The sequence below is a fragment of the Variovorax sp. Root473 genome, from assembly GCF_001426505.1.
In the GTDB taxonomy this organism is placed as follows: Bacteria; Pseudomonadota; Gammaproteobacteria; order Burkholderiales; family Burkholderiaceae_C; genus Variovorax.
Genome location: NZ_LMEV01000014.1, coordinates 220,810 through 276,858, shown reverse-complemented (window position 1 = coordinate 276,858; position 56,049 = coordinate 220,810). Strand labels below are relative to the sequence as shown.

The window sequence follows — 56,049 nt, the reverse complement described above, 5'->3', positions numbered from 1 at the left end:
GCCGCTGAACATCGCCTGGCCGCTCAAGTCCTCGATGCTCACGCTGGTGTGCATCCTGCCGGCCGTGCTCGGCGGCATCGTCGAAGACGTGACCCAGCAGGTCAAGGTGCGCTACCGGCTGGGCCTGACCATCGGTTCGGCGCTGCTGGTGTGCTGGGTGCAGGGGCTGGGCGTGGCGCGCACCGGCTTCGAGACGCTCGACGGCTGGCTCGCGATGCTGCCGTACGCCTCGCTGGTCTTCGCGGCCCTGGCCATCGGTGGCCTGCCGCATGCCTTCAACATCATCGACGGCTACAACGGGCTGGCCGGCACCGTGGCCGTGCTCGTGTGCCTGGCCATCTCGCACGTCGCGCTGCAGCTGGGCGACCGGCAGTTGGCCGCGATGGTGATCTGCCTGGTCGGCGCCACCTTCGGCTTCCTGGTCTGGAACTACCCGCGCGGCAAGATCTTCGCCGGCGACGGCGGCGCCTACGTCTGGGGCATGGTGATCGCCGTGGCCTGCGTGACGCTGGTGCAGCGCCACCGCGTGGTGTCGCCGTGGTTCCCGATGCTGCTGCTGATCTACCCGGTGTGGGAGACGCTGTTCTCCATCTACCGCAAGCTGGCCCGGGGCCAGTCGCCGGGCACGGCCGACGCGCTGCACTTTCACCAGCTGATCTTCCGGCGCATCGTGCGCGTGGCCTTCGCGGACGACGAGGCGCGCCAGCTGCTGGCGCGCAACAACCGCACCTCGCCGTACCTGTGGATGTTCGCCGCGCTGTCGGTGGTGCCCGCGGTGCTGTTCTGGAACAACACCTTCGTGCTGATTCTGTTCTGCCTTCTGTTCGTCACGACCTACGTCGGGGCGTACCTGATGATCGTGCGCTTCAAGGTGCCGCGCTGGCTGCGGCCCTGATCGCCGGCGCCCCCTTGTTGCGAGAATTCCTTCCTTCGTCCACCGCTTCGGAGCCTGCCTGTCCATGACCGATCCCGTCCTCAACATTCCTCCGCGCGACAAGGCCGAGATCCTGGCCCAGGCGCTGCCGTACATCCGCAAGTTCCACGGCAAGACCATCGTCATCAAGTACGGCGGCAACGCCATGACCGACCCCGCGCTGCAGGCCGACTTCGCGGAAGACGTGGTGCTGCTCAAGCTGGTCGGCATGAACCCGGTGGTGGTGCATGGCGGCGGCCCGCAGATCGAGGCCGCGCTGAACAAGCTGGGCAAGAAGGGCAGCTTCGTGCAGGGCATGCGCGTGACCGACGCCGAGACCATGGAAGTGGTCGAATGGGTGCTGGCCGGCGAGGTGCAGCAGGACATCGTGGGCCTGATCAACCAGGCCGGCGGCAAGGCCGTGGGCCTGACCGGGCGCGACGGCGGCCTCATTCGCGCGCAGAAGCTCAAGCTGGCCGACCGCAGCGACCCCAACGTGCAGCACGACGTGGGCCAGGTCGGCGACATCGTCTCCATCGACCCCAGCGTGGTCAAGGCGCTGCAGGACGACGCCTTCATTCCCGTCGTGAGCCCGATCGGCTTCGGTGAAGAGAACGAGAGCTACAACATCAACGCCGACGTCGTGGCCGGCAAGCTCGCCACCGTGCTCAAGGCCGAGAAGCTCATGCTCCTGACCAACACGCCCGGCGTGCTCGACAAGGACGGCAAGCTGCTCACCAACCTGAGCGCGCGCGAAATCGACGACCTGTTCGCCGACGGCACCATTTCCGGCGGCATGCTGCCCAAGATCGAGGGTGCGCTCGACGCAGCCAAGAGCGGCGTGAACGCGGTGCACATCATCGACGGCCGCGTGCCCCATGCGATGCTGCTCGAGATCCTGACCGACCAGGCCTACGGCACGATGATCCGGGCGCGCTGAACGCCCCTCGCGTGCCTTCGTCGATCCGAAGGCGCGCGCTCACTGCGCTGTGCGAGAATCAATTGATTACATCTTTGCACGCGCTCCCATGCAGAACGAAGAGACAGCTGCCCCCGGCGTAGAGACCCCGGCCGAAACGCCCGCCGCCGTACCGACGCGCAAGCGCCCCAAGCCGGGCGAGCGGCGCGTGCAGATCCTGCAGGCGCTGGCCGCCATGCTGGAGCAGCCCGGTGCCGAGCGGGTCACCACCGCCGCGCTGGCCGCGCGGCTCGAAGTGAGCGAGGCGGCCCTGTACCGCCATTTCGCGAGCAAGGCCCAGATGTTCGAGGGCCTCATCGATTTCATCGAGCAGAGCGTCTTCACGCTGGTCAACCAGATCCTCGAGCGAGAAGGCGCCACCGGCAGCCAGCAGGCCGCCCGCATCCTCACGCTGCTGGTGCAGTTCGCCGAGCGCAACCCCGGCATGACGCGCGTCATGGTCGGCGATGCCTTGGTGTTCGAGAACGAGCGCCTGCAGCAGCGCATGAACCAGTTCTTCGACAAGATCGAAGCCACGCTGCGCCAGGTGCTGCGCGGTGCGGCCGCTGCCGATGGCTCGGCCACGCCCAGCGTCGACGCCCAGGTGCGCGCCGCAGCGCTCACGGCCTTCGTGGTCGGGCAGCTGCAGCGCTTTGCGCGCTCGGGCTTCCGTCGTGCGCCTTCCGAACACCTGGATGCCACGATCGCCCTGATCGTTTGATGGAACGGCCGGCTCCCCGCCGGTCTGCCGCCGCCATGCCGTACTCGACGCAGCCTCTGGCGGCGCGTACGATGATTTCTTCCCTTGCCGCACGCGGTGCCGCGGTGACAAGCCCGTTTCGCATGACCTCTGACGGGGAGGTTCGGATGAACGTCTGTCTTTCCTTCTGCCCACGCAGCCGCGGCCCCTGGCCTTCCGGGGCTCGCGATGCCTGACGCGGCCGTCGCCCGCCCGACCCTTCTTCTGCACACCGTCGCGCTCACCGCGATCGCCATGGTCGCGTTCGCGGCCAACTCGCTGCTGTGCAGGCTCGCGCTGCAACACGGCGGCATCGACCCCGCCAGCTTCGGCAGCATCCGGCTCGCCTCCGGCGCGGTCACGCTCGCGCTCGTCGTGCGCTTGCGCGCGCAGCCGTCAGCCCTCGGGCGCACCAGTTGGCTCCCGGCTGTGATGCTGTTCGTGTACGTCGCGTTCTTCTCCTTCGCTTACCTGAGCCTGTCCGCGGGCACGGGCGCGTTGATCCTCTTCGGCGCGGTGCAGCTCACGATGCTGGGCGCGGGCCTGGGCGGCGGCGAGCGCTTCGGCGCCCTCGCGTGGTTCGGCTTTGTCCTGGCGGCAGCTGGACTCGTCTACCTGGTGTCGCCTGGCGTGGCCGCACCGCCGCTGCTCGGCGCCGTGCTGATGGCAGTGGCGGGCGTGGCATGGGGCGTCTATTCGCTGCGCGGCCGGGGCGTGGCCGATCCGCTGGCTGCGACCGCGCGCAACTTTTTGCGCGCGGTGCCGATGGCCTTTGCGCTGAGCCTGGTGTTCGCCACGCGTGCGCATGCCGACGCGCACGGCATCGCGCTGGCTGTGGCCTCCGGGGCGCTGACCTCGGGGCTCGGCTACGTCGTCTGGTACGCGGCGCTGGGCCGCCTGTCGGCGTTGCGGGCGGCCACGGTGCAGCTGTCGGTGCCGCTGCTGGCGGCGTTCGGTGGCGTGCTGTTCCTGTCGGAAGCGATCACGCCGCGGCTGGCGCTTGCGTCGGTGGCGATCCTCGGCGGCATCGCGCTCGTGCTGAGCCAGAAGTCGCGTCAAGCGGCGCGGCGTTAGGCGACGGCCACGCCCACCTTCGCGCCAGCGGCGACGATCTCGCCCCAGGTCGCGTCATCGACCCACACCCCGTCGCGGCGGCGTGCCGCGCGCGCCTGGCGCTCCGGTTCGCCTGCAATCTGCACGGCCTCGAAGCCCTGGCCCGGCGGACTTTGCCGCAGCCAGCCGATGAACTCGCGCGCCTCGTCGTCGAAGGCCTTCTGGGTGCCGAGCTTCACGGGGTCGATCAGCACCGTCAGCATGCCGTTGAGCACGGTGCGTGCCGTGTCAGCGGGCCGGTGCCAGGTGCCGCCGCCCGTGAGCGCGCCGCCCAGCAGCTCGCAGGCCACCGCCATGCCGTAGCCCTTGTGCTCGCCGAAGGTCATGAGTGCACCGAAGAGGCCGTTGCCCTGCGGCACGACGACCACGCCCGGGTCGTTGGTGGGCGCGCCTTTCTCGTCGATGAGGTAGCCGTCGGGCACCTGCTCGCCCTTGTTGTGGGCCACGCGCATCTTGCCTTGTGCCACGCGGCTGGTTGCGTAGTCGAGCACGAAGGGCTCGGCGCCCGCGAGCGGAATGCCGATGCAGCACGGGTTGGTGCCGAAGCGCCCGTCGCCGCCGCCCCAGGGCGCCACCACGGGCCGCGAGAGCACGTTGACGAAGTGCATCGCGACCAGCCCTTGGGCGGTCGCCATCTCGGCGAAATGCCCGATGCGCCCGAGGTGGTGCGCGTTCGCGAGCGTGAAGATGCAGCTGCCGTGCTGCTTCGCCCGCGCAATGCCGAGTTCCATCGCCTGCACGCCGACGATCTGCCCGTAGCCGTGCTGGCCGTCCAGGCCCATCAGCGTGCCGATGTCGAGGTTGACCTTCACGGCCGCGTTGGGCACGAGGCCGCCCTCGGCCACCGCATCGATGTAGCGTGGCAGCATGCCCACGCCGTGGGAGTCGTGGCCGCTCAGGTTGGCCAGCACGAGATTGGCGGCCACCTGCTGCGCCTCGGCGGCGCCGCTGCCCGCGGCTTCAAGCACGCGCGCGACGTTGGCTTGCAGGCCATCGGCCGGCAGTGTTCTGGACATGGATCAGACTCCTCTTGCGTTCAATGTGACGGCGTGGCCGCAGGGACGGGCGGGTACCGGCTGCGCCGGCCTCACATCACCGCGCCGACTTGCCACGGCACGAACTCGTTCTGCCCGTAGCCGTGCTGCTCGCTCTTCGAGTGGGCGCCCGAGGCCGTGGCCAGCACCAGTTCGAAGATGCGCTGGCCCATCTCCTGGATCGAGGCCGTGCCATCGACGATCTCGCCGCAGTTGATGTCCATGTCTTCTTCCTGCCGCTGCCACAGCGCCGAGTTGGTCGCGAGCTTGAGCGAAGGCGAGGGCGCGCAGCCATAGGCCGAGCCGCGCCCGGTCGTGAAGCAGATGAGGTTCGCGCCGCCGGCCACCTGGCCCGTGGCGCTGACCGGGTCGTAGCCTGGCGTGTCCATGTAGACGAAACCGTGCGCAGTCACGGGCTCCGCGTATTCGTACACCGCTTCGAGGTTGCTGGTGCCGCCCTTGGCGACCGCGCCCAGCGACTTTTCGAGGATCGTGGTGAGCCCGCCCGCCTTGTTGCCCGGCGATGGGTTGTTGTTCATCTCGCCTTCGTTGATCTCGGTGTAGTGCTCCCACCACTTGATGCGGTCCACGAGCTTCTGGCCCACCTCGCGCTTCACCGCGCGGCGCGTGAGCAGGTGCTCGGCGCCGTACACCTCGGGCGTTTCGCTGAGGATGGCCGTGCCGCCGTGCGCCACCAGCAGGTCGACCGCCGCGCCGAGCGCCGGATTGGCGCTGATGCCCGAGTAGCCGTCGGAGCCGCCGCACTGCAAACCGATGGTGATGTGCGCCGCGCTGCACGGCTCGCGCTTCACCGCGTTGGCGCGCGGCAGCATTTCGTTGATGAGCGCCACGCCCTTCTCGACCGTCTTGCGCGTGCCGCCCGTGTCCTGGATGTTGAAGGTGCGGAAGTTCTCGCCTTCGGCCAGGTGGCCGGTCGCGAGCCAGGCGTTGATCTGGTTGGCCTCGCAGCCGAGTCCGACCACCAGCACGCCCGCGAAGTTCGGGTGCGTGGCATAGCCCGTGAGCGTGCGCTCCAAAATTTGCATGCCCATGCCCTGTGTGTCCATGCCGCAGCCCGTGCCGTGCGTCAGCGCGACGATGCCGTCGACGTTCGGAAACGCCGCGAGTGCCTGCGGGTTGGTCTTGCGCGAGAAGTGGTCGGCAATCGCGCGCGCGGCCGTGGCCGAGCAGTTCACGCTGGTCAGCACGCCGATGTAGTTGCGCGTGGCCACGCGACCGTCGGCGCGCTTGATGCCCATGAAGGTGGCCTCGCGCTTCGCGGGCGCGGGCTTCACGTCGACGCCGAAGGCGTAGTCGCGCTCAAAACCTTTTGTGACGGCGCCCTTGTCAGGGCCCATGTCCAGGTTCTGCGTGTGCACGTGCTCGCCGGGGGCGATGGGCTTGCTCGCGAAGCCGATGATCTGGTTGTAGCGGCGCACCGGTTCGCCCTGCGCGATGGCGCGCATCGCGACCTTGTGGCCCGGCGGAATGAGGCCGCGTACGGCCACGTTCTCGACCAGCGTGCCGCCGAGAAGTTGTGCGCGCGCGATGACGACGTCGTCGGCGGGATGGAGTCGGATGTAGGGCGTCATGGTCAATAGAACATCTTGGGCAGCCACAGAACGAGCGCGGGCATGTAGGTGATGAGGCCCAGGCTCAACAGCAGAGGCACCAGCCAGGGCAGGATGGCCATCGTCGTGCGCTCGAAGCTCAGGCCCGCCACGCGCGCCAGCACGAACAGCACCATGCCCATCGGCGGGTGCAGCAGGCCGATCATGAGGTTGAGCACCATCACGAGGCCGAAGTGGATCGGGTCCACGCCGAGCTGCGTCGCAATGGGCAGCAGGATCGGCACAAGGATGGTGATGGCCGCCGTCGGCTCCAGGAAGCAGCCCACGAACAGCATCAGCAGGTTGGCCAGCAGCAGGAACACCCACGCGTCCTTGGTGAAGCTCAGCACCCAGCTCGCGATGTCGGTGGTGACGCCCGTGGCCGTGAGCATCCAGCCGAAGATCGACGCGGCCGCCACGATGAACAGCACCGTGCTCGTGGTCTCGATGGTGTCCAGGCAGACCTTGATGAACATCTTCCACGACAGCGTGCGGTACCAGGCAAAGCCGAGAATCATGGCCCACACGCAGGCCGCGATGGCGCCCTCGGTGGGCGTGAACAGGCCCGTGGTCATGCCGCCGATGAGCAGCACCGGCGTCATGATGGGCAACAGTGCCTCGAAGCTGAAGATCTTGTCGAGCACGAAGAGCGAAGCCAGTCCCGCGAACACCGTGAGCTGCGGCGGCGTACCCAGCTTGGCCACCAGCAGCCACAGCAGCATCGGCCAGCCGACCACCACGACCAGCTCCATCAGCGCCTTGAACAGGCGCGTGCGCGAGAACTTGACGTCGGCGCCCCACTTGTTCTTGTGCGCGTAGTAGGCCACCGTGAGCATCATCAGCACGGCCATCATCACGCCCGGCAGCAGGCCCGCGAGAAACAGCGCGCCCACCGACACGTTGGCCATCATTCCATAGATCACGAACGGCAGGCTCGGCGGAATGATGGGGCCCAGCGTGGCCGACGCGGCCGTCACGCCCACCGCGAACTCGGTGGAGTAGCCGTGCTCCTTCATGGCCTTGATCTCGATGGTGCCCAGGCCGGCCGCATCGGCAATGGCCGTGCCGCTCATGCCCGCGAAGATCACCGAGCCCAGCACGTTCACGTGGCCCAGGCCGCCCTTGAGCCAGCCCACGAGCGCCAGCGCGAAGTTGTAGATGCGCGTGGTGATGCCGGCGTTGTTCATCAGGTTGCCGGCCAGGATGAAAAAGGGCACGGCCAGCAGCGGAAAGCTGTCGATGCCGCTCACCATGCGGTGGATCACCACGAACGGCGGCAGCGTGCTGTCGCTCACGAGGATGTAGACCAGCGAGGCGCCGGCCATGGCAATGGCCACGGGGATGCCGCCGGCCATGAAGAACAGGAAGATGATTTTCAGCATGGGTTGTGTCGCAGGACCGCGCCTGCGTCTGTGGGCCGGTGGGTCCGCGTCAGCGGTCGCGCAGGGTGGATTCGGGTTGTTCGAGCACGCTGTAGCCGCGCTGCCAGTGGATGCGCAGCACCTGCAGCGAACGCCACGCCATCGCGGCGAAGCCGAACACGCACAGCGCGTACACCACATTCATCGGCAGGTCGACGAGCGTCATGCGCGTCTGGTTGCCGATCTTCATCATCATCTGCACTGTCATGACGACGGCCGCGACGAAGAAGGCGGTGCGCAGCACGTCCACGGCCATCGAGAGCACGCGGCCCATGGCGCGCGGCATGTGGCGGTAGAAGAAGTCGACCTGGATCTGGTTGTTCTTCGCCACGCCCATCGCCGCGCCGATGAAGACCACGCCGATGAGCAGGTAGCGCGCCACTTCTTCCGTCCAGGCGGCCGAGTCGTTCATCACGTAGCGCGTGACGAACTGGTAGAACACTGTCAGGCCCAGCAGCCAGAAGACGGCCAGTGAAATCCAGCCCTCGGCGATGGTGTCCGACAGGTCGACCACTTCGTCTTCCGCATGGAAGTGGCCCTCGTCGTCGATGATCTTCTGTTCGGTCATGGCCGCGTCGCTTACTTGATGGCCAGGATGCGGTCGTAGTCCTGCTGGCGGTAGCCTTGGTCCGTCGGCTTGGTGGCCTTCAACACCGCTTCACGGAACGCGTTCTTGTCGACGGTGATCACGTTGTTGCCCTTCTTCTTGAACTCTTCCACCAGGCGCGCTTCCGACGCGATGATCTCGCGGCCGGTTTTCTCTGCGGCTTCCTGCATCACCTCGGTGAAGATCTTCTTGTCTTCCGCCGAGAGCTTGGTCCACAGCTGGCCCGAGGTGATGGTGAGCAGCGAATCGACGATGTGGCCTGTGAGCGAAATGTTCTTTTGCACCTCGAAGAACTTCTTGGCCTCGATGGTCGGCAGCGGGTTCTCCTGCGCATCGACGGTGTTGTTCTGCAGCGCCAGGTACACCTCGGCAAAGGCGATCGGCGTCGGGTTGGCGCCCAGCGATTTCGGGAACGCCAGGTAGGCCGGCGCGTCGGGCACGCGGATCTTCAGGCCCTTCATGTCCTCGGGTTTGGCCACGGGCCGCGCGGCGCTCGAGGTGACGTGGCGTGCGCCGTAGTAGCTCAGCGCCGTGATGTGGTTGCCGCTCTTGTCGTCGTAGCCCTTGGCGAGCTCCTTGAAGACGTCGCTCTTGGCGTACTTGAGCTGGTGCTCGGCGTCGCGGAAGATGAACGGGAAGTACGAGATCGCCAGCGGCGTGTAGGTGCGGCCCGCGAAGCTCGCACCCGACAAAATGATGTCGACCGTGCCCAGCGTCAGGCCCTGGTTGATGTCGGCTTCCTTGCCCAGCGTGGAGGCCGGAAACACCTGCACTTCGTAGCGGCCGTTGGTGCGCTTCTTGATCTCGTCGCCGGCCCACACCGAGTACTTGTGGAAGGGCTCCGAGGTCTCGTACACGTGGGCCCACTTGAGCTTGGTCTGCGCGCTGGCGATGCCCGTCACGCCCAATGCGCCGGCTGCGAGGGCGCAGGCGGCCAGGGCCTTGAGGGCGGTGCGTTTGCTGTTTTTGCTGCGGGTCATGTGGCTTGTCTCCGTTGTAGTCGTTGGCTGAAATGCTGGCGAAAAATCAGGAAGGCTTGGCGCGGCGCCAGCTCGCGCTGAAACGGTGGTGCGAGTTGTCCATGTGCGTGTGCATTGCGGTGCGTGCGGCCTCGGCGTCGCGCGCGGCGATGGCGTCGCGGATCGCCTCGTGCTCGGCGATGGCGGCGCGCCACGAAGTCACGGTCTCGAAATAGCCGCCCAGCCGCGTGAAGATCGGCCCGCGGCGCGAATCCCAGAAGCCCTGCACCGTCTCGACCAGCACGACGTTGCCGCCGGCGTTGACGATGGCCAGGTGAAAGGCGCGGTCGCCGTCCAGCGGCATGACGTTGCGATCGGCCATCTCGCGCATGGTGGCGATGGCGCGCGTCATCGCGTCCACGTCCTTGCGCTTGCCCGAAAGCGCGGCGATGGCGGCGGTTTCGCCCTCGATCACGCGGCGCGCGCGGATCAGCTCCAGCGGCCCCCACTCGGTGGGCGCCACCGGCGCGCTGGCGCGGTGCGAGCGGTCGAGCACGTACACGCCCGAGCCGGTGCGCACCTCGACCCAGCCCTCGACCTCCAGCGCAATGAGCGCCTCGCGCACCGAGGGCCGACTCACGCCGAGTTGCTTGGCGAGGTCGCGCTCGGCGGGCAGGCGCGCGCCCACGTCGAACTCGCCCTTGGCGATCAGCCCGCGGAGCTGGTCGGCAATCTGGCGATAGAGGCGCTGGGGTTCGACGGTCTGGAGCGGCACGGGGGCAGACAGGTGGCGGGCGAGGCGGTGGATCGGCTTAAGGGTTGTCCTGAATTGGACAAGTGGTAAGGCCAATTCAGAATACGGCGATTCACAGTTGTCACCCATCGGGCCTAACCCGAATCCACCCCGCACACCTCTGCTTTCGCAGAAACCCCAGGAGATACCGACCATGAGATTGAAGGGAAAGACCGTGCTCGTCACCGCCGCCGGCCAGGGCATTGGCCGCGCGAGCGTGCTGGCGCTCGCGGCCGAGGGCGCCCGCGTGTGGGCCACCGACGTCAACGAGCAGTTGCTGTCGGCCTACGCCGGCGTGGCGAACGTCACGGTCCTGAAGCTCGACGTGCTCGACAAGGCCGCCATCGGCGCGGTCGTGGCGCAGCTGCCCACGCTGGACGTGCTGTTCAACTGCGCGGGCGTGGTGCACAACGGCACCATCGAGCAGGCCGGCGACGACGACCTCGACTTTGCCTTCCGCCTCAACGTGCGCGCCCAGATGTGGACCATCCAGGCCGTGCTGCCCGGCATGCTCGCGGCCGGGCGCGGCAGCATCATCAACATGGCCAGCGTGTGCTCGAGCATGAAGGGCCTGCCCAACCGCTTTGTCTACGGCACCACCAAGGCGGCGGTGCTCGGCCTCACCAAGAGCGTGGCGGCCGACTACGTGGCCCACGGCATCCGCTGCAATGCCGTGTGCCCGGGCACGGTCGACACGCCCTCGCTGGGCGATCGCATCAACGCCAACGCCGACCCCGAGGCCGCGCGCAAGGCCTTCGTGGCGCGCCAACCCATGGGCCGGCTCGCGCAGGCCGAGGAGATCGCGCCGGTGGTCGTCTTCCTGGCCAGCGACGAATCCATCTTCGCCACCGGCCAGTACTTCACGGTCGACGGCGGCATCACGATATGAACCGGCTCGATTTCGAAGGCCGCCATGCAGTGCTCACCGGCGGTGCCACGGGGCTGGGCTTCGGCATCGCGCAACGGCTCGTCGCCTCGGGCGGCAGCGTCACCTTGTGGGACCGCGACGAGGCTGCGGCCGCGCGGGCGGCCGACGCGCTCGGCGCCAGGGCCTTCGCATTGAAGGTCGATGTGACGCAGCAGCCGTCCGTCGCCAAGGCCGTGGCCGCCACGCTCGCGCACGCGCCGCGCATCGATGCGCTGGTCAACAGCGCGGGCATCACCGGGCCCAACGTCAAGCTCTGGGACTACCCGGTGGACGAGTGGCGCCAGGTGATGGAGGTCAACGTCAACGGCGTGTTCCTGTGCTGCCGCGAGGTGGTCGTACAGATGCGCAAGCAGGGCCACGGTCGCATCGTCAACATCGCCTCGGTCGCCGGCAAGGAAGGCAATCCCAATGCCAGCGCCTACAGCGCCAGCAAGGCGGCCGTCATCGGACTCACCAAGTCGCTCGGCAAGGAACTGGCCGACACCGGCATCCGCGTCAACTGCGTGACGCCCGCTGCGGTGAAGACGGCGATCTTCGACCAGATGACGCCCGACCACATTGCGTTCATGCTGTCGAAAATACCCATGGGCCGTTTCGGCACGGTCGAAGAAGTGGCCGCACTGGTCGGCTGGCTTTGCACCGAAGATTGTTCGTTCTCCACGGGTGCGGTCTTCGACCTGTCCGGTGGCCGCTCCACCTATTGATCATTCAATGCACTGAAAGGAAAGCATGAAACTCGTCCGCTATGGCAACCCCGGCAAGGAGAAGCCCGGCCTCATCGATGCAGACGGCAAGCTGCGCGACCTGAGCGCCATCGTCAAGGACATCGGTCCCGACCAGCTCGGCGATGCCGCCATTGCCAAGCTGCGCAAGACCAAGCTCGACAAGCTGCCGCTCGTGCGCGGCAAGCCGCGCTTGGGCAGCCCCGTGGCCAACGTCGGCAAGTTCATCGCCATTGGCTTGAACTACGCGGACCACGCAGCCGAGTCGGGCCTGCCGGTGCCCAAGGAACCCATCGTCTTCATGAAGGCCACCAGCTGCATCCAGGGCCCGAACGATCCGGTGATGCTGCCCAAGGGCTCGGTCAAGTCCGACTGGGAGGTCGAGCTCGGCGTGGTCATCGGCACGAAGGCGCGTTATGTGTCGCAGAAGAGCGCGCTCGACTACGTGGCCGGCTACTGCACCATCAACGACGTGAGCGAGCGCGAGTTCCAGATCGAGCGCGGCGGCACCTGGGACAAGGGCAAGGGCTGCGACACCTTCGGTCCCATCGGCCCCTGGCTCGTCACGCGCGACGAGATCGAGAACCCGCAGAAGCTCGCCATGTGGCTCGACCTGAACGGCCAGCGCGTGCAGACGGGCAGCACCAGGACCATGATCTTCAGCGTGGCCAAGCTCGTGAGCTACGTGAGCCAGTTCATGACGCTGATGCCCGGCGACGTGATCACCACCGGCACGCCGCCCGGCGTCGGCATGGGCATGAAGCCGCCGCTCTACCTGAAGAAGGGCGACGTGATGACGCTGGGCATCGAAGGCCTCGGCGAGCAGCGCCAGGAAGTGGTTCCCTTCAAGCTCTGAACGCCAGGTCGTGCGCCGGCGATCATCCGGCGGATGAGGACGCTGGCGGCCCATCGCTCGCAGGTCGTTGGAGCGCCCGGGAGGGCGCTGATGGCGCCGCGATCGACAGTGCCCGCCACGACGGCCGGCACGGGCATGCGACCTGTGCCCGCCTGCCCGGCCAGCGGCTGGCAAGGTCGGTGCCTATGCATCACCACCCACCCTGCAGAAGTGCATGACGGGCGTCCGCTGGGTGGCGCTGACCAGCGCCACATGACGCGCATCGTCGCGCGCCACCTCGGGTTTACGCCCGGTGTCAGGCAACGCGGCATGCACGCTCGGTTTTAAATGTCCCATTGACAGAACATTGAAACTGCAAAAACATCGAAGGCATGTCGCAAATGCCTTTGCCCAAATACCACCAGATCTATCTGGTGTTGCGGGAGCAACTGCACGAAGGCCGTTTTGCGGAAGGACTGCCCGGTGAACTCGCGCTGATGGCGCAGTTCAGCGTGGCGCGCGTCACCGTGCGGCGCGCGCTGGAACAGCTGGCGTCCGAAGGCCTCATCGAGCGCAACCCCGGCCGCCGCACGCGCGCGCTGCCGCCGCCCGCGAGCGGCGAAGGCCCCGGTACCAAAAGCATGGAACGCGCCAACCTGCGCGGCCTGCTCGAGAACCTGGTCACCATGGGCCTGCACACCTCGGTCAAGGTGATCGAGGTGGCGACCATCACCGCCTCCACCCAGGTGGCCGAGGCACTGGAGCTCAAGCTCGGCGATGCAGTGCAGAAGGCCGTGCGCGTGCGTTCCACCAAGGAAGGCCCGCTCTCGCACATCACCACCTACGTGCCCGACACCATCGCGCGCCGCTTCGGTCGCCGCGAGCTGTCGAAGAAGCCCATCCTGGTGCTGCTCGAGGAGTCGGGTGTCAAGGTGGGGCGCGCGCACCAGACCATCTCCGCGCGGCTGGCCGACAACGTGCTGGCACAGCACCTGGACGTGTCCGTCGGCTCGGCCCTGCTCGCGGTGCGCCGTCTGATCTACGACGAGGACGAGCGGCCCGTGCAGTGGCTGCACGGCTTCTATCGCCCCGACCGCTACACCTACGAAATGCAGCTCTCCCGCGTGGGCAGCATCGACGCCAAGGTGTGGGTCAGCAAAGACGTGTCAGCCCAGTTCAACTGAAGATGAAAAAGGAAAGCCCCATGCAGAACCGTCGCCGTTTCGTGTCGCAGTCCGCCGCCCTGGCCACCGCCGTCGCCTTCCCGCTCGTGGCCGGCGCGCAGCCGAAGACCGTCAAGGTCGGCGTGCTGCATCCGGTCACCGGCGCACTGGCCTATTCGGGCCAGCAGTGCCGCCTCGGCGCGCTGATGGCCATCGAGGACATCAACGCGGCAGGCGGCATCAAGTCGCTCGGCGGTGCGAAGCTCGAGGCGCTGCTGGGCGATGCGCAGTCGCAGCCGCAGGCCGGCGCTGCCGAGGTCGAGAAGATGAACGAGGCCGGCGTGTCGGCCATCGTGGGCGCCTTCGCCTCGGCCATCTGCCTGGCCACCACGCAGGCCGCGGCCAAGTACAACCTGCCGCACGTGGTCGACGTGGGCGTGGCCGACCAGATCGTCGAGCGCGGGCTGAAGAACACCTTCCGCTTCGGCCCCGGCTACAAGAAGTCGACCGAGGTGGCCATGGCCAACCTGCTGGTGCTGAACAAGGCCGCGGGCAGCCCCGCCAAGACCGTGATGATCATCCACGAGGAGTCGCTCTTCGGCGCCGGCACCGCGCAGCTGCTGTCGCGCGAACTGCCCGGCTACGGCTTCGAGGTGAAGGAAGTGGTGAAGCACGCCAACCCCACGCGCGACTTCAACAACATCGTGCTGCGCATGAAGTCGGTCAACCCCGACATCGTGATTCCGGCCAACTACTACAACGAATACGCGCTGCTGGTGCGCACCATGCAACAGCAGAAGGTGGTGCCCAAGGCGATCTTCTCGGTGCTGGGTGGCGCCGCATCGAGCTACAAGTTCGTGAAGGAATTTCCCGACGCGGCCAACGGCATCATCGACTGCAACCATTGGTTCAACCCGAAGGACAAGCGCTCGCAGGAACTGCGCAAGCGCGTGGAGGCCAAGGGCCAGTTCTTCAGCTACGAGGTCTTCATGACCTACACCTCGATGTGGCTGCTGGCCGATGCCATCGAGCGCGCCAAGTCCACTGAGCGTGCCGCCATCATCGACGCGCTGGAGAAGAGCGCCTTCTCCAATCACATCATGCCGTACGGCCCCACGAAGTTCATCAATGGCCAGAACGAAGGCGCGCAGCCGCTCATGACGCAGGTGGTGAAGAACGACATCAAGGTGATCATCCCGCGCGACTACCGCGAGGTCGACCCGGTCTTCCCGCTCAAGGCCTGAAGCCAGGCCACCAAGCCGCCAGGCCGCAACAAGGCAACACCCATGAAGCGCTTCGACGGACTCCGAGCCTGCCCGGAGTCCGGTGGAGTCGCACGCCCCTGAAGAACATGCACGAAGAGACAAGCAGCCCAGCACCCGCCAGCCCATGCCAGACATCAACATCCTCTTCCCGTCGGTCCTGAACGGACTGACGACCGGCGCCGTGTACGCGCTGATCGCGGTCGGCCTCACGCTGATCTACGGCGTGCTGCACATCATCAACTTCGCCCATGGCGCGAGCCTGATGCTGGCGCTGTATGCCGTGTACTTCCTCAAGGAACGCCTGGGCATCGACCCGTACCTGGCGCTGCCCATCGCGATCGCGGGGATGTTCGTGCTCGGCTATGCGCTGCAGCGCGTCGTCATCAACCGCGCCGGCCACGGCAAGGACGAGAACATCCTGCTGGCCACGCTGGGCATTGCGATCGTCATGGAGAACCTCGCGCTGCTGTTCTTCAAGTCGGACACGCGCAGCATCGACACCGCCTATTCGCTGAGCACCGTGGCCATCGGCCCCGCGATGATCGCGGTACCCAAGCTCGTTGCCTTCGCCGGTGCGCTGGTGGTCTCGGGCGTGCTGTTCTGGATCATGGGCCGCACCGACCTGGGCCGCGCCATCCGCGCGGTGGCCAAGGAGAAGGAGGGCGCCAAGCTCATGGGCATCGACGTGGACCATGTGTATGCAATGAGCTTCGGCATCGGCCTCGCGTGCCTGGGTGCGGCAGCGTGCTTCCTGCTGCCGGCCTACTACGTCAACCCGCAGGTGGGCGGCGGCTTCGTGCTGGTGGCCTTCACCATCGTTGTGCTCGGCGGCATGGGCAGCTTCGTGGGCGCGCTCGTCGGCGGCTTCCTGATCGGGGTGGTCGAGTCGCTCGGCGGCCTGTACCTGGGCGAGTCGCTCGGCCAGCTGGGCATCTTCGCGATCTTCATCGGTGTCGTGCTGTTCCGCCCGCAGGGCATGTTCGGAGCCAAGGCATGAGCGCGGGCCGCAATCAACTCTTCTACATCGCGCTCTTTGCCGTGGTCGTCGGCTGCGTGCCGTTCTTCACCCAATCAGGCGTGATGCTCAACTTCGTGATGATGGCGCTCTACGCCACGCTCATCGCCCAGGCCTGGAACATCCTCGGCGGCTTCGGCGGGCAGTTCTCGTTCGGGCACGCGCTCTTCTTCGGCACGGGCGCCTACATCCAGGCGATCGCGCAGCTGCAGGGCGGCATCAACGCCTGGGTGGCGCTGCCGATGGCCATCGCAGGCAGTGCGCTGGTCGGCCTGTTCGTCGGCGCGCTCACGTTTCGCTACGGCCTGAAGGGTTCGTACTTCGCGCTGGTCACGCTGGCCTTCGCCGAGGTGTTCCGCATCGTCGCGACCTCGGTGCCCTTCACCGGCGGCGGCGTGGGCCTGATGGTGCCGCTGCGCGAATCGGTGGGCAACATGCAGTTCGCCTCGCGCGCCGGCTACCTGTGGGTGGTGCTGGCGATGGTCGTGGTGGCGCTGCTCGTGACCTGGTGGCTGCGCAACGGCCGCTTCGGCGCCTACCTGCAGGCGGTGCGCGACAACGAGGATGCCGCGCGCGCCGTGGGCGTGAACCCGTTCCGCGTCAAGCTCGCGGCCATCGGCCTGTCGGCTGCCTTCATGGGCGCGGCCGGCGCGTTCTACGTGCAGGTGTTCCAGTACATCGACGCGGGCATCGCCTACGGCTCGGTCACCTCGGTGGAGGCGCTGGTCGCGGCCATCGTCGGCGGCATGGGCACGCTGTGGGGGCCGGTGTTGGGCGCGGCGGCGCTGCACCTGCTGTCGGACCTCACGCGCAACCTGTTCGGCGAGCTGCCGGGCATCAACATGGTCATCTACGGCACGGTGCTCGTGCTCATCGTGATCTTCCTGCCGCGCGGCGTCGCGGGCCTGGGGCTCTCGGTGCGGCAACTGTGGAACGCGAAGGGAGGCAAGAATGACTGAGCCTCTTCTGACACTCGACGGCATCTCGCGCTCTTTCGGCGGACTGAAGGCCGTACAGAACGTGAGCCTGGCCGTGAAGGCGGGCAGCCTCACGGCGCTGATCGGCCCCAACGGCGCGGGCAAGACCACGTTGTTCGCGCTGATGTCGGGCTTCCTCAGGCCCGATGCCGGCACCGTGCGCTTCGCCGGCCAGGACATCACCGGGCGCGAGCCGCACCGCAACGCCGTGCTCGGCATGACGCGCACCTTCCAGATCGTGAAGCCCTTCGCCGCGCAGACCGTGCGCGAGAACATCGCCGTGGGTGCGCACCTGCATGTGCGCAACCGCGCCGAAGCCCTGGCCAGCGCGGAGGCCGTGGCGCAGCGCGTGGGCCTGGCGCTGCAACTCGACAAGCCCGCCTCCGACCTCACCGTGGCCGGCCGCAAGCGCCTCGAACTCGCCCGCGCGCTCGCCACGCGGCCCCGCCTGCTGCTGCTCGACGAAGTGCTCGCAGGCCTCAACCCGCAGGAGATCGCCGAAATGATGCCGGTGGTGCGCGGCATTGCCGACAGCGGCGTGACCGTGCTGATGATCGAACACGTCATGCAGGCCGTGATGAACCTGGCCGAGCACGTGTGGGTGCTGGCGCAGGGCCAGCTCATCGCCGAGGGCAATCCGGCGCAGGTGACGTCCGACGACCGGGTGGTCGAGGCCTACCTGGGCCATGGCACGGCGGCGCGATTGCGCAAGGCCGCGGCTGGCAACGTGGGAGCCTCGGCATGAGCGCGCTGCTGGACATTCAAGGCCTGCGCGGCGGTTACGGCCGCGTGGAAGTGCTGCGCGGCGTGGACCTGCAGGTGAACGCCGGCGAGATGGTCGCGCTGCTCGGCAGCAACGGCGCGGGCAAGTCGACGCTCAACAAGATGGTCTGCGGGTTGACGCCCACATGGCGCGGCAGCGTGCGCTTCGACGGCAAGGACCTCACCGGCGCGCACTACCGCGAGGTGGTCAAGGCCGGCCTCATCCAGGTGCCCGAAGGCCGCAAGGTGTTCCCCAACCTCAGCGTGCTCGAGAACCTGGAGCTGGGCTCCTTCACGCGTGCCCGCGAGCGCCGCGCAGCCAACGTCGAGAAGATGTTCCACATCTTCCCGCGGCTGCGCGAGCGCATGGCACAGCACGCCGGCACCATGAGCGGCGGCGAGCAGCAGATGCTGGCCATCGCGCGCGGGCTCATGGCCGAGCCCGTGCTGCTGATCCTCGACGAGCCGTCGCTCGGCCTGTCGCCGCTGCTGGTGGAAGAGATGTTCACGCTCATCCGCGAGCTGCGCGACGGCGGCCTCGCGGTGCTGCTGGTCGAGCAGAACGTCGGCCAGTCGCTGGAGATCGCCGACCGCGCCTATGTGCTGGAGAACGGCAGCGTGCGCTTCTCGGGCAAGCCCGACGCGCTGCTGGGCAGCGACGAACTGCGGCGCGCCTACCTGGGGCTCTGACCCCTGCAAGAACAACGAGACAACAAGGAAACCCCATGATCCATCGCCGCGACCTCCTCATCGCACCCGCCGCGCTGGCCCTTGCCGCCGCCGCCCGTGCGCAAATCGGCAGCGCCCCCGTGCGCATCCTGGTCGGCGCACCGGCCGGCGGCTCGACCGACACGCTCGCGCGCTCGCTGGCCGTCAGCATGGGCCCTGCGCTGGGTCGCACCGTCATCGTCGAGAACAAGCCCGGCGCGGGCGGCAACATCGCTGCCGATGCGGTGGCCAAGGCCGCGCCCGACGGCAACACGCTGCTGATGAGCTTCACCAGCCATGCCATCAATGCCACGCTGTACCCCACGCTGCCCTTCGACCCGGTGAAGGACTTCACCGCGCTCACCTGCGTGGCCACCTCGCCGTCGATCCTGGTGGCGCACCCCTCGGTGCCCGCGAAGGACGTGCGCGAACTCATCGCGCTCGCCAAGGCCAAACCGGGCCAGCTGAACTTCGCCATCGGCGCGGTGGGCTCGTCGCTGCACATGGCGGGCGAGGCCTTCAAGATGCAGTCGGGCGTGGACATCGTGAACATTCCCTACAAGGGCACCTCGCCCGCCGTGCAGGACCTGCTGGCCGGCCAGGTGCAGCTGATGTTCGCGGCGGTGGGCAACGTCAAGGCCCACATCCAGGCCGGCAAGCTCAAGGCGCTGGGCGTCACCACGGCCAAGCGGCTGCCCGCGTTCCCCGAGGTGCCGGCCATCGCCGAGGCCTTGCCCGGCTACGAGTCGAGCGCCTGGTTCGGCCTGTTCGGCCCGGCGCGCATGCCGGCCGACGTGTCGCGCAAGCTCAGCGACGCGGCGCGCCACGCGCTGCATCAGCCCGACATGCGCAAGCGGCTGGACACCGAAGGCGCGATTCCCGTGGGCAACTCGCCCGAGCAGTTCACCGCGTTCGTGCAGAGCGAGATCCCGCGCTGGGCCCAGGTCGTGAAGTTCTCCGGAGCCAAGCCCGAATGACCACCGACACCTCCAACCCGGCAGCCGCGCGGGTGCCGCCACAGACGCTCGCGCAGAAGCTCATCGCGCGCGCCAGCGGCCGCGAGCACGTGGCGGTGGGCGAGATCGTGACCTGCGGCGTCGACCTCGCCATGTTCCACGACTCCTCGGGCCCGCGCCGCCTGAAGCCCATGCTCGAGGAGCTGGGCGCGCAGATCTGGGACCGCTCGCGCATCGTGCTGGTGATGGACCACTACGTGCCCGAGCGCGACGACGACTCGCGCCGCATCGTGCGCATCGCGCGCGACTGGGCGCGCGACCAGCAGCTGCCGCACGTGTACGACAGCCAGGGCATCTGCCACGTGGTGGTGCCGCAGCACGGCCACATCCGCCCCGGAATCCTGTGCGTGGGCGGCGACTCGCACTCGCCCACCGGCGGCGCGTTCGGCGCCTACATGTTCGGCGTGGGCAGCACTGAAATGCTCGGCGTGGTCGTCACCGGCGAGATCTGGCTGCGCGTGCCCGAGACCCTCCAGATGTGGTGGGACGGCAAGCTCCCCGCGGGCGTGACTGCCAAGGACATGATGCTGCACATGATCGGGCGCTTCGGCATGAATGGCGGGCGCTACCAGGCGGTGGAGTTCGCGGGCCCGGCGATCCGGTCGATGTCGATGCAGGAGCGCATGACGCTGTCGAACATGAGTGCCGAACTCGGCGCGCAAGCCGGACTGATCGCGCCCGATGCCACCACGGCGGCCTACCTGGAAGCGGCCGGTGTCCCACGCGCCGACACCTCGGCCTGGTTCACCGACAGGGACGCCGCGCTCACGCGCCACCGCTTCGACGCCGACACGCTCGAGCCTCACGTGGCCGCGCCGCACAGCCCGGCCAATTCACTGGGTGTGAGCCACTACGCCGGCACGCCGGTGGACGTCGCCTACATCGGCGCATGCACCGGCGCCAAGCTCGACGACCTGCGCGCCGCCGCGCAGGTGCTGCGCGGGCGCAAGGTGGCGGCGGGCCTGCGCCTGATCGTCGCGCCCGCCAGCATCCAGGACCAGGAGCAGGCGCGCGAAGAGGGTGTGCTGCAGGCGCTGATGGAAGCCGGCGCCGAATTGTTCCCGACCGCATGCGGCGCCTGCTCCGGCTATGGCGATCCGATGGGCGACGACATCACCGTCATCTCGACCACGGCGCGCAATTTCAAGGGCCGCATGGGCTCGCCGAGCGCGCAGGTGTACCTGGGCTCGCCCTACACGGTGGCGGCCGCCGCGTTGCGTGGCCGCGTGACCGACCCGCGGGAGGTGCTGGCATGAGCGTGACACGAGCGACTCACCGCGTGTGGCGCCTGGGCGCCGACATCGACACCGACCTGCTCGCGCCAGGCCATGCCATGAAGCACGGCATCGACATCATTGCGAAGCACTGCCTGGAAGCCATCCGGCCCGACTTCGCCGTCGGTGTGGCGCGCGGCGACGTGCTTGTGGCCGGACCCAACTTCGGCATCGGCTCCTCGCGCGAGCAGGCCGCCGCGGTGCTGGTGCACCTGGGCGTGAGCGCGGTGATCGCGCCGTCGTACAGCGGCCTGTACTTTCGCAACGCCTTCAACGTGGGCCTGCTGCTGCTGACCTGCGCCGAGGCCGAATCGCTGAGCGAAGGCGACCAGATCGCCCTGGACACCACCGCGCCCGAGATCGTCATGCCCGGATGCAGGCGCCTGGCCTGCGAGCCGGTGCCCGGGTTCCTCATGGACATGGTCCGCGCCGGCGGACTGTTGAACCAGCTGCGCCAGCGAACTGGCCGCCCCGCCTCCAAGAAAGCCACCGATGCCTGATCCTTCTTCTGCCCCAACCATCGACCCTGTCACGCTCGCCGTGCTGCGCGGCCGCCTCGAGCAGGTGGCCGACGAGATGGACGCCACGCTCTACCGCAGTGCGTTCAACCCCATCATTGCCGAGGCGCACGACGCCTGCCACGGCCTGTACGACGCCACCACCGGCGACACGCTGGTGCAGGGCAAGTCGGGCCTGCCGGTGTTCGTGGGCGCCATGGCCTTCGCGGTGCGCGCCACCGCCAAGGCGGCCGGACCGCGCGGCGGCATGCGCGACGGCGACATCTGGATCAGCAACGATGCCTACGACGGCGGCACGCACGCCAACGACTTCAAACTGGTGAAGCCGTTCTTCCGCAACGGCAAGCTGTACTGCCACATGGCCTCGGCCGCGCACTGGCACGACGTGGGCGGCGCCGTGCCCGGCAACTACAACCCCGCCGCCACCGAGTGCTGGCAGGAGGCGGTGCAGATCCCGCCGGTGCGCATCGTGAAGGGCGGCGTGCTCGACGCCGACGTGCTGGCCATCCTGCAGGCCAACACACGCCTGCCCGACAGCCTGTGGGGCGACCTGAACGGCCAGCTCGCGGCGCTGGAGCTCGGCGCGAAGCGGCTGAACGGCCTGCTCGACGAATACGGGGACGACCTCGTGCTCGACGCGCTGGGCGAACTGCGCGCCCGCGCGCTGCGGCTGATGCGCTCGCACATTGCTTCGCTGCCCGACGGCCGCTACAGCTTCGAGGACGTGCTGGACAACGATGGCATCGTCAACGAGCCGCTGACCATCGCGCTGGACATGACGGTGGCCGGCGACCGGCTCACGCTCGACTTCTCGCGCACTTCGCCGCAATGCGCGGGGCCGGTGAACATCTCGCGCGCCACCGCGGTGGCTGCGTGCTACGTGGCGCTGAAGCACCTGTTCCCCGACGTGCCCGCGAATGCCGGCGTGCTCGACGCGGTCGACTTTGTCATTCCCGACAAGCGGGTGATCAGCGCCGAGCGCCCGCGCCCGGTCGGCGGCTACACCGAGACCATCCTGCGCATGATCGACGTGATCTTCAGCGCCGCCGCGCAGGCCGATCCCACGCGCGCCGTGGCGCAGGCCTACGGCACCATCAACGCGCTGTCGATCGCGGGCCACCGCAGCGACAAGGGCCGCGAAGGCCAGCGCTGGGTGATGTTCAGCTTCTTCGGCGGCGGCCATGGCGGCCACTCGGGCGGCGACGGCCTGGCGCACGGCAATGCACCCATCTCCACCGCGACCATCCCGCCGCTCGAGATTCTGGAAGCCGCCTATCCGGTGCGCTTCACCGAATGGTCGCTGCGCGCCGACTCCGGTGGCGACGGCCAGCACCGCGGCGGCCTGGGCGCCGTCTATGAAATCGAACTGCTGGAGAAGGACGCCGAGGTGTTCGTCTTCGGCGAGCGCGGCACGTCGCCGCCCAAGGGCATCGCGGGCGGCGGCGACGGCGCGGTCAACGTCTTCAGCTACGAGAACGCGGGCGAGTGGCACACGCCGCCCATGGTGTCGAAGATGCGCGGCATCACGCTCGCGCGCGGCGAGCGCGTGCGCCTGCAAACGCCCGGCGGTGGCGGCTGGGGCCGCGCCGCCGAGCGGCAGCCAGCGCAACGCGAGGCCGATGCGGCCATGGGCTACGTGAGCACCGATACGACGAAGAAAGCATCCGAATGACTTCCCCTGGTAACTCCCTTGTCGTCGGCGTCGATGTCGGCGGCACCTTCACCGACCTGTTCGTGCTCGACGAGGCGAACGGCACGGCCCGCATCGTCAAGGTGCCTTCCACGCGCGGCGAGGAAGCGCGCGGCTTCATGAACGGCGTGGCACGCGTGGCGGATTCGGCCGCGACCATTGCCACCATCGTGCACGGCACCACCGTGGGTACCAACGCGCTGCTGGAACGCAAGGTGGCGCGCACCGGCATCATCACCACGCGAGGTTTCCGCGACGTGCTCGAGATGCGCCGCCGCGACCGGCCCGAGACCTGGGGCCTGCGCGGCAGCTTCCTGCCAGTGGTCCCGCGCGACCTGCGCCGCGAGGTGGACGAACGCGTGCTGGCCGACGGCACGCTGCACACCGCGGTCGACCTGGAGCAGGTGCGCGCCGAAGCGCGCTCGCTGCTCGAAGCCGGTTGCGAGGCCGTGTGCGTGTTCTTCATCAACACCTACGCGAACCCCGAGAACGAGCGCCTGGCCGCGGCCGCGGTGCGCGAACTCTGGCCCAACCCGCACGTCACCTCGGCGAGCGAAGTGCTGCCCGAGATCCGCGAGTTCGAGCGCTGCTCGACCGCCACGCTCAACGCCGCGCTGCAGCCGGTGGTGGGCAGCTACCTCGGCCGGCTCGAATCCGACCTGCGCGCGCAGGGCTTCGGCGGCGAGTTGCTGGTGGTGCAGAGCAACGGCGGCGTGATGTCGCGCCAGACCGCGAGCGACCTGCCCGTGCGCACCGCGCTGTCGGGCCCGGCGGCCGGCGTGATCGCCTGCGCGGCCATCGCGCGCGCAGCGGGTTTTCCGAATGCGATCACGGGCGACATGGGAGGCACGTCGTTCGACGTGTCGCTGGTGGCGAACGGTGAAGCTGCATTGGCGGCGCAAACCGCCATCGAGTTCGGCATGGTGATCCGCTCGCCGATGATCCAGATCGAGACCATCGGCGCCGGCGGCGGCTCCATCGCGTCGGTGGACGCGAGCGGCATGCTGCAGGTCGGCCCCGAGTCGGCGGGCAGCGTGCCCGGGCCGGCCTGCTATGGCCGCGGCAACATGCGCCCGACCGTGACCGATGCCAACGTGCTGCTGGGCCGCATCGCGGCGGACCGTCCACTGGGCGGTGGACTGCTCGCGGCGCTCGACGCGGAGAAGTCGCGCCAGGCCATCGAGGAGCATGTCGCGCGTCCGCTGGGCCTCGATGTGCATGCCGCTGCCGAGGCCATCCTCACGGTGGCGAACGCGCGCATGGCCGGCGCCATCCGCCTCGTGTCGATCGAGCGTGGGCACGATCCTCGCCGCTTCGCCTACATGCCTTTCGGCGGCGGCGGCGCGCTGCACGTGTGCGCGATGATGCGCGAGGTGGGCGTGGCCACCGGCATCGTGCCGCGCTACCCCGGCGTCACTTCGGCACTGGGCTGCGTCATTGCGGACATGCGCCACGACGCGGTGCAGACCATCAACAAGCCGCTGGCCGACCTCGACGTGGCCGGCCTGCAGCACCGCATCGACGAACTGGCTGCGAGCTGCCAGCAGCGGCTCGACTCGTCGGGCGTGCGCTTCGACGAGGTGCGCGAAGTGGTCGCGCTTGACATGCTCTACGCCGGCCAGACGCACACGCTGCCGGTGGTGCTGGCTGATGCGGGCCAGGCACCGATCACGGCCGCAACCATCCGCACGGCCTTCGAAGCGGCCTACACCGCCGCCTTCGGCCGTGTGCTCGACGGCATCGCGATTCGCGTGATGAACCTGCGCTATGCGCGCATCGGCGTGCGGCCCAAGTTCGACCTGAAGGTGCTGGCGCCTGAAGGCGTGGGCAGCACCGCGCCGCTGGGCACGCAGCGCGTGTTCCACCAAGGCCAGTGGCACGACGCGGTGCGCTATGCGCGGCTCGAGCTGCCGGTGGCCGCGCGCATCGAGGGGCCGGCCATCCTCGAACAGGCCGACACCACCGTGTGGCTCGAACCCGGCTTCCATGCCGAGGTCGATGCGCACGGCAACCTGCTGGTGAGGCCGTCATGAGCGCGGGCACGAAGATCGTCCCGGCGAAGACGGCGCTGGTCGTCATCGACCTGCAGAACGACTTTCTCGATGCCAGGGGCGCCTACGCGCGCGGCGGCGACACCAACCCGCCCGCGCTGCTGCTGCCCGGGCGCGTGGCCGCCGTGGCGCGTGCGCTGAAGGCGGGTGGGGGGCTGGTGGTGGCGAGCCAGTTCACGCTGTGGCCCGACGCGAAGGGTGAGCCGATGGTCTCGCCGCACCTGAAGGCGTTGCGCCCGTACCTGTCCAAGGGCGATTTCGCGCCCGGCAGCTGGGGCCAGGCGAATGTCGACGCGCTGGCGGGCCTGGTCGACGTGACGGTCAGCAAGGTGGCGTATTCGGCCTTCTTCAACACGCAGCTCGACTGGGTGCTGCGCCGCGTGGGCATCGACACCGTGGCGGTGTGCGGCATCGTCACCAACGGCGGCGTGGCCAGCACGGTGCGCGACGCGCACATGCGCGACTACCGCACGCTGGTGCTGGCCGACGGCTGCGCGGCCTTCGGCGAGGAGCGCCACAACACCTCGCTGGCCGACATGCGCAACGTGGCCGAGGTGACAGACTGCGCGCCTTTCATCGCATCGCTGGCATGACCGCGCCTGCAAGAACCGTCCGGCGCGCCGCGCAGGTGGAGGCGGACGTGCACGTGGCAGTGGCCATCGTCGGCGGCGGGGCCTGCGGTCTCACGGCGGCGCTGATGCTGGCCGACGCGGGCATCGACTGCGTGGTGCTGGAGCGCGACGCGCTGCCCAGCGGATCGACGGCGTTGTCCTCGGGTTTCATTCCCGCGCCTGGCACGCGCGTGCAGCGCGCACACGGCGTGGCCAACGACAGCGCCGCGCGCTTTGCCGCCGACATCCAGGCCAAGGCGCACGGGCGCGCGGCCGCCGCGCTGGTCGCGGCGTATGCCGGTGCCATCGGCCCCGCGCTCGATGCGCTGCAGGCGCGCCATGGCCTCGAATGGATGCTGCTCGACGGCTTTCTCTACCCCGGCCACAGCGTGCACCGCATGCATGCGCTGCCGCAGAAGACCGGCGCCGCGCTGATGGCCGCGCTGCAGGCGGCGGCGGAAACCGCGGGCATTCCGGTGTTGACGCAGGCGTTGGTCGATACGCTGGTGCTCGACGCCCACGGCAGCGTGGTCGGCATCGACTACCTGCGCCCCGACGGCACGCGCGAGTCGCTGGCCTGCGACGCGCTGCTGCTGGCGTGCAACGGCTTCGGCGGCAACACGGAAATGGTGCGCACGCTGCTGCCCGAGATGGCCGAGGCCGCCTTCGGCGGGCATGTAGGCAACGACGGCAGCGCCATCCTCTGGGGCAAGTCGCTGGGCGCGCGGTTGCGCGACCTGGGCGGCTACCAGGGCCACGGTTCGTGGGTCACGCCGCAGGGTGCGTTGATGTCATGGGCCGTGATGATGGAAGGCGGCGTGCAGCTCAACTGCGACGGCCGGCGCTTCCACGACGAGACGCTGGGCTACTCCGAAGCCGCGGTGCACGTGCTCGCGCAGCGGGGAGGCATCGCCTGGAACGTGTTCGACACGCCGCTGCTCGCACTGGCGCGCGGCTTCCCCGATTTCTGCGAGGCCGAGGCGGCCGGCGCGCTGCGCCGCTGCGACTCGGTGGCCGCGCTGGCGGACTGCATCGGTTGCGAAGCCGCGGTGCTGCAGGGCACGCTCGACGCGATGCGCGGTGGCGTGCCCGCGGCCGACGGCCGCGTGTTCGCGCGCGGCCTCGACGCGCCGTACTTCGCCGTCAAGGTGACCGGCGCGCTCTTTCATACGCAAGGCGGCCTCGACACCGCACCCGACATGCGCGTGCTGCGCCAGGACGGCACGCCGTTGCCCAACCTGCTGGCCGCGGGCGGCGCGGCCGGCGGTGTCTCGGGTGACGCGGTGTGGGGCTATCTCTCCGGCAACGGCCTGCTGAGCGCCGTGGCCGGCGGCTACATCGCGGCGCACACGGCTGCCGCACTGGTTCAACCCAAGGAGGCGTCCGCATGACGACCCACAACTTCAAGACCCGCCTGGCACGGCCCGACGTGGTGCTGGCACCCGGCGTGTATGACGCGCTGAGCGCACTGGTGGCCGAGCAGGCCGGCTTCGAGGCGCTGTACCTGTCGGGCGCGTCGATCGCCTACACCCGCCTGGGCCGCTCCGACATCGGCCTCACCACCTTCACCGAAGTGGCCGACACGCTCGCGCGCATCACCGAGCGCGTGAGCCTGCCGGTGATCGTCGATGCCGACACCGGCTTTGGCAATGCGCTGAACACGCAGCGCACCGTGCGCGGCTTCGAGCGCGCGGGCGCGGCCATGGTGCAGATCGAGGACCAGACCTTTCCCAAGCGCTGCGGCCACCTCGACGGCAAGGCCGTGGTGCCCGAGCGGGAGATGGTCGGCAAGCTCAAGGCCGCGCTGGACGCGCGCACGTCGAGCGACACGCTGATCCTCGCGCGCACCGACGCCGTGGCGGTCGAAGGGCTCGAAGCCGCGCTTGACCGCGCCGAGGCGTACCTCGAATGCGGGGTGGACGCGCTCTTCATCGAGGCGCTGCGTTCGCCCGAGCAGATGGACACGGCCTGCAGCCGCTTCGCCCACCGCGTGCCGCTGCTGGCCAACATGGTCGAAGGTGGCAAGACGCCGATCCAGGATGCGGACGCGCTGCAGGCGCATGGCTTTCGCATCGCGATCTTCCCGGGCGGCACCGCGCGCGCGGTGGCGCACACGCTGCAGGGCTACTACGGCAGTCTGCACAAGCACCGCACCACGCAGCCGTGGCGGCCGCAGATGCTGGACTTCGATGCGCTCAACGAGGTGATCGGCACACCTGAGCTGATGCGCACCGGGCAAAAATACGAATGAGCGGATACGACTGAAGCTCAGCGCAGCACACGCACCAGTTCGTCGTACACCAGCCGCACGCGCGCCGGCACCGGCGCGCGCTGCGAGCGGTAGACGTGGATCGGCCAGGCGTCGGGCGCCTCGGCCTCCAGCACCTCCACCAGTTCGCCCGAGGCGATCAGCGGCTCGGCCAGCGGCCCCGCGAGCTGGCCGAAGCCCAGGCCCGCGCGCACCGCGGCGCACTCGGCATCGACGTCGTCGGTGACGAAGGCCGGCGCGGCGACCGGCATCTGCCGCCCCTTGCTGAAGAACCACGACCACGGGCGGCCCGCGCTGCGGTCCATCAGCGCAGTGAGCGGAAAGCCCGGCAGCGCCTCGACGTTCTTCGGGACGCCGGTGCGCGCGACCAGCGCCGGCGCCGCCACCACGCGCAGCTGCATCCGGCCGACCGTGCGCGCGACGAAGCGCGCATCGCGGATCGGGCCGGCGCGCACGCCGATGTCGATCTGCTCGTCGACCACGTCGGCATGTTCTTCCGACAGCCGCAGGTCGAGCACGAGGCCCGGGTGTTCGGCCAGCATCGGCGCGAGCGCTTCCGGAATCAGCCGCCGGCCGTACACGTTGGGCGCGGTGACGCGCACCGTGCCCGCGTGCTGCGAGAGCGCGCGCCGGTCGGTGCGGTGGAACAGCGCATCGACGCCGCCCACCGCGACGCGCGCGCGCTGCGCGAGCTGGCGGCCGAAGTCGGTGAGCTGCACGCCGCGCGTGCTGCGGTGAAAGAGCGGCTCGCCCAGTTCCTCTTCCAGCTCGCGCACTGCGCGCGTCACGACCTGCGGTGAGACGGAAAGCCGCACGGCCGCCTCGCGGAAGTTGGCGGCGTCGGCGGCGGTGAAGAACACGCGCAGGGCTTCGAGGCGGTTGGACATTGAGGTGTTCCTTGATTCCTGAATCTGGAATTCTGAAGTCGCCAGAGTTTCATTTACTGGAACGCGTGGATTTTCCACACTGCATGCACTTCTTCAACGCATCCCGAAAGGAATTTCCCATGACATCCGTTCAAGACAACATCAAGGGCAAGGTCGCCATCGTCACCGGCGCGAGCAGCGGCCTGGGCGAATCCGCCGCGCGCCACCTGGCCGCGCGCGGCGCCCGGGTGGTGCTGGCGGCGCGCCGCACCGACCGGCTCGAGAAAGTGGTGACCGAGATCCGCGAAGCCGGCGGCGAGGCCCTCGCCGTCGCAACCGACGTCGCGAAGCGCGAGGACCTGGAGCGGCTCGCCGCCGCCACCGTGGAGGCCTTCGGCCGCATCGACGTGCTGGTCAACAACGCGGGCGTGATGCCGCTGTCGCCCATCGAGAAACTCAAGGTCGTCGAGTGGGACCGCACCATCGACGTCAACATCAAGGGCGTGCTCTACGGCATTGCCGCCGTGTTGCCGCGCATGCAGGCGCAGGGCAGCGGCCACATCGTGAACGTCGCGTCGATTGCCGGGCTGAAGGTGTTCACGCCCATCGGCACCGTCTACAGCGCGACCAAGCACGCCGTGCGCGCCATCTCCGAAGGCCTGCGCGTGGAAGTGGGCAACAGCGGCGTGCGCGTGACCATCGTGTCCCCCGGCGCGGTGGAGTCGGAACTGAAGTTCGGCAGCAGCGACGCCGAGAGCGCCGCGGGCGTGAAGGCTTTCTACGACGCCAACCAGATCCCGGCCGACTCGGTGGCGCGCGCCATCGTCTACGCGGTGGAGCAGCCAGCCAACGTGGACATCAACGAGGTCGTGCTGCGGCCCGTGTCGCAGGAGTTCTGAGACCGCCGGGCAAGGGTGCGACCCGCTGGCGGTTGCCCCTTGCCTTGTTTAACCTTCATTAACCCAGTGCCGCCCAAGGTCATTTGCGGCCAAAAGTGCAAAGCCCCTGCAAAATAGAACGACCGTTCGTTTTATTCGGAGCTTTCACGATGTCTGCCACCGCCGTTCCCGCCAAGCCGGCCCGCGCCGCCCCCAAAGGCCAGCAGACCAAGGCCATCATCGTCGACGCTGCGCTGGCGCTGGCCGCGCAGATCGGGCTCGAAGGCCTGTCGATCGGCGCCGTGGCCGAGATCACCAAGATGAGCAAGTCGGGCGTGTTCGCCCACTTCGGATCGCGCGAGGAACTGCAGATTTCCGTGGTGCGCGAGTACCACGCGCGCTTCGAGCAGGAAGTGTTCTTTCCCGCTCTGGCGGCGCCGCGTGGCCTGCCGCGCCTGCGCGCCATGTTCGCCAACTGGATGAAGCGCACCTCGACCGAAATCGACTCGGGCTGCATCTACATCAGCGGCGCCTCCGAATTCGACGACCGCCCGGGTCCGGTGCGCGATGCGCTGGTCGAGTCGGTCAGCATCTGGCAGGCCGCCGTGTTGCGCGCCATCGTGCAGTCGAAGTCCGAAGGCCACCTGCGCGCCGACGCCGACGAGCGCCAGGTCGGGTTCGAGATCCACGGCCTGATCCTCGCGCTGCACTACGAGGCCCGCTTCCTGCAGGTGCCCGGCTCCATCGGCCGCGCCAACGTCGGCTTCGACAACATCCTCGCGCGCGCCGCTACGCCGGACGCGCCACCTGCTTCCAATGCCGCCGAGTCCGCGCCCGCTGCGCGCGGCACGCGCCGGCTCAAGACCGTGCGCTGAGCGCCGCGGCCCCATTTCGTTTTTCCGTTTTCGTTTTTTCTTATCTATCTAGCTTCGACCAGGAGAGTCCCGGATGCCTACCTACAACCCCCCCGTGCGTGACATGCAGTTCGTGCTGCACGAAGTGCTCAACGTCGCCGAGGAACTCAAGGCACTGCCGGCCCATGCCGAGACCGACGCCGACACCATCAACGCCGTGATCGAAGAGGCCGGCAAGTTCGCGGCCGAAGTCACCTTTCCGCTGAACATCAGCGGCGACGAAGAAGGCTGCGTGCTCGACAAGGCCACGCACGAAGTGAAGACGCCCACCGGCTTCAAGGACGCCTACGCCAAGTACGTCGAAGGCGGCTGGCCCGCGCTGTCGTGCGACCCGGCCTTCGGTGGCCAGGGCCTGCCGTTCGTGGTGAACCAGTGCCTGTTCGAGATGCTCAACAGCGCCAACCAGGCCTGGACCATGTACCCGGGCCTCTCGCACGGCGCCTACGAGGCACTGGCCGCGCACGGCACCGACGACCAGAAGAAGACCTACCTGCCCAAGCTCACCAGCGGCGAGTGGACCGGCACCATGTGCCTGACCGAACCGCACTGCGGCACCGACCTGGGCCTGCTGCGCACCAAGGCCGAACCGCAGGCCGACGGCACCTACCGCATCACCGGCAGCAAGATCTTCATCTCGGCCGGCGAGCACGACATGACGAGCAACATCATTCACCTGGTGCTGGCCCGCCTGCCGGACGCGCCCAAGGGCAGCAAGGGCATCAGCCTGTTCGTGGTGCCGAAGTTCCACGTCAAGGCCGACGGTTCGCTCGGCGAACGCAACCCGATCTTCTGCGCCGGCCTGGAGCACAAGATGGGCATCCACGGCAACGCCACCGCGCAGATCGTGATCGAAGGCGCCACCGGCACGCTGGTGGGCGAGCCCAACAAGGGCCTGGCCGCGATGTTCGTGATGATGAACGCCGCACGCTTGGGCGTGGGCAACCAGTCGCTCGGCCTCACCGAAGTGGCCTACCAGAACGCCCTGGCCTACGCCAAGGACCGCCTCCAGATGCGCTCGCTTTCCGGTGTGAAGGCCAAGGACAAGGAAGCCGACCCGATCATCGTGCACCCCGACGTGCGCAAGATGCTGCTCACCGCCAAGGCCTACGCCGAAGGAGGCCGCGCGCTGCAGATCTTCTGCACGCTGCTGCTCGACAAGGAGCACAACCATCCCGATGAAAAGGTGCGCAAGGACTCGGGCGAGCTGGTCGCGCTGCTCACGCCCATCGTCAAGGCCTTCATCACCGACAACGGCCACATCGCGACCAACGCGTGCATGCAGGTCTTCGGTGGCCACGGCTTCATCAAGGAATGGGGCATGGAGCAGTTCGTGCGCGACAACCGCATCAACATGATCTATGAAGGCACCAACACCATCCAGTCGCTGGACCTGCTGGGCCGCAAGGTGCTGGGCAACAACGGCGCGTCGCTGAAGAAGTTTGGCAAGCTCGTCGCGAAGCTGGTGGAAGAAGAAGGCGTGAACGAGAAGATGGCCGAGTTCATCAACCCGATCGCGATGCTGGGCGACCAGCTCACCAAGTTCACGACCGAGATCGGCTTCAAGGGCTTCCAGAACCCCGACGAAGTGGGTGCCGCTGCGGTGGACTACCTGCGCGTGGCCGGCCACTTCGTGTTCGGCTACCTGTTCGCCCGCATGGCGCAAGTCGCGCTGCGCGAGATCGCGGCCGGCAACACCGACCCGTTCTACGTCGCCAAGCTGCAGACCGCACGCTTCTATTTCGCCAAGCTGTTCCCCGAGACCGTGATGCTGATGCGCACCGCGCGCGCCGGCAGCAAGGTGTTGATGGACACCGACGCCGCACTCGCTTAAGCGACACAGCCTTTCTTCATCGACCAACCGGGAGCCGCTCATGAAAGCAACGCTTGCAGCCGTCTTGTTCACTGTGACCGCCGTCTCGGCCATGGCGCAGAGCACCCCGGTGGGGCTCTGGCGCAATGCCGACGACAAGACCGGCGAGGTCAAGGCCGAGATCCGCATCGCCGAGACCGGCGGCGCGCTCAGCGGCCGCATCGAGAAGTCGCTGAAGAAAGACACCAAGCCCGACGCCACCTGCGACGAATGCAGCGATGACCGCAAGGGCAAACCCATCACGGGCCTGGAGATCATCCGCGGCGGCAAGAAGGGCGAGGGCAAGGACGTCTGGGAAGGCGGGAAGATCCTCGACCCCGAGAACGGCAAGGAGTACCGCGCGAGCTTCACGCCGATCGACGGCGGAAAGAAGCTGGAAGTGCGCGGCTACCTGGGCCCGTTCTGGCGCACCCAAACCTGGACCCGCGCGCAGTAACCCTGCCGCGCGTTTTCAACCGAAAAAATACCAAGCAACATGTCCCGATTTCAAGTGAAAAAGGTCGCCGTGCTCGGCGCCGGCGTGATGGGCGCGCAGATCGCCGCCCACCTCGTCAACGTGCGCGTGCCTGTCGTGCTGTTCGACCTGGCCGCAAAAGAAGGCCCGAAGAACGGCATCGTCACGCGCGCCATCGACAACCTCAAGAAGCTCAAGCCCGCGCCGCTCGGCGATGTGGCCGACGCCGGCTTGATCGAGCAGGCCAACTACGAAGACGACCTCGCCAAGCTCGGCGAGTGCGACCTCATCATCGAAGCCATCGCCGAGCGCATGGACTGGAAGCTCGATCTCTACAAGAAGATCGCGCCGCACGTCGCCAAGCATTCGATCCTGGCCTCGAACACCTCGGGCCTGTCGATCACCAAGCTCAGCGAGGCACTGCCTGAAGCATTGAAGCCGCGCTTTTGCGGCATTCACTTCTTCAACCCGCCGCGCTACATGTTCCTGGTGGAGCTGATCAACACGCCCACCACGCAGCCGCAGGTGCTCGACGACCTCGAGGCCTTCGTCACCCGCACGCTCGGCAAGGGTGTGGTGCGCGCGCACGACACGCCCAACTTCATCGCCAACCGCGTCGGCATCGCCGGCATGCTGGCCACGCTGAAGGAAGTCGAGAAGTTCGGTCTCACGCCCGACGTGGTGGACGACCTCACCGGCAAGAAGCTGGGCCGTGCCAGCTCGGGCACCTTCCGCACCGCCGACGTGGTGGGCCTGGACACCATGGCTCACGTCGTGAAGACGCTGCAGGACAACCTGAACGCCGAGACCGATCCGTTCTACGCCAACTTCGCGACGCCGCCGGTGCTCGCCAAGCTGCTGGAGCTGGGCAACCTGGGCCAGAAGGCCAAGGCCGGCTTCTTCAAGAAGGTCGGCCGCGACATCCTGCGCTTCGATCTGAAGAGCGGCGAGTACGTGCCCGCCGGCGCGAAGGCCGACGAGGTGTACGGCCGCATGCTCAAGAGGCCCGCGGGCGAACGCCTGAAGCTGCTGCGCGAGAGCGAAGGACCGCAGGGCCAGTTCCTCTGGGCCATCCTGCGCGACGGCTTCCACTACGCCGCCGTGCACCTGGGCGACATCGCCGAGAGCGCACGCGACATCGACTTCGCCATGCGCTGGGGCTTCGGCATGAAGCAGGGCCCGTTCGAGCTGTGGCAAGAGGCCGGCTGGGCGCAGGTCGCCAAGTGGGTGCAGGAAGACATCGACGCAGGCAAGGCGCTGAGCAGCGCACCGCTGCCCAAGTGGGTGTTCGAAGGTCCGGTGGCCGAGGCCGGCGGCGTGCATACGCCCGAAGGCTCGTGGAGCGCATCGCAGAACAAATTCGTGCCGCAGCGCAAGCTGCCCGTGCATGACCGCCAGCTGTTCCCCGAAAGCGTGCTCGGCGCGAACGCGGCCGATGCCAACACGGCGGGCACCACGATCAGCGACGAAGGCGACGTGCGCGTGTGGACGCTCGACGGCGAAGTGCTGATCGCGAGCATCCACTCGAAGATGCACGCCATCAGCCCCGATGTGGCCGAGGCGCTGGGCGCCGCGGTCGACCTCGCCGAGGCCGAATACAAGGGCCTGGTGATCTGGTCGCCCGACGAGGTGTTCTCGGTCGGCGCCGACCTGCAGGCGATGCTGCCGGCCTTTGTGGTCGCGGGCATCGGCGCGGTCGAAGGCGCCGAAGAAGAGCTGCAGAACGTCATGCTCAAGATCCGCTACGCCACCGTGCCGGTGATTTCCGCCGTGCGCGGCATGGCGCTGGGCGGTGGTTGCGAGCTGGCCATCCACTCGGCCAAGCGCGTCGCGGCGATGGAAAGCTACATCGGCCTGGTCGAAGTCGGCGTGGGCCTGATCCCCGGCGCGGGCGGCCTGACCTACATCGCGCGCCGCGCGGCCGAGAACGCGTCGGCCTCGACCGGCACCGACCTGCTGCCCTTCCTCACCGAAGGCTTCACCGCCGCCGCAATGGCCAAGGTGGGCACCGGCGCGCTCGATTCGAAGAAGCTGGGCTACCTGCTCGACAGCGACGTGATCGTGCCGAACAAGGACGAACTGCTCTACGTGGCATTGCAGCAGGCCAAAGCCATGGCCGACGCCGGCTACCGCGCACCGCTGCGCCGCACCTTCCGCGTGGCGGGCCGCAGCGGCGCCGCGACGATCAAGGGCCAGCTGGTGAACATGCGCGACGGTGGCTTCATCAGCGCGCACGACTTCCACATTGCCAGCCTGATCGCGAACGTGGTCACCGGCGGCGACGTGGACGCGGGCTCGCTCGTGACCGAGGAATACCTGATGACGCTGGAGCGCAAGGCGTTCTGCTCGCTCATCGTGCATCCCAAGACGCAAGAGCGAATCATGGGAATGCTCAGCACCGGCAAGCCCGTGCGCAACTAAGGACAGATTTCATGAGCAAGCAAGTTCAAGACGCCTACATCGTCTCCGCCACCCGCACGCCCATCGGCAAGTCGCACCGCGGCTACTTCCGCAACTACCGTCCCGACGACCTGCTCGCGACGACGTTGAAGGCAGCGCTGGCCGCCGTGCCGAACCTCGATCCGAAGGCCATCGAAGACATCATCTGCGGCTGCGCGATTCCCGAATCGCAGCAGGGCCTGAATGTCGCGCGCATTGGCGCGGTGCTGGCGGGCCTGCCGACGAGCATCGGCGGCATCACCGTGAACCGCTTCTGCGCTTCGGGCCTGTCGGCCGTGCAGATGGCGGCCGACCGCATCCGCGTCGGCGAGGCCGACGTGATGATCGCCGCCGGCGTCGAAAGCATGAGCATGGTGCCGATGATGGGCAACTCGCCCTCGCTGTCGCCCTCCATCTTCGAGCGCGAAGGTGACGTGGGCATCGCCTACGGCATGGGCCTCACGGCCGAGAAGGTCGCGCAGCAGTGGAAGGTGAGCCGCGAGGCGCAGGACGCGTTCGCGCTGGCCTCGCACCAGAAGGCACTGGCCGCACAGGCCGCCGGCAAGTTCGCCGACGAGATCACGCCGATCGAAGTGACCGACCGCACGCCGAACCTGGAAACCGGCGAGTCGATCGCGAAGACGCGCACCGTGAGCCTGGACGAAGGCGCCCGCCCCGACACCAGCATCGAGGGCCTGGCCAAGCTGCGCACCGTGTTCGCCGCGCGCGGCACGGTGACGGCCGGCAACAGCTCGCAGACCTCGGATGGCGCAGGCGCGCTGATCCTGGCCAGCGAGAAGGCGGTGAAGCAGTACGGCCTCACGCCGCTCGCACGCTTCGTGAGCTTCGCCAGCAAGGGCGTGCCGCCCCACATCATGGGCATCGGCCCGATCGAGGCGATTCCTGCGGCTCTGCGCTATGCGGGCCTGAAGCACGAGGACATCGACTGGTTCGAGCTCAACGAAGCCTTCGCTGCGCAATCGCTCGCGGTGATGAACACGCTGGGTCTCGATCCGTCGAAGGTCAACCCGATGGGAGGGGCCATTGCACTGGGCCACCCGCTCGGCGCGACCGGCGCGATCCGCGCGGCGACCGTGGTGCACGCGCTGCGCCGCGAGAAGCTGAAGTACGGCATGGTCACGATGTGCGTGGGGATGGGACAGGGCGCCGCCGGCATCTTCGAGCGGGTCTGATCGGCAGGGTCACGGCCATGCACGGCACGCAGCAGCAGCTCCCTGCCGGCGGTGCATGGCCTCCAGTGCATGCCGCAGTGCAGCACGCCAACGTCCCGCACACGACTGCGTGAGGTCATCCACCGGAGGCACACTGACGATCACCATGCCCACGACCCCACACCCCTTCGACAAAGCCCTGGCCCTGCACCACAGCGACATCCGCGTGGGGCACTTCACGGGCACCACGAGTCCCGACTACTGGAACATGGTCGGCCCGTTCGGCGGCACCACCGCAGCGCTCGCGCTGCAGTCGGTGCTGCAGCACCCCGACCTGCTCGGCACGCCGATCGCGCTGACCGTCAACTACGCGGCCGCGCTCGGCGAGGGCGTGTTCGACATCCAGGCCACCGCCGTGCGCACCAACCGCTCGACGCAGCACTGGACGGTGACGATCACGCAGCCTGGCGCCGACGGCACCCCCAACATGACGACCACCGCCACGGTGGTGACCGCCGCGCGCCGCGACACCTGGAGCTTGGCCGACCTCCCCATGCCCGAGGCGCCGAAGCCCGCGTCGGTCGAGCGCATGAGCATCGGTCCGTCGGGCGTGGCCTGGCTCGACCAGTACGAGATGCGTCCCTTCAGCGGCGGCATTCCCGCGACGTGGGACGGCAGCCTGCAGCACAGCGAGACCCGCATCTGGGTGCGCGACGCGCAGGCCCGCCCGCTCGACTTCGCCTCGCTCGCCGCGTTGAGTGATGTGTTCTATCCGCGCGTCTGGCTGCGCCGCGCCAAGCACGTGCCCGCGGGCACGGTGTCGATCACCACGTACTTCCACGTCGGCGCCGCCGAACTGGCCGAAGTTGGCACGGGCTACCTGCTGGGCTGCGCGGCGGGGCAGCAGTTCTTCAACGGCTTCTTCGACCAGAAGGCGCAGTTGTGGAGCGAGAAGGGCGCGCTGCTCGCGACCTCGAACCAGATCGTCTACTACAAGGAATGACGCGATGACGCTCACCAAGGCCGCACTCATCGTCGGCGCGGGCGATGCCACCGGCGGCGCCATCGCCCGCCGCTTCGCGCGCGAGGGCTACGCCACCTGCGTCACGCGGCGCAGCCTCGACAAGCTGCAGCCGCTGGTGGCGCAGATCGAGGCCGACGGCGGCCGGGCCCACGCCTTCGCCTGCGATGCCCGCAAGGAAGAAGAAGTGGTGGCGCTCATCGAGCAGATCGAATCGACCATCGGACCGATCGAGGTGATGGTGTTCAACATCGGCGCGAACGTGCCGGAGAGCATCCTCACCGAGTCCGCGCGCAAGTACTTCAAGGTGTGGGAGATGGCCTGCTTCTCGGGCTTTCTCAACGGCCGCGAAGTCGCGAAGCGCATGGTGGCGCGCGAGATGCCGGCCGGCGGTCATCGCGGCACGATCATCTTCACGGGCGCGACGGCGTCGCTGCGCGGCGCGGCCAACTTCGGCGCCTTCTCGGGCGCCAAGATGGCCCTGCGCGCGCTCGCGCAGTCGATGGCGCGCGAGCTGGGGCCGCAGGGCATCCATGTCGCGCACGTCGTGGTCGACGGTGCCATCGACACCGAGTTCATCCGCAGCAATTTCCCCGAGCGCTATGCGCTAAAGGACAGCGACGGCATCCTGAACCCGGACCACATCGCCGACAGCTACTGGATGCTGCATTCGCAGCCGCGCGACGCGTGGACGCATGAGCTCGACCTGCGTCCCTGGTCCGAGAAGTTCTGACGAGCGCCGAGCTTCGCGTCGCGACACACAGCCCCAAGGAGACGACACCCATGACGAAATCCGTCGCGTTCTATTTCGACGTCGGCAGCCCCGCCGCCTACCTGGCCGCCACGCAATTGCCGCACGTGTGCGCCGACACCGGCGCCGAGCTGGTCTGGAAGCCCATGCTGCTGGGCGGCGTGTTCCAGGCCACGGGCAACCATTCGCCGGCCGAGATCAAGGCCAAGGGCCCGTACCTCACGACCGACCTGCAGCGCTTCGCGAAGCGCTACGGCGTGCCCTTCGTGCACAACCCGCACTTCCCGATCAACACGCTGCTGCTGATGCGCGGCGCGACCGGCGTGCAGATGACGATGCCCGAACGTTTCGGGGCGTATGTCGACGCCGTGTTCCATGCGATGTGGGTCGAGCCGAAGAACCTCAACGACCCCGCGACCGTCGGCGCCGTCTTGCAGAATGCAGGCTTCGACGCCGCGGGCCTGCTCGCGCTGGCCAGCGCGCAGGAAGTCAAAGACCGCCTCAAGGCGGTCACGCAGGAGGCGGTGGAGCGCGGCGTGTTCGGCGCCCCCACCATGTTCGTCGGCGACCAGATGTTCTGGGGCCAGGACCGCCTCGATTTCGTCCGCGAATCGCTCCGAGCCTGAGCGCGTCGCCCCCCGTTTTACCTACCCAAGGATCTTTCCATGAGCGACATCCTCGTCCACACCGAAGCCGGCGTGATGACCATCACCTTCAACCGCGTCGACAAGAAGAACTCGATCACCAGCAGCATGTATGCCGCGCTGGCCGACGCGCTCGCCACGGCGGAGAGCGAAGCCGCCGTGCGCTGCGTGCTGATCCAGGGCGACCCGACGATCTTCAGTGCCGGCAACGACATCGGCGACTTCCTCAATGCGCCGCCCGCCAACACGGAGTCGCCGGTGTTCCGCTTCCTGCGCGGCATCGCCACCTTCCCGAAGCCCATCGTCGCGTCGGTCTGCGGCCCGGCCGTGGGCATCGGCACCACGATGCTGTTCCACTGCGACCTCGTCTACGCGGGCGACAACGCGGCGTTCTCGATGCCCTTCGTCAACCTGGGCCTGTGCCCCGAGGCGGCGTCGAGCCTGCTGGTGCCGCAGATGCTGGGCTACCACCGCGCCGCCGAAGCTCTGCTGCTGGGCGAGCCCTTCATGGCCGAGGCCGCGCTCGAAGTGGGCCTGGTCAACCGCGTGGTGCCGCCGACCGAAGCCAACGGCATCGCGCAGACGCAGGCCCGCAAGCTCGCGGCCAAGCCGCTGAGTGCGCTGATCGAAACCAAGCGCCTGCTGAAGAAGACACAGATGCCCGCCGTGCTCGAGCGCATGGGCGAAGAGGGTGCGAGCTTCGGCCGCATGCTGCGCGAACCGGCGGCCAAGGAAGCTTTTGGTGCTTTCATGGAGAAGCGCAAGCCCGATTTTTCGAAGGTCTAATCCTTCCGTGGACTTGCCTGCGGACAGTGCCTGCGTACACTGGTCCTCGTGCCTGCTCCAGACGTCGACCCGCCCACAGCGCCCGCCACACGGGCGATGCGTGCTACTGAAAAAGTAGCATTCAGGTCGACGCGCCGGCATGCTTTGGGCCTACTCGCGGGCTCGCTCGCGGCGCCCTCGCTGGTGATGGCGCGCGTGCGGCCGTTGCGCATCGGGGTCATCGGCTCGTGGTCGGGGCCCTATGCGGGCGGTGGGCGCCAGTTCGACGCCGGCATGGCGGTCTGGCTGGCCGACCACAAGCAGCAGATCGCGGGCCGGCCGGTCGAACTTCTGCGCCGCGACGTGCCCGGCAGCGCGCCCGAGCAGGCGCGGCGCCAGGCGCAAGACCTCATCGAGAGCGAGCGCGTCGACCTGCTCACGGGGCTGGACTTCAGCTCCAACGCCTACGCCGTCGGCACCGTCGCCACGCAGGCCCGCGTGCCGACCGTGATCATGAACGCCGCCTCCTCGGGCATCACCGGGCGCTCGCCGTTCATGGTGCGGGTGTCGTTCACCATCGCGCAGGTCACGGCGCCGCTGGCGCGCTGGGCGCTGCAGCAGGGGCTGCGCGACGTGTGCACCGTGGTGGCCGACTACGCCTCGGGCGTGGACGCCGAGAGCGCCTTCGTCTCCGGCATCACCGCAGGTGGCGGGCGCGTGGGCGCGATGCTGCGCGTGCCGCTGAAGACGCTCGACTATTCGGCCTACATGCTGCGCCTGCGCGAGCTGAAGCCGCAGGCCGTGTTCTTCTTCTTGCCGTCGGGCCAGATGCCGGCCATCTTCCTGAAATTCTGGCGCGATCGCGGCATGGCCGACACCGGCATCCGCCTGCTCGCCACGGGCGACGCCACCGACGACCACTACCTGGACGGCATCGGTGAACTGGCCGAGGGGCTGGTCACCAGCCACCACTATTCCTTCGCCCACGAGTCGCCGGCCAACCGGCGCTTCGCGGGCGCCTTCGAGGCCGAGTACGGCAGCCACCTGCGCCCGGGCTACTTCGCGGTGGCGGCGCACGACGGGCTCGCGGCCATCGACGCGGCCCTGAGCGCGCCAGGCGCGCGCGGCGGCAAGGCGGGCGCCGAGCGGCTGGTGGATGCGTTCCGCGGCCTGCGGCTGGACAGCCCGCGCGGGCCGGTCGAGATCGATGCCCACACACGCGACGTGGTGCAGTCGGTCTACATCCGCCGCGTGGAGCGGCGCGACGCGCGCTGGATCAACCGCGAGTTCGAGTGCATCGAGCGCGTGCGCGACGCGGGTGCCTGACAGGGGAAGGGGACTGTCTTCGCCAGAAACACCGCGGAACCGGCTTTGCCGGGCCGCTGGTGTTGCCCCCGGCAAGGGGGGTGGAGAAGCGACACGAAGTGCGCGAAGCCTGGGGGATTACGTTTCAATCGGACGCGGGCGGCCGTTGTCGTCGATCGCCACGTAGGTGAAGGTGGCCTGCGTCACCTTGATGTACTCGCCCTGCGCCCGGAAGCGCTCGGCGAACACCTCGACCGTGACCGTGACCGAGGTGCGACCCACGCGCACCAGCTTCGAATAGAACGAGAGGATGTCGCCCAGCCGCACCGGCTGCTTGAAGATGAACTCGTTGACCGCCACCGTGGCCTGGCGGCCCTTGGCGTAGCGCGCCGGAATCACCGAGCCGGCCAGGTCGCACTGCGCCATGACCCAGCCGCCGAAGATGTCGCCGTTGGCATTGCAGTCGGCCGGCATCGGAATGACCTTGAGCACCAGCTCCATGTCGGTGGGCAGGCTCTTGAGGGTGGCGGCGGCCGCCGCCGCGGCGGAAGAAGCACTGGAAGGGGAGGACATGGGCACAATCTGAAGCAAACAAACAACCACGATTGTCTCCCATGCGCCGAAGCGGCGAAGCCCTTTCCTCCTCTCCCCATGCGCCTGGCGGCCCTGCGCCAGACCGCGCCGACCGTTCCGACTGGGCGACCCTGCGCCGCCTCTTTCCCTATCTCTGGCAGTACAAATGGCGCGTGATGGCAGCGCTTGCCTTCATGGTGGGCGCCAAGGTGGCCAACGTGGGCGTGCCGGTGCTGCTGAAGAACCTCATCGACACCATGACGCCCAAGCCCGACATGGCGCAGGCGCTGCTCATCGTGCCGATCGGGCTGCTGCTGGCCTACGGGCTGCTGCGCTTTTCGACGGCGCTCTTCGGCGAGCTGCGCGAGCTGATCTTCGCCAAGGCCACCGAGGGCACGGCGCGGCAGATTGCGCTGGAGGTGTTCGGCCACCTGCATTCGCTGAGCTTGCGTTTCCACCTGGAGCGCCAGACAGGTGGCATGACGCGCGACATCGAGCGCGGCACGCGCGGGGTGCACTCCCTCATTTCGATGTCGCTGTACAGCATCGTGCCGACCATCATCGAGCTGGCGCTGGTGCTCACCATATTGGGCGTGAAATTCGATGCGCTGTTCGTGTGGATCACGGGCGCGGCGCTGGTGCTGTACATCACCTTCACCGTCACGGTGACCGAGTGGCGCACGCAGTTCCGCAAGACCATGAACGAGCTCGATTCCATGGCGCAAAGCCGCGCGGTCGATTCGCTGCTGAACTACGAAACCGTCAAGTACTTCAACAACGAGGAGTTCGAGGCCAAGCGCTACGACGCCAGCCTCGACCGCTACCGCAAGGCCGCCATCAAGAGCCAGCGCACGCTGAGCATGCTCAACACCGGCCAGCAGCTGCTGATCGCGATCAGCCTCGTGCTGATGCTGTGGCGCGCCACCTCGGGCGTGGTCGATGGACGCATGACGCTGGGCGACCTCGTGATGGTCAACGCCTTCATGATCCAGCTCTACATTCCGCTCAACTTCCTGGGCGTGATCTACCGCGAGATCAAGCAGAGCCTGACCGACCTGGACAAGATGTTCGTGCTCATGGAGAAAGAGCGCGAGGTGCGCGATGCGCCCGGTGCGCAGCCGCTGGCGGGTGTGGACTCCAGCATCCGCTTCGAGGACGTGAGCTTTGCCTACGAACCCGATCGCCCGATCCTCAAGCACGTGAGCTTCGAGATTCCGGCCGGCAAGACGGTGGCCGTGGTCGGCCCGTCGGGCTCTGGCAAGTCGACGCTGGCGCGCCTCTTGTACCGCTTCTACGACGTGCAGCAGGGCCGCATCACCATCGGCGGCGAAGACATCCGCGCCGTGCAGCAGTCCAGCGTGCGCCGCGCCATCGGCATCGTGCCGCAGGACACGGTGCTGTTCAACGACACGGTCGAATACAACATCGCCTACGGCCGCCCCGGCGCCACGCGCGAGGAGGTCGAAGGGGCGGCGCGCGCCGCGCGCATCCACGACTTCATCTCGGCCACGCCCAAGGGCTATGAGACCACGGTGGGCGAGCGCGGCCTGAAGCTCTCGGGCGGGGAGAAGCAGCGCGTGGCCATCGCGCGCACGCTCTTGAAGAACCCGCCGATCGTGATCTTCGACGAGGCCACCTCGGCGCTCGATTCGGCCAACGAACGCGCCATCCAGTCGGAGCTGCGCAGCGCCGCGCAAGGCAAGACCACGCTGGTCATTGCGCACCGCCTCTCGACCGTGGTCGAGGCGCACGAGATCCTGGTGCTCGAATCGGGCGTGATCGTCGAGCGCGGCACGCACGCCGAACTGCTCGCCCGGCAGGGCCGCTATGCGCAGATGTGGGCTTTGCAGAAGAGCGAAGCGGTGCCGCTGCTCTAGCCCGATCATTCATTCCCTTTCCTATCGATTCAGGAGTTCAGACGTGTCGCCCAAGATTCCCCTGCTGGTGCTCAACAGCCTCTCGAGCGCCCACCAGGCCCAGATTGCCGAGGTCTACGACATGACCTACGCCTTCGGCGACGCCGAGCGCGCCGCTGCCATCGCCGAGCACGGCGCCAAATTTCGCGCGGTGCTGACCATCGGCGTCATCGGCCTCACGCCCGAAGAAATCGCGGCCATGCCGGCAGTGGAACTCATCTGCTGTCTCGGTGCGGGCTACGAAGGCGTGCCGCTCGACGTGACGCGCGCGCGAGGCATCGTCACCGCCAACGGCGCCGGCACCAACGACGACTGCGTGGCCGACCATGCCTTCGGCCTGCTGATCAGCATCGTGCGCGAGTTCCGCAAGCTCGACCGCCTGTGCCGCGAAGGCGTGTGGCGCGAAGCCATTCCGCAGCCGCCGAACGTGTCGGGCAAGAAGCTCGGCATCCTGGGGCTGGGCACCATTGGCCAGAAGATCGCCAAGCGCGCCGCTGCCTTCGACATGGACATCGGCTATCACAACCGCAAGCCGCGCGAAGGCGCCACGCACCGCTACTTCGACGACCTGAAGTCGCTTGCCGCCTGGGCCGACTTCCTGGTGCTGGCCGCACCGGGTGGGCCGGCGACGAAGCACCTGGTCAATGCCGAGGTGCTCGACGCGCTGGGGCCGCAGGGCTACCTCGTGAGCATCGGCCGCGGCAGCGTGGTCGATACCGAGGCGCTGGCGAAGGCGCTGCGCGAGCGCCGCATCGCGGGCGCGGGCCTGGACGTGTACGAGAGCGAGCCCCAGCGCCCCGAGCCGCTCGTCGGCCTGGACAACGTCCTGCTCACGCCGCACATGGCGGGCTGGTCGCCCGAGGCCACGCAGAAGTCGGTGGACCACTTCCTCGCGAACGCCGAAGGGCATTTCGCGGGGCGGGGTGTGCGTACGCCGATCTGATCAGACCAGTTCTGATCAGGACAGGGCCGGCGGGCGCCGCGCCGCCCAGCCGCAGGCCTGGTCGTAGGCATGGCCCAGCCGCAGCACGTCGAGGTCGGCATGGATCGGCCCCGCCAGCTGCAGCCCCATCGGCAGCCCGCCGTCGCCGAAGCCTGCGCGCACATTGAGCGTGGGCAGCCCCGCCAGCGTGAAGGGCGTGACGATCTCCATCCAGCGGTGGTACGTGTCGCTCTTCACGCCGTTCACCTCGGCCGGCCAGTGCAGTTCGGCGTCGAAGGGGAACACCTGCGCGGTGGGCGCCACCACGAAGTCGAAGCGCTCGAAGAGCTTCAGGAACGCGCGGTACACGTTCGAGCGATAGAGCGAGGCCTGGTACAGCGAGGCGGTGTCCAGGTGCCGGCTTTGCTCGATCTCCCATTGCGCCTCGGGCTTGAGTTGGGCGAACAGCTTCGGGTCGCTCAGGTAGGCGCCGAGCTTGCCGCCCACCAGCAGTTGCCTCAATCGCAGCCAGGCGCTCCAGTTGTGCTCGCGCGGCACGTCGAGCGTGCAGGGCTCGACTTCGCAGCCGATGGTGCGGAAGGTGCCGAGCGCCTGCTCGCCGAGTTCGCGCACGCCCGGTGCCAGCGGCAGATCGGGCCAGACGCTGCCGAGCCAGCCGATGCGCAGGCCCTTGCCGTCGCCGTCCAACTGAATGGCATCGGGCGATGGCAGCGCGTGCGGCGATGACAGCGGCACGCGTGGGTCGAAGCCCGCCTGCACGACCAGCAGCCGTGCGGTGTCTTGCACGGTGCGGCCCATCGGGCCTTCGCAGCCCAGCTGCTGGAAGAAGAGCTCCTGCTCCGGGTCGCCCGGTACACGCCCGCGCGAGGGCCGCATGCCGATCACGTTGTTGAAGGCGGCGGGGTTGCGCAGCGATCCCATCATGTCGCTGCCATCGGCCACGGGCAGCATGCCCAGGGCCAGCGCGACCGCAGCGCCGCCGCTGCTGCCGCCCGCGCTGCGGTCGGGCGCGTAGGCGTTGCGCGTGATGCCGAACACCGTGTTGTAGGTGTGGGAGCCGAGCCCGAACTCGGGCGTGTTGGTCTTGCCGATGACGACGGCGCCGGCCGCGCGCATGCGCGCGACGTGCAGGCTGTCGGTGCGCGCGGGCGAGCGTGGCGACAGCGGCGAACCCATCGAGGTCGGCAGGCCCGCGGCGTGGCTCAGGTCTTTCACGGCGAGCGGAAAGCCGTGCATCCAGCCGCGCCGTTCGCCGCGTGCGAGTTCGGCGTCGCGCGCGTCGGCCTCCGCCAGCAACTGCACCGGATCGCGCCGGGAGACGATGGCGTTGAACTGCGGATTGAGCGCGTCGATGCGGGCGAGCGACGCCTGCATCACCTCGCGGCAGGACACGTCGCGGGCCGCGATCTTGCGCGAAAGTTCGGTGGCGCTGAGGTCGGGCAGGTCGTCGAAAGGCATGGCGAATGCGGGAAAAGGAGGGGGCGCCCAGTATGGCGCGGCGCTCGCATAATCGCCGCGTATGGAAACAAAGTGGCTTGAAGACTTCATTAGCCTGGCGGAAACCCGCAGCTTCAGCCGCTCGGCCCAGTTGAGGCACGTGACGCAGCCGGCGTTCTCGCGACGCATCCAGGCGCTCGAGGGATGGGCCGGCACCGACCTGGTCGACCGCAGCTCCTACCCCACGCGCCTCACGCCCGCGGGCCAGACGCTGTACAGCCAGGCCATCGAGATGCTGCAGTCGCTGCAGAGCACGCGCGCCATGCTGCGCGGGCACTCGGCCGCCGGGCAGGACGTGATCGAGATCGCCGTGCCGCACACGCTGGCCTTCACCTTCTTCCCGTCGTGGGTCACGAGCCTGCGCGAGCACTTCGGGCCGATCAAGAGCCGCCTCATCGCGCTCAACGTGCACGATGCGGTGCTGCGGCTGGTCGAGGGCAGCTGCGACCTGCTGATCGCCTACCACCACCCCTCGCAGCCGCTGCAGCTCGACGCCAACAAGTACGAGATGGTCAGCCTCGGCGAAGAAACCGTCGCGCCCTGGGTCAAGGCCGATGCCGAAGGCGCGCCGCGCTACCGCCTGCCGGGCCGTCCGGGCCAGCCGCTGCCTTACCTGGGCTACGCGCCGGGCGCGTACCTCGGGCGCGTGGTCGACCAGCTGCTGAAAGAGTCAGGCACCGCCATCCACCTCGACCGCGTCTACGAGACCGACATGGCCGAAGGCCTGAAGGTGATGGCGCTCGAAGGCCACGGCATCGCATTCCTGCCGCAGAGCGCGGTGCGCAAGGAGATCAAGGCACGCAAGCTCGTGAGCGCGCTGCCGCCCGAGATCGACAGTCTGGAGGCCAAGATGGAAATCCGCGCGTATCGCGAGCGCCCCGGCGCGCCGGTCCCGGTGAAGGCCGGCGCCAGCCGCTCGGCCGCGCGGGCCGGGCTGGTCGAGAGCATGCAGCCCAAGCGCACGGCCGACGCCCTGTGGTCGTACCTGGTCGGAACCCAGCCGCCGCATTGACGTGCCGACGAACGGCGACTGAATTTGTGCGCTGCACAATCTATAAGCACTGCGCATACCGCCCCCGGCAATCAGCATTGGCGGGCCGGCCCCGGCGCCACTACAGTCGCGGCAGTTTTTTCGGCCACAGCACGCCGGGGATCGCCGGTACTGCTTTCGTCACACACAGCCGCCCGAATGCGGGCACAAAGGCTGCTTAGTGAAAGTCGGACAATGCGAAATGTCTGGATTGCACCAGGCTGGCGCTTCGATGTGCGCGGCCGGTGCGACGCGGGCGGCGATGCCCGTGGAATGCACCGGGTTGGTCCGGGTATCCCGCAAAATGCGAGTGTCTAGAATTTCGTTCTATTTGTTTCAGTCACCCTCAGGAGCTTTTCGTATGAAAAAACAAGTATTGGCATTGGCCGTCGCAGCGCTCGCCACCAGCGGCGCCTTTGCACAGGCCAATGACACGCTGGCCAAGATCAAGGGCAGCGGTGCCGTCGCCCTCGGTGTGCGCGATTCGTCCGCGCTGTCCTTTACGCTGGGCAATGGCAAATACGTGGGCTTCCACACCGAGATGGGCGAACGCATCATCGAAGACCTGGGCAAGGCCGCGGGCAAGAAGCTCACCGTCAACTACGTGCCCGTCACGTCCCAGAACCGCATCCCGCTGGTGCAGAACGGTACCGTGGACCTGGAGTGCGGCTCCACCACCAACAATGCCACCCGCCAGAAGGACGTCGACTTTGCCTCGACCACCTACGTGGAAGTGGTGCGCATCGCCGTCAAGGCCAGCTCGGGCATCAAGGACCTGAAGGACCTGAATGGCAAGACCGTGGCCACCACCACCGGCACCACCTCGGTCCAGACCCTGCGCAAGAACGAACGTGCCCAGAGCATCGACTTCAAGGAAGTCATGGGCAAGGACCACGCCGACAGCTTCCTGCTGCTGGAAACCGGCCGTGCCGATGCCTTCGTGATGGACGGCTCGATCCTGGCTGCCAACATCTCCAAGTCCAAGGCGCCGAAGGACTACGCCATCGTCGGCCCCGAGCTGTCGGTCGAGCCGATCGCCTGCATGGTGCGCAAGGGCGACGAGGCCTTCCTGAAGGCGGTCAACGAGTCCATTGCCCGCCAGATCAAGGATGGCTCGCTGGCCAAGCTGTACGACAAGTGGTTCATGCAGCCGGTCCCCCCGACCAATACGGCGCTGAACCTGCCGCTGTCGGACGCCACCAAGGCAGCCTGGGCCCACCCGAACAACAAGCCGATGGAAGACTACGCCAAGAAGTAATTCATCCGGCGTAATCGGTCAATAAGCGCCCGCCCTCAAGGTGGGCGTTTGTTTTTTTCATAGATAGAAGAAACGACAAGACGAGGAGTTCCCCATGGCATGGGACTGGCAGGTCTTTTGTAAAGACACGATCGATGGTGACATCGTTCCAGGCTGCTTCGGTACGGGCGGTGCATCTACGTATCTCAACTGGATGATGTCCGCCTGGGGCTGGACGGTGTCGGTGTCGCTGTGCGCACTGATCATCGCCCTGGTCGTCGGATCGGCCATCGGCATCCTGCGCACGCTGCCCGACAACCCGTGGCTGGTGCGATTCGGCAACGCCTGGGTCGAGCTGTTCCGCAACATTCCCTTGCTGGTGCAGATCTTCCTCTGGTACCACGTGGTGCCTTCGCTGTTCCCGGTCATGCGTGACTTCCCGCCCTTCGTGCTGGTGGTGGTCGCGCTGGGCCTGTTCACGTCGGCGCGCATTGCCGAGCAGTTGCGCTCGGGCATCCAGGCCCTGCCCAAGGGCCAGCGCTATGCAGGCATGGCGGTGGGGTTCACGACATTGCAGTACTACCGCTACGTCATCCTGCCGATGGCCTACCGCATCATCCTGCCGCCGCTGACCAGCGAGTCGATGAACATCTTCAAGAACTCGTCCGTGGCCTTCGCCGTGTCGATCGCGGAACTCACCCAGTTCTACCTTCAGGCTGGCGAGGAGACCGGGCGCAACATGGAAATCTACATCGGTGTCGTGCTGCTCTATATCTTCTCGGCGCTGGTGATCAACCGGCTCATGGCCCACATCGAGAAGAAGGCGCGGGTCCCGGGCTTCGTTGCCGCGGGCACCGGCGGAGGCCACTGACATGATGAACCTCGACTTTTCCTTCTACGACTGGGGCGTCATCAGCAACTATGTGCTGAAGGGCTTCTACTTCAGCGTGTTCCTCACGGTCGTGGCCACCTTGGGCGGCATCGTCTTCGGTACCGTGCTGGCACTCATGCGCCTGTCGGGCAAGAAGTGGCTGGACATGCCGGCGGCCATCTACGTCAACGGCATGCGCAGCGTCCCGCTGGTGATGGTGATCCTGGGCTTCTTCCTGCTGGTGCCTTTCGTCATCGGCCGGCCCATCGGCGCGGAATATTCCGCGGTGATCACCTTCATCGCCTTCGAGGCGGCCTACTTCAGCGAGATCATGCGCGCGGGCATCCAGTCGATCCCGCGCGGCCAGGTCTATGCCGGCCAGGCCATGGGGATGAGCTACGGACAGAACATGCGGCTCGTGATCCTGCCGCAAGCCTTCCGCAACATGTTGCCGGTGCTGCTGACACAGACCATCATCCTGTTCCAGGACACCTCGCTGGTGTATGCCATCGGCGCCTACGACCTGCTCAAGGGCTTTGAAACCTCCGGCAAGAATTTCGGCCGGCCGGTGGAGTCGTACCTGCTGGCCGCGGTCGTCTACTTCATCATCTGCTATTCGCTGTCTTATGTGGTCAAGCGTCTGCACAAGAAAATCGCCATCATTCGCTGATTGTTTGAGTGGCTGAACTGAACCGGAGAGAAACAAATGTCCGAAAAAATGATTGAAATCAAGAACGTCTCCAAGTGGTACGGCCCGGTGCAGGTGCTCAACGACTGCTCGGTGAACATTTCCAAGGGCGACGTGGTGGTGGTGTGCGGCCCGTCGGGTTCCGGCAAGTCCACGCTCATCAAGACCGTGAACGCGCTCGAGCCCTTCCAGAAGGGCGAGATCACCGTCAACGGCATCCCGCTGCACGACCCCAAGACCAACCTGCCCAAGCTGCGCTCCAAGGTCGGCATGGTGTTCCAGCACTTCGAGCTGTTCCCTCACCTGTCGGTGACCGAGAACCTCACGATCGCGCAGATCAAGGTGCTGGGCCGCACGCCCGACGAAGCCAAGACCCGCGGTCTCAAGATGCTCGACCGCGTGGGCCTGATGGCGCACAAGGACAAGTTCCCGGGCCAGCTGTCGGGCGGCCAGCAGCAGCGCGTGGCCATCGCCCGTGCGCTGTCGATGGACCCGATCGTCATGCTGTTCGACGAACCCACCTCCGCGCTCGACCCCGAAATGGTCGGCGAAGTGCTCGACGTGATGGTGAGCCTGGCCAAGGAAGGCATGACCATGATGGTGGTCACGCACGAAATGGCCTTCGCCCGCAAGGTCGCGAGCCGCGTGATCTTCATCGACGTGGGCGGCAAGATCCTGGAAGACTGCCCGAAGGACGAGTTCTTCAATCACCCCGAGAACCGTCAGCCGCGCACCAAGGACTTCCTGAACAAGATCCTGCAGCACTGATCCGCTGCGGCACCCAAAGCAAAAAGCCACGCTGTCCGCAGCGTGGCTTTTTTCATGGGGCTCGCCCGCAGGCTCAGGGCAGCCGCGCGATGTGCTCGGTCAGCAGATCGAAGAACCCCTGCCCATCGCCGTCGACGATCCAGTTCACGTTGGCGGGCCGCTTCAGGCTGCCGTGCCAGTCGGCCACGGTCTGGCCGAAGCCCATGCCTTCGCGGCTGTCGACCTCGACGTGGATGCGGCGGCCCTCGAACAGGTCGGGGCGCAGCAGCCAGGCCGTCACGGTGGCGTCGTGCACCGGGCCGCCGGGCATGCCGTAGTGCGCCATCTCCTGCGGCGCGTAGGCGTCGAGGATGTCGGCGACGATCGCGCCGGCGCGGTTGTCCAGCTGGCGCAGCCGCGCGATGCGCGCGTCGCTCGTGAGGATCTTGTGTGTCACGTCCAGCGGCAGCATCGTGATCGGCACGCCGCTCCTCAGCACCGCCTCGGCGGCGTGCGGGTCGGCGAACACGTTGAATTCCGCCACCGGCGTGATATTGCCGCCGTTGAAATGCGCGCCGGCCATGAGCACCACCTCGCGAATGCCGCGCACGATGTCGGGCGCCTGTTCGAGCGCCAGGGCGAGGTTGGTCTGCGGGCCGAGCATGGCGAGCGTCACGCTGTGCTCGGGCGCGGCGCGCAGCGTGCGAACGAGGTAGTCGACGGCGCTGCCTTCGGCCAGCGGCACGGCGGGCTCGTGCACGGCCACGCCGGTGAGGCCTTCGCGGCCGTGGATGTTGGCGGCGTAGATCGGTGTGCGCTGCAGGGGCCGCTCGGCGCCCGCGTAGACCGGAAGCTCCGGCCGTCCGGCCCATTCGCAGGCCAGGCGCGCGTTGCGCGAGGTCTTGGCCAGGGGAACATTGCCTGCCACCGTGGTCAGCGCCTGAATCGCCAGCGATTCGGGCGCCGCCAGGGCGAACAGCAGCGCGATCATGTCGTCCGCGCCGGGGTCCGTGTCGATGATCAGGGTGGGATGAAGCATGGCGACATTGTCGCGATCGTCACCACCACCCGTCACCCGATGCACGGGAACGAAACGCGAGGCTTGCTTACTTCGCGCGGGCCGCGATGGCCTTCTCGGCCTTCGCCACCAGGTCGGCGCCGACGGTCGACTTCCACTTGTCGTACACCGGGCGCGTGGCCTTCACGAAGGCATCGCGCTCGGCCGGCGTGAGGTTGGTCACCGTCACGCCCATGGCCGCGATGTCCTTCAGCACGGGCTTGTCGGCTTCGACCAGGCCCTTGCGCGCGATGGCGATTTCCTGCTTGCCGGCGTCCAGCGCGGCCTGGCGCACGATGGCCTGGTCGGCCGGCGTCCACGAGGCCCAGATTTCCTTGTTCACGACGAACACCAGCGGGTCGGCCACGTAGCCCCAGGTGGTGACGAACTTCTGGCCCACCGTGTGCATCTTGAGCACGGTGAACAGGAACAGCGGGTTCTCCTGGCCGTCGACCGCGCCGCTGGCGAGCGCGGGCTGCGCGTCGGCCCAGCTCATCTGCGTGGGGTTGGCGCCCAGCGCGGTGAGCATGTCCGAGTAGATGGGCGAGCCGACCACGCGGATCTTCATGCCCTTGATGTCGGCCGGCGACTTGATCGGCCGCTTCGAGTTGGTGATTTCGCGGAAGCCGTTCTCGCCCCAGGCGAGCGGCACCACGCCGGCCTTGTCGAGCGTCTTGAACATGTCCTTGCCGACCTCGCCCTGCGTGAGCGCGTCGATGGCCGCGTAGTCGGGCATCAGGAAGGGCATGGAGAACAGGTTGAGCTGCTTGACCTGCGGCGACCAGTTGATGGTCGAGCCCACGGCCATGTCGATCACGCCCTGGCGCAGCGCGCTGAACTCGCGCGTCTGGTCGCCCTGGATCAGCGACACGCCCGGGTACAGCTTGATGTTGATGCGGCCCTGGGTGCGCTCCTTCACGAGGTCGGCCCAGATCTTTCCGGCCTGGCCCCACGGCGTGGGCGGGCCCAGCACCAGCGACATCTTGTACTCGGGCTTGTAGGCGGCCTGCGCCATTGCGCCGGTCGAGAACAGGCCGAGCGTGGCGGCGACAGCGGCGAGGCCGAGCAGGGTACGGCGGAACTTCATGCGCATTCTCCTAATGGTTCTGAGGGACGAAAAATCAATAGCCCAGCTTGCGGGGCAGCCAGAGCGCGAGTTCGGGGAAGGCGATCACCAGCACCATCACCACGAACATCGAGAACAGCATCCAGCCCACCCACTGCACGGTTTCTTCCATGCGCACCTTGGCGATGCGGCACGAGACCATGAGGTTGACGGCCAGCGGCGGCGTGAACTGGCCCAGCGCCACCTTCAGCGTGAGGATCACGCCGAACCACACCGGGTCCCATTTGTAGTGCTGCACGATGGGCAGCAGCAGCGGCACGAAGATCAGGAAGATCGACACGCCGTCCAGGAACATGCCCACGGTGATGAGCAGCAGGATCAAGAGCGCCAGGATGCCGTACTCGCCCAGGCCCGAATTCACGATGGCCTGCGTCACCGGATCGATGATGCCCAGCGTCGAGAGCGAGTACGCGAAGATGCCCGCCAGCGACACCACCAGCAGGATCACCGCCGACAGCTCGCCCGATTCGCGCAGGATCACGAACAGGTCGCGCACCTTGATGGTCCGGTGGATGCACATGCCCACGAACAGGCCGTAGAACACCGCCACCACGGCCGCCTCGGTGGGCGTGAACCAGCCCGCGCGCATGCCGCCCAGAATGAGCACCGGCGCCGCCAGGCCCCAGATCGCTTCGCGCAAGCTCTTCCAGAACGGCGGGCGCGGCAGCGTCGATTCGAGCGCGCCCATCTTGTGCTTGCGCGCCAGCCACACGGCCGGAATCATCAGCGCCAGGCCGGCCATCACGCCGGGGATCATGCCGGCCGCGAACAGCGCCGGCACCGAGGCGCCGGGCACCAGCACCGAGTACACGATGAAGGCGACCGAGGGTGGAATCAGGATGTCGGTGGCTGCTGCGGCGCCCACCACGCTGGCCGAGAAGGCCGGCGGGTAGCCCGCGCGGCTCATGGCCGCGATCATCACCGCGCCCACGGCGGCGGCGTTGGCCGGGCCCGAGCCCGAGATACCGCCCAGGAACATCGCCACGGCAATCGCCACCAGCGGCAGCATGCCGGGGCCGCGGCCCACGATGGCGATGGCAAAGTTGACGAGGCGCAGCGCCACGCCCGAGCGGTCGAAGATCGAGCCGACCAGCACGAACATCGGAATCGCCAGCAGCGGGTACTTGCCCAGCCCGGCGTAGAAGTTCTGCGGCACGGCCAGCAGGCCGAACCACTGGGCATCGGCGTTGGCCAGCGCGATACAGGCCGCGCCGGCCAGGCCGAGCGCGGCGCCGATGGGCACGCCCACCAGCATCATGAGCACGAAGGCGACGAAGAGCAGGGTGGCGATCACTTGGCGCCGCCCTTGCCGTTGGTGCTGTGGTCGTCGGACTTGTAGTTCGTCTTGCGCCCGCGCCGCACCATGAGGCCGATGGCGCGTCCCGCGATCGCGAACGACACGATGGGCAGCCAGATCGAATACCACCAGGCCGGCAGCCCGATGCCCGGCGTGGTTTCTTCAAAACGGTAGTCGTCCCACACCATGCGGATGCTGAGCGCGCCGATCAGCGCGAACAAAATGGCGATCATCAGCGCGCCGAACTGGGCCAGCCGCTTGCGCCGCGCCATCGAGCCGCTTTCGGAGAAGTACTCGATGCGGATGTGCCGGTCGCGCGCCACCGCGGCCGAGCCGGCCACCAGCGCCAGCATGATCATGAGGAACACCGAGAACTCTTCCGTCCAGGCGAAGGACGAGTCGGTGAAGTAGCGCACGATGACGTTGGCGAAGGTGATGAGCGCCAGCGCACCCATGATGAGGACCGTGAGCCAGTCTTCGATGGCAAGGGGAACCTTGGTCGGTTCGTCGGCGGCTTCGATGTCGGGGGGGAGGGGGCTGGCGGCGTCCAGCGTGGGGCCGGACTCGGGAGGAGTTGTCATCGCAGGAAAGGGCAGCTGGGGCAGGCGCCATGTCACCGGGCGGACGCCGGGACGCGATCCGTACACCTTGACAGGCGAGCAGCGCCTGATCCTAGGGGGTCAATGACCATTCATATATCGGGGGTTTCCTTAGCTGTGGCGGCTGGTTGACGCCTCTTGGGGGCCTTCAGGTTGCGCGCACAGGCCGCGCCGGGGATTCCCTTCGCGACCGTCCTCCGGCCTGCGGCCTCCCCCTTGATTCCGCTGCGGGAAGCACCCAGTGCCCTGTGCACGGGATACGCGGTGGGTGCTCGCCGATCCGGCGCCTTAACCCATCCAGGACCGCGCCCGGTCCAGATGCTCCCGGCACTCTCGCACCATGCGCTCCAGCAGCTCGGCACACGTCGGGATGTCGTCGATCAGCCCGATGCACTGGCCGGCCGAGACCACGCCGTTGTGCACCTCGCCCGACTCCAGCGCCGCGCGGCCGCGCGCGCCGGCCACCAGCGGGCGGATGTCCTCGAACTCGCAACCGCCGGGGCGGCGTTCGGTGGCCACCACTTCTTCGGAGATCGCGTTGCGGAACACGCGCGCCGTGTTGTGCAGCGTGCGGAACATCAGCTTCGTGTCGCGCTCGGTCGCGGCGACCAGCGCCTGCTTGATGTTCTCGTGGATCGGCGCTTCCTGCGTCACGCAGAAGCGCGTGCCCATGTTGATGCCCTCGGCGCCCAGCGCCAGCGCGGCGGCCATGCCGCGCCCGTCGGCGATGCCGCCCGACGCGATGATCGGAATGCGCAGCTTGCGCGCCGCCACCGGCAGCAGCACGAGGCCGGGCACGTCGTCTTCGCCCGGATGGCCCGCGCATTCGAAGCCGTCCACCGACACCGCATCGACGCCGTTGCGCTCGGCCGAGAGCGCATGGCGCACCGAGGTGCACTTGTGGACGATCTTCACGTCGTGGCGCTTCAGCGCTTCGATGAAGTCCTTCGGGCTGTTGCCCGCGGTCTCCACGATCTTCACGCCGGTGTCGATGATGGCCTGGATGTACTCGGCGTACGGCGGCGGCTTCACGGCCGGCAGGATCGTGAGGTTCACGCCGAAGGGCTTGTCGGTCATCGTGCGCATGCGCGCGATTTCTTGGCGCAGGTCGTCGGGCGTGGGCTGCGTGAGGGCTGTGAGGATGCCGAGGCCGCCGGCGTTTGACACGGCCGCGGCCAGCTCGGCGCGGCCCACCCATTGCATGCCGCCCTGGATGATGGGGTAGCGGATGCCGAGCAGTTCGGTGATGCGGGTCTTCATCGTCGCGGTCGCTTACAGCGTCGNGAGTTCCGGCACAGCCGTGAACAGGTCGGCCACGAGGCCGTAGTCGGCCACCGAGAAGATCGGCGCCTCTTCGTCCTTGTTGATCGCGACGATGACCTTCGAGTCCTTCATGCCGGCCAGATGCTGGATCGCACCCGAGATGCCTGCGGCGATG

At 67.8% G+C, this 56,049-nt stretch carries 53 protein-coding genes and 1 pseudogene (1 of these 54 only partly in view); 39 read left to right on the top strand and 15 right to left on the bottom strand.

Annotated features, from left to right (window positions below; genetic code table 11):
- The 4 genes from ASD34_RS09200 to ASD34_RS09185 form a co-directional block, all read left to right on the top strand.
- On the top strand, positions 1–895 hold the 3' portion of the coding sequence (locus ASD34_RS09200; protein WP_056575974.1) for a glycosyltransferase family 4 protein. 197 nt of this gene lie to the left of the window's left edge; the window shows 895 of its 1,092 coding nt (coding positions 198–1,092); the start codon falls outside the window, past its left edge; it ends in the stop codon at positions 893–895.
- Positions 896–959: 64 nt separating this feature from the next.
- Positions 960–1,853, top strand: coding sequence for an acetylglutamate kinase (gene argB, locus ASD34_RS09195; RefSeq protein ID WP_056575972.1), 894 nt, complete (start codon positions 960–962; stop codon positions 1,851–1,853).
- Between the two features lie 88 nt (positions 1,854–1,941).
- A complete protein-coding gene (gene slmA / locus ASD34_RS09190; RefSeq protein ID WP_056575970.1) occupies positions 1,942–2,592 on the top strand; it encodes a nucleoid occlusion factor SlmA in 651 nt (216 codons plus the stop codon).
- 207 nt (positions 2,593–2,799) lie between these two features.
- Complete coding sequence (locus ASD34_RS09185) at positions 2,800–3,684, top strand: DMT family transporter (protein ID WP_056575968.1); 885 nt, start codon at positions 2,800–2,802, stop codon at positions 3,682–3,684.
- Here the strand turns inward: ASD34_RS09185 and ASD34_RS09180 are convergent.
- The 6 genes from ASD34_RS09180 to ASD34_RS09155 form a co-directional block, all read right to left on the bottom strand.
- Complete coding sequence (locus ASD34_RS09180; RefSeq protein WP_056575966.1) at positions 3,681–4,739, bottom strand: malate/lactate/ureidoglycolate dehydrogenase; 1,059 nt, start codon at positions 4,737–4,739, stop codon at positions 3,681–3,683. The two genes, ASD34_RS09185 and ASD34_RS09180, sit on opposite strands and share 4 nt — an antisense overlap.
- Before the next feature lie 71 nt (positions 4,740–4,810).
- Positions 4,811–6,349: a UxaA family hydrolase gene (locus ASD34_RS09175; RefSeq protein WP_056575964.1), complete on the bottom strand. Its 1,539-nt coding sequence runs from the start codon at positions 6,347–6,349 to the stop codon at positions 4,811–4,813.
- 2 nt (positions 6,350–6,351) lie between these two features.
- Positions 6,352–7,749, bottom strand: coding sequence for a TRAP transporter large permease (locus ASD34_RS09170; RefSeq protein WP_056575962.1), 1,398 nt, complete (start codon positions 7,747–7,749; stop codon positions 6,352–6,354).
- A 49-nt stretch (positions 7,750–7,798) separates the two neighbouring features.
- The gene (locus ASD34_RS09165) at positions 7,799–8,356 is read right to left on the bottom strand and encodes a TRAP transporter small permease (protein ID WP_056575960.1); all 558 of its coding nucleotides are present in this window, start codon (positions 8,354–8,356) and stop codon (positions 7,799–7,801) included.
- Between the two features lie 11 nt (positions 8,357–8,367).
- Complete coding sequence (locus tag ASD34_RS09160) at positions 8,368–9,375, bottom strand: sialic acid TRAP transporter substrate-binding protein SiaP (RefSeq protein WP_056575958.1); 1,008 nt, start codon at positions 9,373–9,375, stop codon at positions 8,368–8,370.
- Between the two features lie 46 nt (positions 9,376–9,421).
- On the bottom strand, positions 9,422–10,129 hold the full coding sequence (locus tag ASD34_RS09155; protein ID WP_056575956.1) for a FadR/GntR family transcriptional regulator: 708 nt from the start codon (positions 10,127–10,129) through the stop codon (positions 9,422–9,424).
- 172 nt (positions 10,130–10,301) lie between these two features.
- Here ASD34_RS09155 and ASD34_RS09150 point away from each other — a divergent pair, with 172 nt between their 5' ends.
- The 17 genes from ASD34_RS09150 to ASD34_RS09070 all read left to right on the top strand — a co-directional run bounded on the left by ASD34_RS09150 (position 10,302) and on the right by ASD34_RS09070 (position 27,933).
- Positions 10,302–11,036, top strand: a complete 735-nt coding sequence (locus tag ASD34_RS09150; protein WP_056575954.1) for an SDR family oxidoreductase — start codon at positions 10,302–10,304, stop codon at positions 11,034–11,036.
- Complete coding sequence (locus tag ASD34_RS09145) at positions 11,033–11,779, top strand: SDR family NAD(P)-dependent oxidoreductase (protein WP_056575952.1); 747 nt, start codon at positions 11,033–11,035, stop codon at positions 11,777–11,779. The genes ASD34_RS09150 and ASD34_RS09145 overlap by 4 nt, the downstream gene beginning before the upstream one ends.
- A 25-nt stretch (positions 11,780–11,804) precedes the next feature.
- Positions 11,805–12,653, top strand: coding sequence for a fumarylacetoacetate hydrolase family protein (locus ASD34_RS09140; protein ID WP_056575949.1), 849 nt, complete (start codon positions 11,805–11,807; stop codon positions 12,651–12,653).
- A gap of 380 nt (positions 12,654–13,033) precedes the next feature.
- On the top strand, positions 13,034–13,816 hold the full coding sequence (locus ASD34_RS09135) for a GntR family transcriptional regulator (RefSeq protein ID WP_056575947.1): 783 nt from the start codon (positions 13,034–13,036) through the stop codon (positions 13,814–13,816).
- A 20-nt stretch (positions 13,817–13,836) separates the two neighbouring features.
- On the top strand, positions 13,837–15,039 hold the full coding sequence (locus ASD34_RS09130) for an ABC transporter substrate-binding protein (protein ID WP_056575945.1): 1,203 nt from the start codon (positions 13,837–13,839) through the stop codon (positions 15,037–15,039).
- A gap of 145 nt (positions 15,040–15,184) precedes the next feature.
- Positions 15,185–16,057, top strand: coding sequence for a branched-chain amino acid ABC transporter permease (locus ASD34_RS09125; RefSeq protein ID WP_056575943.1), 873 nt, complete (start codon positions 15,185–15,187; stop codon positions 16,055–16,057).
- Positions 16,054–17,034: a branched-chain amino acid ABC transporter permease gene (locus ASD34_RS09120; RefSeq protein ID WP_056575941.1), complete on the top strand. Its 981-nt coding sequence runs from the start codon at positions 16,054–16,056 to the stop codon at positions 17,032–17,034. Before ASD34_RS09125 ends, ASD34_RS09120 begins: the two co-directional genes overlap by 4 nt.
- On the top strand, positions 17,027–17,797 hold the full coding sequence (locus ASD34_RS09115) for an ABC transporter ATP-binding protein (RefSeq protein ID WP_056575938.1): 771 nt from the start codon (positions 17,027–17,029) through the stop codon (positions 17,795–17,797). The genes ASD34_RS09120 and ASD34_RS09115 overlap by 8 nt, the downstream gene beginning before the upstream one ends.
- The gene (locus ASD34_RS09110; protein ID WP_056575936.1) at positions 17,794–18,504 is read left to right on the top strand and encodes an ABC transporter ATP-binding protein; all 711 of its coding nucleotides are present in this window, start codon (positions 17,794–17,796) and stop codon (positions 18,502–18,504) included. The genes ASD34_RS09115 and ASD34_RS09110 overlap by 4 nt, the downstream gene beginning before the upstream one ends.
- Positions 18,505–18,542: 38 nt before the next feature.
- On the top strand, positions 18,543–19,499 hold the full coding sequence (locus tag ASD34_RS09105; RefSeq protein ID WP_056576224.1) for a tripartite tricarboxylate transporter substrate binding protein: 957 nt from the start codon (positions 18,543–18,545) through the stop codon (positions 19,497–19,499).
- Entirely contained in the window at positions 19,496–20,794 is a 1,299-nt protein-coding gene (locus ASD34_RS09100) for a 3-isopropylmalate dehydratase large subunit (RefSeq protein ID WP_056575934.1), read from the top strand. The genes ASD34_RS09105 and ASD34_RS09100 overlap by 4 nt, the downstream gene beginning before the upstream one ends.
- Complete coding sequence (locus ASD34_RS09095; protein ID WP_056575932.1) at positions 20,791–21,312, top strand: 3-isopropylmalate dehydratase; 522 nt, start codon at positions 20,791–20,793, stop codon at positions 21,310–21,312. The genes ASD34_RS09100 and ASD34_RS09095 overlap by 4 nt, the downstream gene beginning before the upstream one ends.
- Complete coding sequence (locus tag ASD34_RS09090; RefSeq protein ID WP_056575930.1) at positions 21,305–23,002, top strand: hydantoinase B/oxoprolinase family protein; 1,698 nt, start codon at positions 21,305–21,307, stop codon at positions 23,000–23,002. The genes ASD34_RS09095 and ASD34_RS09090 overlap by 8 nt, the downstream gene beginning before the upstream one ends.
- Positions 22,999–25,053 (top strand): hydantoinase/oxoprolinase family protein, encoded by a 2,055-nt coding sequence (locus tag ASD34_RS09085; RefSeq protein WP_056575928.1) that lies wholly within the window; start codon positions 22,999–23,001, stop codon positions 25,051–25,053. The genes ASD34_RS09090 and ASD34_RS09085 overlap by 4 nt, the downstream gene beginning before the upstream one ends.
- A complete protein-coding gene (locus ASD34_RS09080; protein ID WP_056575926.1) occupies positions 25,050–25,664 on the top strand; it encodes a cysteine hydrolase family protein in 615 nt (204 codons plus the stop codon). Before ASD34_RS09085 ends, ASD34_RS09080 begins: the two co-directional genes overlap by 4 nt.
- The gene (locus tag ASD34_RS09075; protein ID WP_056575924.1) at positions 25,661–27,073 is read left to right on the top strand and encodes an FAD-dependent oxidoreductase; all 1,413 of its coding nucleotides are present in this window, start codon (positions 25,661–25,663) and stop codon (positions 27,071–27,073) included. Before ASD34_RS09080 ends, ASD34_RS09075 begins: the two co-directional genes overlap by 4 nt.
- Positions 27,070–27,933, top strand: coding sequence for an isocitrate lyase/PEP mutase family protein (locus ASD34_RS09070; protein ID WP_056575922.1), 864 nt, complete (start codon positions 27,070–27,072; stop codon positions 27,931–27,933). The genes ASD34_RS09075 and ASD34_RS09070 overlap by 4 nt, the downstream gene beginning before the upstream one ends.
- Before the next feature lie 17 nt (positions 27,934–27,950).
- Here the strand turns inward: ASD34_RS09070 and ASD34_RS09065 are convergent, their stop codons facing one another.
- The gene (locus tag ASD34_RS09065) at positions 27,951–28,838 is read right to left on the bottom strand and encodes a LysR family transcriptional regulator (protein WP_056575919.1); all 888 of its coding nucleotides are present in this window, start codon (positions 28,836–28,838) and stop codon (positions 27,951–27,953) included.
- A 119-nt stretch (positions 28,839–28,957) separates the two neighbouring features.
- Between ASD34_RS09065 and ASD34_RS09060 the strand changes: the two genes are divergently transcribed.
- The 11 genes from ASD34_RS09060 to ASD34_RS09010 all read left to right on the top strand — a co-directional run bounded on the left by ASD34_RS09060 (position 28,958) and on the right by ASD34_RS09010 (position 41,051).
- Entirely contained in the window at positions 28,958–29,716 is a 759-nt protein-coding gene (locus tag ASD34_RS09060; protein WP_056575917.1) for an SDR family oxidoreductase, read from the top strand.
- A 149-nt stretch (positions 29,717–29,865) separates the two neighbouring features.
- Positions 29,866–30,570, top strand: a complete 705-nt coding sequence (locus ASD34_RS09055; protein WP_056575915.1) for a TetR/AcrR family transcriptional regulator — start codon at positions 29,866–29,868, stop codon at positions 30,568–30,570.
- Positions 30,571–30,643: 73 nt separating this feature from the next.
- A complete protein-coding gene (locus ASD34_RS09050; protein ID WP_056575913.1) occupies positions 30,644–32,440 on the top strand; it encodes an acyl-CoA dehydrogenase C-terminal domain-containing protein in 1,797 nt (598 codons plus the stop codon).
- Positions 32,441–32,480: 40 nt separating this feature from the next.
- Positions 32,481–32,915 carry a DUF2147 domain-containing protein gene (locus tag ASD34_RS09045; protein ID WP_056575912.1) on the top strand — a complete coding sequence of 145 codons (435 nt, stop codon included), beginning with the start codon at positions 32,481–32,483 and terminating at the stop codon, positions 32,913–32,915.
- Positions 32,916–32,954: 39 nt separating this feature from the next.
- Positions 32,955–35,354 (top strand): 3-hydroxyacyl-CoA dehydrogenase/enoyl-CoA hydratase family protein, encoded by a 2,400-nt coding sequence (locus tag ASD34_RS09040; protein ID WP_056575910.1) that lies wholly within the window; start codon positions 32,955–32,957, stop codon positions 35,352–35,354.
- An 11-nt stretch (positions 35,355–35,365) separates the two neighbouring features.
- Positions 35,366–36,565 carry an acetyl-CoA C-acyltransferase gene (locus ASD34_RS09035; protein WP_056575908.1) on the top strand — a complete coding sequence of 400 codons (1,200 nt, stop codon included), beginning with the start codon at positions 35,366–35,368 and terminating at the stop codon, positions 36,563–36,565.
- A 145-nt stretch (positions 36,566–36,710) separates the two neighbouring features.
- Positions 36,711–37,547 (top strand): acyl-CoA thioesterase, encoded by an 837-nt coding sequence (locus ASD34_RS09030; protein WP_056575906.1) that lies wholly within the window; start codon positions 36,711–36,713, stop codon positions 37,545–37,547.
- 4 nt (positions 37,548–37,551) lie between these two features.
- Positions 37,552–38,298, top strand: coding sequence for an SDR family oxidoreductase (locus ASD34_RS09025; RefSeq protein ID WP_056575904.1), 747 nt, complete (start codon positions 37,552–37,554; stop codon positions 38,296–38,298).
- Between the two features lie 50 nt (positions 38,299–38,348).
- Complete coding sequence (locus tag ASD34_RS09020) at positions 38,349–38,942, top strand: 2-hydroxychromene-2-carboxylate isomerase (RefSeq protein WP_056575902.1); 594 nt, start codon at positions 38,349–38,351, stop codon at positions 38,940–38,942.
- Between the two features lie 39 nt (positions 38,943–38,981).
- Entirely contained in the window at positions 38,982–39,746 is a 765-nt protein-coding gene (locus tag ASD34_RS09015; RefSeq protein ID WP_056575900.1) for an enoyl-CoA hydratase, read from the top strand.
- Between the two features lie 186 nt (positions 39,747–39,932).
- Entirely contained in the window at positions 39,933–41,051 is a 1,119-nt protein-coding gene (locus tag ASD34_RS09010) for an ABC transporter substrate-binding protein (protein ID WP_200937561.1), read from the top strand.
- A gap of 117 nt (positions 41,052–41,168) precedes the next feature.
- Here the strand turns inward: ASD34_RS09010 and ASD34_RS09005 are convergent, their stop codons facing one another.
- Entirely contained in the window at positions 41,169–41,603 is a 435-nt protein-coding gene (locus ASD34_RS09005) for an acyl-CoA thioesterase (protein ID WP_056575898.1), read from the bottom strand.
- A gap of 41 nt (positions 41,604–41,644) precedes the next feature.
- On the opposite strand from ASD34_RS09005, the gene ASD34_RS09000 reads away from it, so the two are divergent.
- Entirely contained in the window at positions 41,645–43,480 is a 1,836-nt protein-coding gene (locus ASD34_RS09000; protein ID WP_056575897.1) for an ABCB family ABC transporter ATP-binding protein/permease, read from the top strand.
- 43 nt (positions 43,481–43,523) lie between these two features.
- Positions 43,524–44,462, top strand: coding sequence for a 2-hydroxyacid dehydrogenase (locus tag ASD34_RS08995; protein ID WP_056575895.1), 939 nt, complete (start codon positions 43,524–43,526; stop codon positions 44,460–44,462).
- A gap of 15 nt (positions 44,463–44,477) precedes the next feature.
- Here the strand turns inward: ASD34_RS08995 and ASD34_RS08990 are convergent, their stop codons facing one another.
- Positions 44,478–45,920, bottom strand: a complete 1,443-nt coding sequence (locus tag ASD34_RS08990; RefSeq protein WP_056575893.1) for an amidase — start codon at positions 45,918–45,920, stop codon at positions 44,478–44,480.
- Between the two features lie 61 nt (positions 45,921–45,981).
- Between ASD34_RS08990 and ASD34_RS08985 the strand changes: the two genes are divergently transcribed.
- The 5 genes from ASD34_RS08985 (at position 45,982) to ASD34_RS08965 (ending at position 50,553) form a co-directional block, all read left to right on the top strand.
- On the top strand, positions 45,982–46,971 hold the full coding sequence (locus ASD34_RS08985; protein ID WP_056575890.1) for a LysR substrate-binding domain-containing protein: 990 nt from the start codon (positions 45,982–45,984) through the stop codon (positions 46,969–46,971).
- Positions 46,972–47,350: 379 nt separating this feature from the next.
- Positions 47,351–48,247 (top strand): transporter substrate-binding domain-containing protein, encoded by an 897-nt coding sequence (locus ASD34_RS08980; RefSeq protein ID WP_056575888.1) that lies wholly within the window; start codon positions 47,351–47,353, stop codon positions 48,245–48,247.
- Positions 48,248–48,341: 94 nt separating this feature from the next.
- Entirely contained in the window at positions 48,342–49,097 is a 756-nt protein-coding gene (locus tag ASD34_RS08975) for an amino acid ABC transporter permease (RefSeq protein WP_056575887.1), read from the top strand.
- A gap of 1 nt (position 49,098) precedes the next feature.
- The gene (locus tag ASD34_RS08970) at positions 49,099–49,767 is read left to right on the top strand and encodes an amino acid ABC transporter permease (protein ID WP_200937551.1); all 669 of its coding nucleotides are present in this window, start codon (positions 49,099–49,101) and stop codon (positions 49,765–49,767) included.
- A 48-nt stretch (positions 49,768–49,815) separates the two neighbouring features.
- Positions 49,816–50,553, top strand: a complete 738-nt coding sequence (locus tag ASD34_RS08965) for an amino acid ABC transporter ATP-binding protein (protein ID WP_056576214.1) — start codon at positions 49,816–49,818, stop codon at positions 50,551–50,553.
- Between the two features lie 73 nt (positions 50,554–50,626).
- On the opposite strand, the gene ASD34_RS08960 is transcribed toward ASD34_RS08965, so the two are convergent.
- From ASD34_RS08960 to ASD34_RS28140, 6 genes and pseudogenes are all read right to left on the bottom strand, one after another.
- The gene (locus ASD34_RS08960; RefSeq protein ID WP_056575885.1) at positions 50,627–51,571 is read right to left on the bottom strand and encodes a nucleoside hydrolase; all 945 of its coding nucleotides are present in this window, start codon (positions 51,569–51,571) and stop codon (positions 50,627–50,629) included.
- Positions 51,572–51,638: 67 nt separating this feature from the next.
- Entirely contained in the window at positions 51,639–52,676 is a 1,038-nt protein-coding gene (locus tag ASD34_RS08955; RefSeq protein WP_056575883.1) for a DctP family TRAP transporter solute-binding subunit, read from the bottom strand.
- 34 nt (positions 52,677–52,710) lie between these two features.
- Positions 52,711–54,009, bottom strand: coding sequence for a TRAP transporter large permease (locus tag ASD34_RS08950; RefSeq protein WP_056575881.1), 1,299 nt, complete (start codon positions 54,007–54,009; stop codon positions 52,711–52,713).
- Entirely contained in the window at positions 54,006–54,593 is a 588-nt protein-coding gene (locus tag ASD34_RS08945) for a TRAP transporter small permease (protein ID WP_056575879.1), read from the bottom strand. Before ASD34_RS08945 ends, ASD34_RS08950 begins: the two co-directional genes overlap by 4 nt.
- A 306-nt stretch (positions 54,594–54,899) precedes the next feature.
- Positions 54,900–55,871, bottom strand: a complete 972-nt coding sequence (locus ASD34_RS08940) for an NAD(P)H-dependent flavin oxidoreductase (protein WP_056575877.1) — start codon at positions 55,869–55,871, stop codon at positions 54,900–54,902.
- Between the two features lie 24 nt (positions 55,872–55,895).
- Positions 55,896–56,049: pseudogene (locus tag ASD34_RS28140) on the bottom strand (electron transfer flavoprotein subunit alpha/FixB family protein); the annotation flags it as partial.

Bases quoted from the DNA above. Each gene is read 5' to 3' on its own strand.
- argB (WP_056575972.1), top strand. From the start codon at position 960: ATGACCGATCCCGTCCTCAACATTCCTCCGCGCGACAAGGCCGAGATC.
- slmA (WP_056575970.1), top strand. From the start codon at position 1,942: ATGCAGAACGAAGAGACAGCTGCCCCCGGCGTAGAGACCCCGGCCGAA.
- ASD34_RS09185 (WP_056575968.1), top strand. From the start codon at position 2,800: ATGCCTGACGCGGCCGTCGCCCGCCCGACCCTTCTTCTGCACACCGTC.
- ASD34_RS09180 (WP_056575966.1), bottom strand. From the start codon at position 4,739: ATGTCCAGAACACTGCCGGCCGATGGCCTGCAAGCCAACGTCGCGCGC.
- ASD34_RS09175 (WP_056575964.1), bottom strand. From the start codon at position 6,349: ATGACGCCCTACATCCGACTCCATCCCGCCGACGACGTCGTCATCGCG.
- ASD34_RS09170 (WP_056575962.1), bottom strand. From the start codon at position 7,749: ATGCTGAAAATCATCTTCCTGTTCTTCATGGCCGGCGGCATCCCCGTG.
- ASD34_RS09165 (WP_056575960.1), bottom strand. From the start codon at position 8,356: ATGACCGAACAGAAGATCATCGACGACGAGGGCCACTTCCATGCGGAA.
- ASD34_RS09160 (WP_056575958.1), bottom strand. From the start codon at position 9,375: ATGACCCGCAGCAAAAACAGCAAACGCACCGCCCTCAAGGCCCTGGCC.
- ASD34_RS09150 (WP_056575954.1), top strand. From the start codon at position 10,302: ATGAGATTGAAGGGAAAGACCGTGCTCGTCACCGCCGCCGGCCAGGGC.
- ASD34_RS09145 (WP_056575952.1), top strand. From the start codon at position 11,033: ATGAACCGGCTCGATTTCGAAGGCCGCCATGCAGTGCTCACCGGCGGT.
- ASD34_RS09140 (WP_056575949.1), top strand. From the start codon at position 11,805: ATGAAACTCGTCCGCTATGGCAACCCCGGCAAGGAGAAGCCCGGCCTC.
- ASD34_RS09135 (WP_056575947.1), top strand. From the start codon at position 13,034: ATGCCTTTGCCCAAATACCACCAGATCTATCTGGTGTTGCGGGAGCAA.
- ASD34_RS09130 (WP_056575945.1), top strand. From the start codon at position 13,837: ATGCAGAACCGTCGCCGTTTCGTGTCGCAGTCCGCCGCCCTGGCCACC.
- ASD34_RS09125 (WP_056575943.1), top strand. From the start codon at position 15,185: ATGCCAGACATCAACATCCTCTTCCCGTCGGTCCTGAACGGACTGACG.
- ASD34_RS09120 (WP_056575941.1), top strand. From the start codon at position 16,054: ATGAGCGCGGGCCGCAATCAACTCTTCTACATCGCGCTCTTTGCCGTG.
- ASD34_RS09115 (WP_056575938.1), top strand. From the start codon at position 17,027: ATGACTGAGCCTCTTCTGACACTCGACGGCATCTCGCGCTCTTTCGGC.
- ASD34_RS09110 (WP_056575936.1), top strand. From the start codon at position 17,794: ATGAGCGCGCTGCTGGACATTCAAGGCCTGCGCGGCGGTTACGGCCGC.
- ASD34_RS09100 (WP_056575934.1), top strand. From the start codon at position 19,496: ATGACCACCGACACCTCCAACCCGGCAGCCGCGCGGGTGCCGCCACAG.
- ASD34_RS09095 (WP_056575932.1), top strand. From the start codon at position 20,791: ATGAGCGTGACACGAGCGACTCACCGCGTGTGGCGCCTGGGCGCCGAC.
- ASD34_RS09090 (WP_056575930.1), top strand. From the start codon at position 21,305: ATGCCTGATCCTTCTTCTGCCCCAACCATCGACCCTGTCACGCTCGCC.
- ASD34_RS09085 (WP_056575928.1), top strand. From the start codon at position 22,999: ATGACTTCCCCTGGTAACTCCCTTGTCGTCGGCGTCGATGTCGGCGGC.
- ASD34_RS09080 (WP_056575926.1), top strand. From the start codon at position 25,050: ATGAGCGCGGGCACGAAGATCGTCCCGGCGAAGACGGCGCTGGTCGTC.
- ASD34_RS09075 (WP_056575924.1), top strand. From the start codon at position 25,661: ATGACCGCGCCTGCAAGAACCGTCCGGCGCGCCGCGCAGGTGGAGGCG.
- ASD34_RS09070 (WP_056575922.1), top strand. From the start codon at position 27,070: ATGACGACCCACAACTTCAAGACCCGCCTGGCACGGCCCGACGTGGTG.
- ASD34_RS09065 (WP_056575919.1), bottom strand. From the start codon at position 28,838: ATGTCCAACCGCCTCGAAGCCCTGCGCGTGTTCTTCACCGCCGCCGAC.
- ASD34_RS09060 (WP_056575917.1), top strand. From the start codon at position 28,958: ATGACATCCGTTCAAGACAACATCAAGGGCAAGGTCGCCATCGTCACC.
- ASD34_RS09055 (WP_056575915.1), top strand. From the start codon at position 29,866: ATGTCTGCCACCGCCGTTCCCGCCAAGCCGGCCCGCGCCGCCCCCAAA.
- ASD34_RS09050 (WP_056575913.1), top strand. From the start codon at position 30,644: ATGCCTACCTACAACCCCCCCGTGCGTGACATGCAGTTCGTGCTGCAC.
- ASD34_RS09045 (WP_056575912.1), top strand. From the start codon at position 32,481: ATGAAAGCAACGCTTGCAGCCGTCTTGTTCACTGTGACCGCCGTCTCG.
- ASD34_RS09040 (WP_056575910.1), top strand. From the start codon at position 32,955: ATGTCCCGATTTCAAGTGAAAAAGGTCGCCGTGCTCGGCGCCGGCGTG.
- ASD34_RS09035 (WP_056575908.1), top strand. From the start codon at position 35,366: ATGAGCAAGCAAGTTCAAGACGCCTACATCGTCTCCGCCACCCGCACG.
- ASD34_RS09030 (WP_056575906.1), top strand. From the start codon at position 36,711: ATGCCCACGACCCCACACCCCTTCGACAAAGCCCTGGCCCTGCACCAC.
- ASD34_RS09025 (WP_056575904.1), top strand. From the start codon at position 37,552: ATGACGCTCACCAAGGCCGCACTCATCGTCGGCGCGGGCGATGCCACC.
- ASD34_RS09020 (WP_056575902.1), top strand. From the start codon at position 38,349: ATGACGAAATCCGTCGCGTTCTATTTCGACGTCGGCAGCCCCGCCGCC.
- ASD34_RS09015 (WP_056575900.1), top strand. From the start codon at position 38,982: ATGAGCGACATCCTCGTCCACACCGAAGCCGGCGTGATGACCATCACC.
- ASD34_RS09010 (WP_200937561.1), top strand. From the start codon at position 39,933: ATGGCGCGCGTGCGGCCGTTGCGCATCGGGGTCATCGGCTCGTGGTCG.
- ASD34_RS09005 (WP_056575898.1), bottom strand. From the start codon at position 41,603: ATGTCCTCCCCTTCCAGTGCTTCTTCCGCCGCGGCGGCGGCCGCCGCC.
- ASD34_RS09000 (WP_056575897.1), top strand. From the start codon at position 41,645: ATGCGCCGAAGCGGCGAAGCCCTTTCCTCCTCTCCCCATGCGCCTGGC.
- ASD34_RS08990 (WP_056575893.1), bottom strand. From the start codon at position 45,920: ATGCCTTTCGACGACCTGCCCGACCTCAGCGCCACCGAACTTTCGCGC.
- ASD34_RS08985 (WP_056575890.1), top strand. From the start codon at position 45,982: ATGGAAACAAAGTGGCTTGAAGACTTCATTAGCCTGGCGGAAACCCGC.
- ASD34_RS08980 (WP_056575888.1), top strand. From the start codon at position 47,351: ATGAAAAAACAAGTATTGGCATTGGCCGTCGCAGCGCTCGCCACCAGC.
- ASD34_RS08975 (WP_056575887.1), top strand. From the start codon at position 48,342: ATGGCATGGGACTGGCAGGTCTTTTGTAAAGACACGATCGATGGTGAC.
- ASD34_RS08970 (WP_200937551.1), top strand. From the start codon at position 49,099: ATGATGAACCTCGACTTTTCCTTCTACGACTGGGGCGTCATCAGCAAC.
- ASD34_RS08965 (WP_056576214.1), top strand. From the start codon at position 49,816: ATGATTGAAATCAAGAACGTCTCCAAGTGGTACGGCCCGGTGCAGGTG.
- ASD34_RS08960 (WP_056575885.1), bottom strand. From the start codon at position 51,571: ATGCTTCATCCCACCCTGATCATCGACACGGACCCCGGCGCGGACGAC.
- ASD34_RS08955 (WP_056575883.1), bottom strand. From the start codon at position 52,676: ATGAAGTTCCGCCGTACCCTGCTCGGCCTCGCCGCTGTCGCCGCCACG.
- ASD34_RS08945 (WP_056575879.1), bottom strand. From the start codon at position 54,593: ATGACAACTCCTCCCGAGTCCGGCCCCACGCTGGACGCCGCCAGCCCC.
- ASD34_RS08940 (WP_056575877.1), bottom strand. From the start codon at position 55,871: ATGAAGACCCGCATCACCGAACTGCTCGGCATCCGCTACCCCATCATC.